Origin of the sequence: Massilia sp. AB1, assembly GCF_018119385.1 — a bacterium.
Lineage (GTDB): Bacteria > Pseudomonadota > Gammaproteobacteria > Burkholderiales > Burkholderiaceae_D > Telluria.
Genome location: NZ_JAGKSG010000028.1, coordinates 1 through 57,223, shown reverse-complemented (window position 1 = coordinate 57,223; position 57,223 = coordinate 1). Strand labels below are relative to the sequence as shown.

The window sequence follows — 57,223 nt, the reverse complement described above, 5'->3', positions numbered from 1 at the left end:
CGCGTCTTGGCCGACAATGCGCGGGTCTCCGGCGCCTCGCCCGCGATCCAGCTGGCCTGGCCCGCCTCCAGGCGGCTCGAGAGCAGCCACGGATGATCATGCCCCTGCACGATGTACAGGGTGTTCTGCTCGATGTCCTTGCGCGCCACGAACCACGGCTCGCTGGTGCCGTCCGCGTTCTTGCGCGACTTCAGCCCGCCGATGCCGATGCCCTTGCGCTGGCCCAGCGTGTAGAAGGACAGGCCCACGTGCTCGCCGACCACGGTGCCGTCGTCCAGCTTCATGGGGCCCGGCTTGTACGACAGGTAGCGGTTCAGGAAGTCGCGGAAAGGGCGCTCGCCGATGAAGCAGATGCCGGTCGAATCCTTCTTGGCGGCGTTCGGCAGCTTGAGCTTTTCGGCGATCTTGCGCACTTCGGTCTTAGGCGTTTCGCCCAGCGGGAACAGCGACTTCGAGAGCTGCGCCTGGTTCAGGCGGTGCAGGAAGTAGCTCTGGTCCTTGGTGCTGTCGAGGGCCTTGAGCAGCTCGAACTTGTCGCCGTTCTGGCGCACGCGCGCATAGTGGCCGGTCGCGATCAGGTCGGCGCCCAGCTTCATCGCGTGGTCGAGGAAGGCCTTGAACTTGATTTCGGCGTTGCACAGCACGTCCGGGTTCGGCGTGCGGCCGGCCTGGTACTCGCGCAGGAATTCCGCGAACACGCGGTCCTTGTACTCGGCGGCGAAGTTGACGGCCTCGATGTCCACGCCGACCACGTCGGCCACGCTGGCCGCGTCGATCCAGTCCTGGCGCGTGGAGCAGTACTCGGAATCGTCGTCGTCTTCCCAGTTCTTCATGAACAGGCCGATCACTTCATAGCCTTGTTCTTTCAGCATCCACGCCGCGACCGAGGAATCGACGCCGCCCGACATCCCGATCACGACTTTTTTCTTGCTCATGTTGCTTCCGTATTCTTAAATGCCGCCCTCGAACACCGACGGATGGGTGTACAGCAGGTGCAGGGGCGTGCGGTGGCCGGCCAGGTAGTCATCGACGCATTGCAGCACGATCGGGCTGCGGTGGCGCTCGGCGGTGGCGGCGATTTCGTCGCGGGTCATCCAGATGGTGCGCAGGATGCCCTCGTCCAGCGGCTGGTCGAGCTCGCGCCCGGCCTCTCCGCAGAAGGTGAAGCGCAAGTAGGTCACATCGGTCCCGCGCGACTTCGAGTGATAGCGCGACATGTACATGCCCACCAGCGCACGCGGAATGAACTCGTGCGCGGTTTCCTCCAGCGCCTCGCGCACCACCGCCTGCTCGAGCGACTCGTGCGGGTCGAGGTGGCCGGCCGGCTGGTTCAGCTTGATGCCTTCGCTGGTCTCTTCCTCGATCAGCAGGAAACGGCCATCGCGCTCGATGATCGCGGCCACGGTAACCGATGGTTTGAAGATATCGCTCATGCCTGTCCTTGAAAATGAGCCGACATTCTACCTTGACCAATGCCCGGTCTGCTCAGCCATGCCCACTCCAGTGCGCTTGCTTGTCGTTAATTTGGGTTGATTTACCACAAACTCTACGGCAATTTGTCTGAATCCCGAACAACATCCTGCGAGAATCGGTTGTTGATCAAAGAATATTTATTCTGGAGCAAGTCACGTCATTACGTGATAGATTGTCAGTTCAGAAACCTCGGAGATGTGTCTCAGCAGGTGTCCGAGGTTTCCTTCGGTTTATTCAAAGCTTGGAGGGATTCATGAGGATAGGCATACCGGCCGAGACACGGCCGGGCGAGACCCGCGTTGCAGCAACTCCCGAAACCGTCAAGAAGCTGGCCGCCAAGCACCAGGTGCTGGTACAGAGCGGGGCCGGCGTGCACGCTTCCGTGCCCGACGCGGCCTACGAGGCGGCCGGCGCCGGCATCGTCGATGCGGCCACGGTCTTCGGCGCCGACATGGTGCTCAAGGTACGCAGCCCCAGCACGGACGAGCGGGCGCTGATGAAACAGGGCGCAGTCCTGGTCGGCATGCTCAACCCCTTCGACGCCGACAACCTGGGCCTGCTCGCCGCCAGCGGCCTGACCGCCTTCGCCCTGGAAGCGGCGCCGCGCATCACGCGGGCGCAGTCGATGGACGTGCTGTCGTCCCAGGCCAACATCGCCGGTTACAAGGCCGTGATGCTGGCCGCGAACACCTACCAGCGCTTCATGCCCATGCTGATGACCGCCGCCGGCACCGTCAAGGCCGCGCGCGTTCTGATCATGGGCGTGGGCGTGGCCGGCCTGCAGGCCATCGCCACCGCCAAGCGCCTGGGGGCCGTGATCGAGGCGTCCGACGTGCGCCCGCCGGTCAAGGAACAGGTGGAGTCGCTGGGCGCCAAGTTCATCGACGTGCCGTATGTGACCGACGAGGAGCGCGAAATCGCCAAGGGCGAAGGCGGCTATGCCCGTCCGATGCCGGCCGACTGGATGCGGCGCCAGGCCGAGCTGGTGCACGAGCGCGCCAAGCTGGCCGACATCATCATCACCACGGCGTTGATCCCGGGCCGCAAGGCGCCGGTCCTGATTTCCGAAGACACCGTCAAGGCCATGAAGCCGGGCTCGGTGATCGTCGACATGGCGGTCGAGCAGGGCGGCAACTGCCCGCTCACGGAGCTGGGCAAGACCGTGATCAAGCACGGCGTGCACATCATCGGCGAGCCGAACCTGGCGGCTATGGTGGCGGCCGACGCCTCGGCCCTGTACGCCCGCAACGTGCTGGATTTCCTTAAGCTCGTGATCGACAAGGAAGACAAGTTCTTCATCGACCGCGAAGACGAGATCGTGCGCGCCACCTTGATGTGCGCGGACGGCGAAGTGCTGCGCAAATAACGACAAGAGGGAAGCATGGACATCAGCCATACCATCATCAACCTGATCATCTTCGTGCTGGCGATCTACGTCGGCTACCACGTGGTCTGGACCGTCACCCCGGCGCTGCACACGCCGCTGATGGCGGTCACCAACGCCATCTCGGCCATCATCATCGTCGGCGCCATGCTGGCGGCCGGGCTCACCGAGGGCATCACCGGCCAGGTCGCGGGCACGGTCGCCGTGGCGCTGGCCGCGGTCAACGTGTTCGGCGGCTTCATGGTCACCCAGCGCATGCTCGAGATGTTCAAGAAGAAGGACAAGGGCGCAGTCAAGAAGGAGGGCGAGCAATGAACTTCATCAGCATGAATGTCGTCACCCTGCTCTACCTGGTCGCCTCGGTCTGCTTCATCCAGGCGCTCAAGGGCCTGTCCTCCCCTAGCAGTGCGCGCATGGGCAATACCTTCGGCATCGTCGGCATGGCGATCGCCGTGGTCACCACGGTGGCCCTGATCTTCAAGCTGCAGGCCGAGCTGGAAGGCAGCCAGGGCATGGGCCTGCCGCTGGTGCTGCTGGGCGTGGTGGTCGGCGGCGCGATCGGCGCGATCGCCGCCAAGCGGGTCGAGATGACCAAGATGCCGGAACTGGTCGCGGCCATGCACTCGCTGATCGGCCTGGCCGCCGTGTGCATCGCGGTGGCCGCCGTGTCCGAGCCCTGGGCCTTCAACATCGCCACCCGCACCACGCCGCTGCCGTTCGGGAACCGGCTGGAGCTGTTCATCGGTACCTTCGTGGGCGCGGTGACCTTCTCGGGTTCGGTGATCGCCTTCGGCAAGCTGTCGGGCAAATACAAGTTCCGCCTGTTCCAGGGCGCGCCGGTGCGCTTCGCCGGGCAGCACATCCTGAACCTGGTGCTGGCCATCGCCATTATCGGGCTCGGGCTGGTGTTCTGCTTCGCGGAAGGCGTGGAGCCGGCGTGGGAGCCTTTCATCCTCATGGCCGCGCTGTCCTTCATCCTGGGAGTGCTGATCATCATCCCGATCGGCGGCGCCGACATGCCGGTGGTGGTGTCGATGCTGAACTCCTACTCGGGCTGGGCGGCGGCGGGTATCGGCTTCTCGCTGAATAACTCGATGCTGATCATCGCCGGCTCGCTGGTGGGCTCGAGCGGCGCCATCCTCTCGTACATCATGTGCAAGGCGATGAACCGTTCTTTCTTCAACGTGATCCTGGGCGGCTTCGGCGGCGAAGCCTCCGTTGAAGCGGGCGGCGCCAAGGAGCAGCGCCCGGTCAAGTCGGGATCGGCGGAGGACGCGGCCTTCATCATGCAGAACGCGGAAAGCGTGATCATCGTTCCCGGCTACGGCCTGGCGGTGGCGCGCGCCCAGCACTCGGTGAAGGAGCTGGTCGACAAGTTGACCGAGCATGGCGTCTCGGTGCGCTATGCGATTCACCCGGTGGCGGGACGCATGCCGGGCCACATGAACGTGCTGCTGGCCGAGGCCGAGGTGCCGTACGACCAGGTGGCCGAAATGGAAGACATCAACGGTGAGTTCGGCCAGACCGACGTGGTGCTGGTGCTGGGCGCGAACGACGTGGTGAACCCGGCGGCCAAGGATCCTAAATCCCCGATTGCCGGCATGCCGATCCTGGAGGCGTACAAGGCCAAGAGCATCATCGTCAACAAGCGCTCGATGGCATCGGGCTATGCGGGCCTGGACAACGACTTGTTCTACCAGCCGAACACGATGATGGTGTTCGGCGACGCCAAGAAGGTGATCGAGTCGATGGTCAAGGCGGTGGAGTAAGCGGATGGAGTTCCGCTTCAATGTGTTCGGCACGCTGGTGGCGGTGAGCGGGGAGGAAGGGAAGTGGCAGGCGTTCTATCTCGGCGCGGAAGGCAAGCGCCGGCCTGCCGATTTCGTCGTCCCTGCGGACATCGCTGGAACGGAGCTGCGGGAGTATCTTGCGGATTTGTTTCATGAAGATGCGACGCCGAAGCACAGCACTGTAGAAGAAGTCTTGCGGCGCTAGCCAGCAGTTTTCTTAGCGAAATTTTTTTTGCATGTCATGTGACATGCATACTTTTGCTGTTGACTTCAGGTTACCCTGTCCCATTGTCGAGTTACCTCAACCTTAACCTCACATGGGCAGGTGAATGATGCGCAACGCATGGCGTGGATCGGGAATTCGCAGCAAAACGATGGCAGTCGGCCTGGGCGGACTGTTCAGCCTCATCGCCAGCATGCTGTCAGCGCATGCCGCAACCACCTACAGCGAGCAGGAAAAGCTGATCCGCGCCCCGCGGGCTTTCGCCAGACTTGGTACAGACCTGTTCGGCGACAAGGTCAATCTCTACACCGGCAACCTGGAATTTATACAGACCGACGTGGTCATCCCCGGCAATAGTCCCTTGCGCGTCGGCGTCGGCCGGTGCCTGGAAGCCGGCAGGGATGCGGTGACTGGCGGCTTGTTCGGCCAATGGGATCTCGACATACCGCACCTGCATGGCGTGTATTCGCAGCTGCGCGAATGAGTCGGCGCAGGCAATACGACGACGCGCTGCAGTTCGTTCGGCGCTCCCGGTTCCGTGACGACGAGCGATGGCGCTTCCTGGTCCGGTACCGAGTTCTGGCATGGCGCTTTCCTGTATGTGCCCGGTATGGGCGACCAGGAAATGCTCAAGCGCAGTACCTATGCCACCAAGCCGACGCTCAATTCGGCCTACACCTTCCCGGTCGTCACCCGCAACAACTGGGCCATCCGCTGCCTGTCCACCCTGAACAGCGCCAACGGCGGTGTCGGCGAAGGCTTCGTGGCAGTCTCTCCCGACGGCACCGAGTATCGCTTCGACTGGCTGGTCACCCGGATGACGTCGCCGCTGACGAAAAGCAGCGTGGCGCCGGAAGGCAGCGCTGTCATGAACAAGGACACGGGCGACACGGAAGCGCAGTCGCAGATGGCCGCGCCCGGGGAGGAGTCGGTGGCCGCTTCGGGCTCCCACCAGCTCAACCGCGTCGAAGCGTGGATCCTTCCCACCCTGATCACGGACCGGCACGGCAATACCGTCACCTTCACCTATGACACGGTCAACAAATGGCAACTCAAGACCATCGAGGCCACCGATATCGCCGGCAGTCCCCGCCGCATCACGCTGAGCTATGTGACGCCCAGCTCCACCGCGTCGAACCTGGTGTCCAGCGTGACGGACGGCTCGCGCACCTGGACGTATCAATACAACGGCACGAATAACTATGCCCAGCTGCAAACCGTAGTCTTGCCGGACCAGACCAAGTGGCAGCTGGGCGGCATCCAGCCGTTGCTGTTCCCATTGGATTACCTGGGCGAAGGCAGCTGTGACGACCCGGGAATGGTGAACCCCTATGTGCTCGTCGGGTCGATGACCCATCCGTCTGGCGCAACCGGCGAATTCACGCTGACGCCGACACGGCACGGCCGCTCCGGGGTTGAATACAACTGCCGTTACGACCTCAACCTGGGAACCTACAGCCCTGTTTACTCGAAATACTTCGATTCGTACGCGCTGACCAAAAAGTCCATCTGGGGACCGGGCTTGACCACCATGACGTGGTCGACCTCGTATTCGCCCGCACAAGCGAGCTGGGGGCCTTGCAACGGTTGCGATACGGACAAGACCGTCACCGTGACCGACCCGGAAGGCAACCGGATCGTCCATACCTTCGGCACCTTGTTCCGTCAGACGGAGGGCCAGCCGCAACAGGTAGATGTACAGGACCATGTAGGCAACACGCTGCGCACGACGACGATGCAATATGCCGAGCCGATCGGACCATTCGGATCGAGCCCGCAGGGCCGGGGCGATGGCGATCTTGCGGCGCGCAACACGAGCGTCAGTGTGCGCACGACCACCCAGCAAGGCGCAAGTTTTACCTGGCGCGCCTATACCTTCAACGAGTTCGGTTTGCCGGCGCAAGTCGAGCGTTCGAGCCCGTACGGCAGCCGGGTCGAGACCACGCTGTACGAAAACAATACGAAGCGTTGGGTGCTCAACCAGGTCAAGTCGGTCACGGAAAGCTCGGGCAAGGTCATGGTGGCGAACCAGTACGATCCCGAGTGGAGCAACCTGACCAGCGTGAGCCGCTTCGGCCAGCTGCAGAGCTCGATGACCTATTACAGCAACGGTCTGCTCAACACGGAGACGGACGGCAAGCTGCAGTCGACGAGCTACTCGAACTATAAGCGCGGCATTGCACAGACAATCAGCTACCACAACGGCCAGTCCAAGAGCGCGGTGGTGGACAACATCGGCAATATCTCGTCGCTGACCAATGAGGTCGCCGCGACGACGAGCTTCGGCTATGACGTGATGGGGCGGCTGTCGTCCGTCAGCCATCCGGCTGGTGATACCGTCGGGTGGGCGCCGACCACGATTTCGACCTGGCAGTCGGCGAGCGGCCAGTTCGACCTGGGTGCCAATCATTGGCGGGAACAGATCTCCACCGGCACGGCGCGCACGGTGACCTATTACGATGCTTTGTGGCGCCTGGTCTATGTGGAGCGCTGGGACGACAACAACGTTGCCGGTACCCTGCGTACGACTAAATATCAGTACGACTCCGCAAGCAGGCGTACCTTTGAATCTTATCCAAAGCGTACCTATGGCGAGATCGGCCCGGGTGTCTACATCACCTACGATGCCTTGGGACGCGAGACGGTCAAGGCCGCCAGGAGCGAAGCCGGCGATCCGGACGGTTATGCCCGGACACGCACGAGCTACGACTACGGCTTCAAGCGGACCGTAACCGATCCACGCAACAATGCGAGCACGTATAGCTATCAAGCGTTTGACGAGCCGTCCTACGATGCGATCACCAGCATTGCGGCGCCCGAAGGCGTGACGGTGTCGATCGGCCGCGACGTGTTCGGCAAGCCTACGTCGATCACACGTGGCGACGCGGCCAAGAGCGTGACGCGATACTACGTCTACGACGGCGCCCAGCGGCTGTGCAAGGCGATCGAGCCGGAAACAGGCGCGACGGTGCAAGATTACGATGCCGCCGGCAACCTCAGCTGGCGTGCCACCGGCCTGGCCTTGCCGTCGCTGAGCGCTTGCGATACCGCCAGCGTCGGCGCTGCAAGCAAGATCTCCTACCAGTATGACGTGCGGAATCGTCCTATCGGGACCAGTTTTGGCGACGGCAGTCCGGCTATTTCGATCACGCTGACGGGCGATGGTCTGCCCGAAACCCTGACGTCGGGAGGCGCGGTCTGGACCAACATCTATAACAAGCGGCGCCTGCTTGAGACTGAACAGCTGACCTATGGCGGCGTGAACTATGCGATCCGGCGCGCGTACGACGCCAATGGTTCGCTGCGCCAGCTCACCTACCCGGACAACGTTGCTGTGGATTACGCGCCCAACGCGCTGGGCGAAGCAACAAAGGTTGGCAACTCCGCCATGAGCATTACGTACCATCCTAACGATGCGGTGGCGGGCTTCGTGTACGGCCCAGGGCCGGGTGGCATCACGCATACCATGACGCAGAACGTACGCGGCCTTCCTGAGCGCTGGATCGATGGCGCGGCGATCAACGATGACTACCGCTATGACGCGAACGGTAACGTGGCCTCGATCACTGACTTGCTTTCGGGTGGCGTGGCAACGCGCACGATGGGATACGATAACCTGGACCGCCTCAAGAGCGTTGTCGCACCTGCCTTGTGGGGAACAGCGAGCTACACCTACGATGCGGCCGACAACCTGACTGGGGTATCGGTCAGTGCGGGGCCGACTGCCCGGACGACGATTCACAACTTCAATTCGGCAACCAACCGGCTCGACAGCATTACGAACGGACCGCCGGGTTTCAACGTCAGCTATTACTACGACGCGCGCGGCAATGTCGTCCAGCGCAACACGCAGACGTTCGATTTCGACTTGGCCAATCGCCTGCGCGCCGCACCGGGACGTGCGACCTATGCTTACGACGCGCGCTATCGCCGGGTGAGTACTGTTGGTACGGATGGGGTCAATCGGGTGCAAGTGTATAGCGGCGACGGAAAACTGCTATACGTGGCGCCGACCAGCGGTACCGCGACAAAGTATGTTTACTTAGGCAACCGCATGATTGCGGAGGTCGGCGGGTCGGCGGTTACCTATGCTCATACGGACGCGCTGGGCAGCCCGGTGGCGCAGAGTGATACGGCTGGCGCGGTCGTAAGCAGAACAAGATACGAGCCATACGGATACATTATGTCGGGGACACCACGCACGATCGGATTTACTGGTCATGTGAACGACAATGAGACCGGCCTCATCTATATGCAGCATCGGTATTATGATGCGGTCGGAGGTCGGTTCTTGAGCATTGATCCTGTGGTAACGGATGCCAGTAGCGGGAAAAGCTTTAATCGCTACGCCTATGCTAATAACAATCCTTATAAATATATCGACCCTGACGGGAGGGAGCCGGGGCAACTCACGGCGTGGCCTGTCCCAAGTTCAGGTGTGATAAATAAGGCTGATAAGCCAGGCGAGGGCGACGGGCACTTTGGAACAAGGCGCGCCGGTGGGACGAGGTCCCATACCGGCATTGACATCCAAGCTGCCAATGGTGCCAAGGTTGTCGCGGCCGGAGACGGTAAGGTAGTGAATATCCAGCCTAACCCAAGCGCCACCTATGGAAGTCAAGTTGTTATCGACCACGGGAATGGTGTCTTCACACAATCCGCCCACCTCGGCTCGACATCAGTAAAAACCAGTGAAGCTGTTTCTGCAGGTCAAGAAATTGGCACTGCGGGTCGGACTGGCAATACGCCGAAATCCGGGGATACGCATCTACATTTTGAAGTGCGCATTGGCAGTCCGGCACCGGTAGCGGCCGGGGGAAAGGTAATCGATCCGATGAAGGCACTGCCACCGCCGCCAACCGAGAAACTAAAAAATTAGCTGCTAACATAGACAAATTTGTTGGAGAACGCAAAATGACGTACCTTTCGAGACAGATGATTGCTTTGATATTGGGGGCAAGCTTCTCAGTCGGCTGTTTTGGAAAGAATAACAAAGCGAATCTTGGGATCGTCCCGATCGGCGGGTTACCTGCCGCGCTGGATCAATTCATCTCGACCGATTGCGGAGGCGATCGGAGCTTTAGCGATTGCTCAGCAGTGGACGCTGAAGGAAAGGAATACGCGTTTTTTAATGGTGCACTGGTAAGGGTTTCGGCTCGCGTTGGAAAAGGCCGAAACTCAATTCGGTTGCCCTTGGGGATGAAATTTGGTGAAGATATTAAGCGGGCTCGCGCCAAAGTTGTGCGTCAGCTCGGAATAAAGCTGGTAGCGACGGTCAGTCAGGACGGCGTCGTCGTTTATGCGTCTGGCTTTGTCATCAAATCGAAAGATCAATGGTATTACTCAATAGAGCTAATATCGGATAGCCAGAATCGGCTTGTTGAGATCGTGGAGCGTGCCAATACGCCTTAAGTCAGTACCAGCAAGGGCGCAAGGGCGGGGTCAGGTCTAACATTCGGACACGACCTCAGCCCTAATATGTGCCCTCAGGGCGGGGGCACACAGGGGGCCGGGTCACGGACACTGAACCGCCCCGGGTTTTGTAGAGAATGAAATGGACGCCTCCCACCCATACCGGAGAAGAAGTCAAGAACCGCGGGAAGAAATTGAGGGGTTTAGCAGGGATGGTGGACCCTCGCGGGCCAACGGCGTCAAAAAGCGCCTAAAGTGAAAGTCTCAGAGCTTTCAGGCTAACCGGAGGATCCACATCATGAATGCTACTCGCAAAGCGGTGGTCGGTGTCGATACCGCCAAAAGTGCACGAAGGGGCGGGGTCAGATCTGACATTCGGACACGACCTCTGCCTTAATGTCGTACTTCGTTTCTCACTACCAGCAGCTGCTCGGCTCACCGAAGGGGCGGGGTCAGGAGGGGCGGGGTCAGATCTGACATTCGGACACGACCTCTGCGTTAATGTGCTACTTCGCTTTCTCGAAAGCGGCAACCGCCCGGCTTACTGTTTTGATCGAGACCCCAAAGGCGCACTGAATCGCCCCGGCTTTCGTGGAGGCCGGTTAGTGTGAGTCAGGCCGGGATGGCTTGACTGCTCAGTTGCTCGTAATAGTTTGCCTCAGCTTCGGCCGGCGGTATATAGCCGAGCGGTTCGAGCAGGCGGTGATGGTTGAACCAGGAAACCCATTCCAGCGTGGCCAGCTCAACGGCCTCACGCGTTTTCCAGGGAGCGCGGCGGTGGATCAACTTGGCGCGTGGTGGGGTCAGGTCTGACATTCGGACACGACCTCTGCCTTAATGTGTTACTTCGCTTTTTCGAATGCAGCAACCGCCCGGCTTACCGTTTTGGTCGAGACCGCAAAGGCGCACGCAATTTGAGACATTATGAGGGCAGTGGACAGTAAGCGCGTGCCATCGCTTCGTCCCTGTTAGCAAACTGAGTCTTATACTCGTCCAGCGTGAACGTGACGGGGGCAGGTCTGACATTCGGACACGACCTCTGCCTTAATGTGTTACTTCGCTTTTTCGAATGCAGAGATGGGCGGGGTCAGGTCTGACATTCGGACACGACCTCTGCGTTAATGTGCTACTTCGCTTTCTCGAAAGTGGCAACCGCCCGGCTTACTGTTTTGGTCGAGACTCCAAAGGCGCACGCTATTTGCGACATGGTGAAAGCAGTGGAGAGGTATGCGCGTGCCATCGCTTCGCCCCTGTCAGCAAACTGAATCTTATACTCTTCGAGTGGAAGTGCCACGGCACGACGTTCGGCTTTAGCAATTTCTACTTTTTCAACAGATTGTTGTGACTGCTGATGTTTTGCCACGAAATCGTCATCGCCCAACAGGATCTGATGACGAGTCTCGATAAGTGGGCTGGCTTTGTCAACGCCTGCGAGAACGAAAGCTTGATAGGCGGAGATGGCGGTTGTATGCGTACCGCTGAATTGACCGAGTAGCCAGTCGCGCTCGAGCCAGGCAGGCGGGCTATCGTCGCCGGAAAAATAGCGATGGCTACTCCATCGCCAGTCGAGCGGTGAGGTCACCATTTTAGCCCGCACGGGATTCAAGACTATATAGCGGGACAATTCCAAAAGATAGCTTTCTTTTTGCACTAAAATGGCTTTATAGCGGCCTTGGAAGAGATGCCCGACGAGTCGATGACGACGGTTGTATTTTTGGGTGTACAAACCATTGAGTTGGCGCATGGCTTGTGAGAGATTTTCCTCGACCGTCTCCACCAGCAAATGGTAGTGATTTGTCATTTGGCAGAAGCAATGGATGATGCAACGGTGGCGTTTGCAGACCAACGCAAGTACTTCTAACCAAGCAGAACGATCAACGTCATCCTGATAAATCGCGTTACGCCTGTCGCCACGTGATGTGACGTGGTAAAGAGCCCCAGGAAATTCCAGTCGAAGTGGCCGAGTCATACTGGGCACTGTACGAGAGGATGGCTCACTGGCTCTGAGATCGCCCAATCGGGTGCGAAGTAGCCGACCGATGGTTGAGGTCGTGTCTGATTGCCAGACCTGACCCCGTTATGACCCCTGTACGAGAGGATGGCTCACTGGCTCTGAGATCGCCCAATCGGGTGCGAAGTAGCCGGCCGATGGTTGAGGTCGTGTCCGATTGCCAGACCTGACCCCGTTTTACTTTTACGAGACCTGACCCCGTTTTACACGTGTCCGATTGCCAGACCTGACCCCGTTTTACACGTTATGACCCCTGTACGAGAGGATGGCTCACTGGCTCTGAGATCGCCCAATCGGGTGCGAAGTAGCCGGCCGATGGTTGAGGTCGTGTCCGATTGCCAGACCTGACCCCGTTTTATGACCCCGTTTTACACGAGACCTGACCCCGTTTTACAATGGTTGAGGTCGTGTCCGATTGCCAGACCTGACCCCGTTTTACACGCGGTCGAAGAACTCTCTCGGAGCCTGCCTATCTCAAATCCATCGTGATGAACTGCATGCAAGAAGATATGGCGCGTGCTGCCAAGAAGTTGGGTGTGCGAATTGTGATTGGCTATAACGCCAATCTTCCTGATGGGACTTCCATTGATACTCAGGCTCTTTCCCGACTTTGGTGGGCCTTTGGGCACAATCGTATTTGCCTTCAGTCAAACCGTTGACCGGTCTGCTGTGCGCCATTTGGTGGCGCAAGGGTTTTCCGTTTCTACCTTTGGCGATACTTCGTCAAGGGAAGCTACAAGAAATATGTTTTTGGATTGGGGCTGGACGAGCGATGCGGGGTCAAAACCACGATGGCTTGGTTCATGATCCGCATGGAAGGCGATGGATTGAAAGTAGAAATTGCCTACGATCTGCCATTGCTCTGGGGGCTCTTCAATGTTAAAAAGAAAAGTGCTATAACCGGTTTTTATACAGCCCGCTATGAAGAAACGCAAGCAGCTGACACGGCGTTTGAACTGACTTGCTTATTCATTAAGCATGAACTTGCGGAAATATTGCTGCACAATTTCAGATTTTGGAGGGCCTTCTGCTTCGGCTCGACAGGATCGAAACCATCGATTTCAAAGACGCGGGTGTCGATGCCAAGGGCTCTACATTCTACTAATGAGAAGAGGAAGGGAAAACAGCAATGCATGCGCGGGATGTAATCACCCTTATGGTAATTTATGTCGCCATTTATTATTTCAATGCGAGACGTGTGTTGTCTTCGATTGCCGAGTTTGACAAGGAATATGCCAAAAGCTTGGGATTTAAGGGTGGCATTGGTATGAGGAACTCCATTGCAATTGGAAAGATCCTATTTGATAGTAGTCTTCCGAAACCGGGCTACCCGACCGGATTAAGGTTTCGGCTGAAGTTTACAAGGCTTATGCTTTTCTTGTCACCCGGGGCCGCAATTATCATGGGTTTTTTTGCAGCCTGAAAGCGAGCAGCCGGGGTAATGAGAAACAGGGGCGAATTACTGGACAATCGACCAGGAGATAATTAGGGGTGGTGCCTAATTAAGTGGCAACTTCCGATATGTTGCCAACAATTCGACGCTGCCCCTCATTTGAGCGGGTTAGCGGCGGCCAAACATCATCATGTCCGCAAGCAGCATGCGAGCAGGTTTGACGAGGTCGAGAGCGGCCAGCCCCAGGCCCAGCAGCGGTTGCAGCGGCCCACCGCCAACGAAGGCACGCGCCATGACGTCGGTCATCCCGATCGTCAGCTTGCGGTCCTGCGCACGGGCACTCATGAAATTGCCGATGGCCTCGGAACTCACCTCGCGCCCCAATTCGCGCGCCAGCACGGCGGCGTCGCGCAAGCCGAGGTTCAGGCCCTGCCCAGCAACCGGGTGAAGCGTTTGCGCGGCATTGCCGATTGCGACAGTACGCCCGGTGGCGCGCGCTTCGGCATTCAGTCCTAAGGGGAAAGCGACACGCGGCGAGACCGAGGTGAAGCGCCCCAGGCGCGAGCCGAAGGCCTCGCCCAGCTGCTCCAGGAAGCGGTCGTCGCCCAGCTCCAGCACCGACCCGGCGCGTTCCGGACGCATGCACCACACCAGCGCATACTGGTGGCCGTCGCCCCCATCCTGCGGCAGCAGGGCCAGCGGGCCTTCGTCGGTGAAGCGCTCGAAGGCGCGATGCACCGCCGGCTGGCTGACCGTTACGCGTGCGATCACGGCGGTCTGCTCGTAGTCGCGGCGCTGCGCCTTGTCATCCTGCTGACCAAAGACCCCACCCTCGGCCTGCACCGCCACCTGCGTCTTCACCATGCGTCCGTCATCCAGCTGCAGATTGACGCCGTCGCCCTGTTCGTCGAAGGACGCCACGCGCGCCGGCCGCAGCACGGCCACGCCCGCGCGGTCGCAGGCGCGCGCCAGCGCGTCCACGACCTCGCCGTAGCGGGTGACATAACCCAGCGCCGGCAACCCATGCTCATGACGATCCATCAGGCTGCGCCCCAGTTGGCCACGGCGCGAGACGTGGATCTGGTGAATCGGCGTCGCCGCCAGTGGCCAGGCGCCGACTTCCTCCAGCAATTGCACACTGCCCCAGGACAGCGCGATCGAACGCGGGTCCGAGATCGCCTGGCCGAGCGACTTGCCGTCGATGAGCACGATGCGCTCGCCCGGCACGCCGCGGCGCACCAGGAAGGCGGCCAGCGCCAGGCCCACGGGCCCCGCGCCGCAGACCGCGACGTCGAATTCGAGGACCTCGCCGCTCATTGCGCCTCCCGCATCAGGGTTTCGATCTCGTCCACGCCCTTGGGCGCGGCGCTGCTCAGGACCTGGCAGCCGTTGTCGGTGACGATCACGTCGTCCTCGATGCGGATGCCGATATGCCAGAATTCCTCCGGCACGCCTTCGGCCGGACGCACGTAGATGCCCGGCTCCACGGTCACCGCCATGCCCGGCGCCAGCGGCCGCGAAGGCTTGCCGGCGGCGTGCACGTCGCGGTAGGCGCCGACGTCGTGCACGTCCATGCCCAGCCAGTGGCCGGTGCCGTGCATGTAGAACTGCTGGTGGGCGCGCTCGGCGATCACGGCTTCGGCCGAGCCGAACTTGCCCTTGTCGAGCAGGCCCAGGTCGAGCATGCCCTGCGCCAGCACCTGTACCGCGGCGTCGTGCATGGCGCTGTAGGGCTGGCCCGGCACGATGGCGGCGAAGGCGCTCGACTGCGCCTGCAGCACCAGTTCATACAAGCGCCGTTGCGCCGTGCTGAAGCGGCCGTTGACGGGCCAGGTGCGCGTAATGTCGGCCGCGTAGCCGTCGAATTCGCAGCCGGCGTCGATCAGCACCAGCTCGCCGTCCAGCATCTGCCGGTTGTTGGCGTTGTAGTGCAGCACGCAGGCGTTCGCGCCCGAGGCGACGATGGGGGTATAGGCCGGGAACTGGGCGCCGTTGCGGCGGAATTCGTGCAGCAGTTCGGCCTCGAGTTCGTACTCATACATGCCGGGACGGGCGGCGCGCATGGCGCGCGTGTGGGCCTGGGCGCTGATGACGGCGGCGCGCTGCATCAGGCCTTGCTCCTGCGCGTCCTTCAGCAGGCGCATCTCGTCGAGGATGCCGAGCAGGTGGTGGGTCGTGCCGGGCGCGGTGACGCCGCTGCGGCCCTGGGCGCGCACGGCTTTCAGCCAGCCGGCCACTTGGGCGTCCAGCGCGGCGCTGTGGCCCAGGGCGTAGTAGAGGGCAGGGACGTTCGCGAGCAGGGACGCCATCTTCGCATCGAGCTCGCCGATCGGGTAGGCCTCGTCCATGCCGAAGGCGATGCGCGCCGCTTCGGGACCGTAGCGGAAACCATCCCAGATCTCGCGTTCCAGGTTCTTCTCGCGGCAGAACAGGATCGAGCGGGCAGGCTGGTCGCCCTGGGCCGCAAGCAGCACCAGCACGCTCTCGGGCTCGGAGAAGCCGGTCAGGTAATAGAAATAGCTGTCGTGGCGGTAGGGATACTCGGTATCGCTGTTGCGCGCCACTTCCGGCGCGGTGGCCAGCACCGCCACCGCGCCTGGCTGCATCTGCGCAGCCAGGCGCGCACGGCGTTCAGAATAGCAGGCGGCGCCTTGCGTCATGGCGCGACGCGCACCACGGTGCCCAGCGGCGCGTTGAGTTCTTCCAGCTGGCGCACGGTGCCGACGTTGACCCACTGGCCTTCGTACAGCTCGCCGCCCACGCGGCCCTGGTCGATGTACTTGCGCATCAGGGGACCGAACTTGACGAATTCGCCGGCCTTGATCCCGTCGAACATCTCGGGACGGTAGACGCCGATGCCGGCGAAGTTCCACTTGGTCGGGCCGTCATTGCGCAAGGTGTACATGTCGAGCGCGAAGTCGCCCTCCGGGTTGTGCCAGGGATTCGGCGTCAGCCACAGCCAGGCGATGTCGCGCTTGTCTTCCGGGTAGGGGATGCCCAGCATGTCCTTGTCCTTGAGGACGTCGAACACCTGCGAGAAATCGAAGTAGGGCGCATAGATGTCGCCCGACACGGCCAGGAAAGGCTCGTCGCCCAGCAGGTGCAGGGCGTTGGCGATGCCGCCCGCGGTTTCCAGCGGGGTGGGCTCGTGCGAGTAGACGATGCGCGCGCCGTAGCGGCTGCCGTCGCCCAGCTCTTCCTCGATCATGTGGCCCAGGAAGGAGTGGTTGATGACGATGTCCTTGATCCCGGCACGCACCAGGTTCAGCACGTGCCAGGTGATCATCGGACGCCCGCGCACCTTGAGCAGGGGCTTGGGGCAGGAATCGGTGAGCGGGCGCATGCGCTCGCCGCGGCCGGCGGCGAAAATCATCGCTTTCATGGAGTATCCGTCAGAAGGTGTAGCCGACCTGCGGGCCCTTGTTCTCGAGCGAATCGAGCAGGCGCAGCAGCGGCTTGAGTTCGGTATAGCGGTTGGCCGTCTTGCGCACGTAGTCCATCACGGTGGGCAGGTCGCCCATGTAGACCGGTTTGCTGTCGCGGTAGTTCAGGCGGCAGAAGATGCCGAGGATCTTCAGGTGGCGCTGCAGCGCCATGAATTCGAAGTCGCGGTAGAAGGCGTCGATGTCCGGATTGACCGGCAGGCCCACCTGCTTGGCGCTTTGCCAGTAGCGCACCACCCAGTCCAGCACGATCTCTTCGTCCCACTGGATATAGGCGTCGCGCAGCAGCGAAGCCAGGTCGTAGGTGACCGGGCCGTAGACCGCGTCCTGGAAGTCCAGCACGCCCGGGTTGCCCTGGTCGAGGAACATCAGGTTACGCGAATGGAAATCGCGGTGCATGTAGACCTGCTGCTGCGCCAGCACGTTGGCGGTGATCGCCTCGAATACTTTGTCGAGTTGCGCCTGCTGCTTCTCGTCCAGGGTCACGTTCAGGTGGCGGCCGATGTACCACTCGGGGAACAAATTCATCTCGCGCAGCACGAAGGCGCGGTCGAACTCGGGCAGCACGCCCGGCTGGCTGGCCAGCTGGAACTTGATCAGGGCGTCGACGGCGTCCGAATACATGAAGGCCGCGTTGTCCGGGTTCAGGCGCGACAGGTAGGTGGTGGTGCCCAGGTCGGACAGCAGCAGGAAGCCGTCTTCGACCTTGCGCGCGACGATCGCCGGCGCATGGACGCCGGCCTCGGTCAGCAGGCCCTGCACGTGGATGAAGGCCGGGACGTTCTCGCGCTCGGGCGGGGCGTCCATGGCGACCAGGGTGGCGCCCAGTTTATCCTGCAGCGCGGGGGTGACGTCGTAGCGGAAGTAGCGGCGGAAGCTGGCGTCCGCGGATGCCGGACGGCCGGTCCCCACGTCCACCAGGCCGGTCGTCGCCAGCCATGCGTTCAGCTGCGCCAGGCGTGCATCCCGGTCGGCGGAAGTAGGGGAGGTTTGATACAAAGAAGACATGAAGCAGCCTGGTGAATCCGGTTGGTTGAGGTAATTCCCCTATAATAAGGGATTCATTCAAAAAATACCGCCCTTTATGGCGCACGCTGAACGTCCATGAGCTGGTTTACGGCCCAACCTTTCCCCCCGCGGCAGACGCTCGCGCTCTATGCTTTGGTCTCCGCTGCCGCGGCGCCCGCATGGGCACAGAGTGTTTCCCCCACGCCACAGAATGAAGACCAGGATTTACCGATTGTCATCAAGGCCGAGGACATCAGCGGCCGGCCCGACCGCCAGCTGAACCTGGACCGCAATGTCGAGATCCAGCGTGGCCAGACCGGCATCACCGCCGATACCGCCTGCTACATGCGGATCGAGGACGAAGTCACGGCCAGCGGCAACGTCAACATGTGGCGCTTCGGCGACCGCTACAAGGGCGATGCGCTGCAGCTGAACCTCGAGACCGGCAAGGGCTGGGTGCTGCATCCCCAGTACCGCCTGGAGGCGACCAACGGCCAGGGCCGCGCCGACCGCATCGACTTCCTGGGCGAGAACCAGGCCGTGGTGCGCAACGGTACCTACAGCACCTGCGAAGGCCCGGACCCGGACTGGTACCTCAAGTCCAGCACCCTGCGCCTGGACAGCGGGCGCGATGTCGGCGTGGCCGGCAAGACCGTCATCTATTTCAAGGACGTGCCGATCCTGGGCACGCCCGCGCTTTCGTTCTCGCTCTCGGGCGAACGCCGCTCCGGCTGGCTGCCGCCCTCGGTGGGCTTCGGCTCGCAGGGCAAGGCCGAGATCATGGTCCCGTACTACGTCAACATCGCGCCCAACCGCGACCTGACCCTGTACCCGCGCATGATGTTCGACCGCGGCCTGCAGCTGGGCGCGACCGGCCGCTACCTGGGCACGACCTACAACGGCGAGACCCATATCGAGGTGCTGCCGAGCGACCGCAAGACCGACACCACGCGCTGGCGCGCCGACTCGCTGCACAACCAGGCGATCCGTCCCAACTGGTCGTTCGGCTGGAACCTGCATGGCGCCTCGGACGACGAATACCCGTCCGACTTCTCGCGTTCGGTCTCGAACTCGGCCGAGCGCCAGCTGCTGCGCGAGCTGCGCACCGACTACGTGGGCCAGTACTGGAGCCTGGCCGCGCGCGCCCAGAACTACCAGGTGCTGCAGGACCCGGCCGCGGCCACCAACCCGAGCCTGACGGTGCCGCGTCCCTACGACCGCCTGCCGCAGATTAACTTCCACGCCGGCCGCTACGACGTGGCCGGCTTCGACTGGGCGGTGGACGCCGAGGCGACCCGTTTCTGGCATCCGGATTTCGTGCGCGGCAACCGCGCCGTGGCGGTGGGCCAGATCAGCTACCCGATCGTGCGTCCCGGCTGGTTCATCACGCCCAAGCTGATCGCCAACGCCGCCAAGTACGACGTCGACTACGACCACATCGCGGGCGGCGGCCTGCGCCCGGACGGCAGCCGCCTGCCGACCAAGCTGTCGCGCACGGTCGGCACCTTCTCGCTCGACAGCGGCATGGTGTTCGAGCGCGACGGCTCGCTGTTCGGGCGCGCCGTCACCCAGACCCTGGAGCCGCGCCTGTTCTATGTGTACACGCCGTACAAGAACCAGGACGACATCCCGGTGTTCGACACCGGCCGCGCCGGCTTCAACTACGCCCAGCTGTTCAGCGAGAACCGCTACGTGGGCCTGGACCGGGTGTCGGACGCCAACCAGCTCACCGCCGCCGTGGTCTCGCGCTTCATCCAGCCGGACGGCGCCGAGCGCCTGCGCCTGGCTTTCGGCCAGCGCCTGTATTTCGAGGAGCCGCGCGTGCGCCTGCCGGGCGAAGCGAGCCACCAGAGCCGCTCGGACGTGCTGCTGGCGGCCTCGGGCCGCATTTCCGAGACCTGGAGCTTCGATAGCGGCGTACAATACGACGCAACCGGCAGTAGCCTGTACAGCTCGAATGCGGGGGTACAGTGGCTGCCGGGACGGATGAAGGTGGTGAACGCGGAATACCGTTATCAGCGCGACAGCTTCCGCAACATCGACCTGTCGGCGCAGTGGCCGATCTCGCAGCGCTGGTACGGCGTGGGCCGGATCAGCTATGCGCTGCGGTCCTATGGCGTGGGCCAGGCGACCAACCCCTCGCGAGGCGGCAAGCTGATCGAGAGCCTGGTCGGTCTCGAATACAAGGCCGACTGCTGGGTGTTCCGGATGGGTGCGCAGCGTTTCGTGACCGCGGCCCAGACCACGTCGACGCCGATCTTCTTCCAGCTCGAGCTCAATGGCCTGTCGCGCCTTGGCTTGGGCAACCCGCTCGAGACGTTCAACAAGAGCATCCCGGGCTATACGCGGCTGAACACGAATGTCGGCCGCCCGTGATTGAAACATCCTGAATGAGTGCTTTCCAGATGATGCGTACTACCCGTTTGCACAAGAACACGCGAGCCTTCTCGCTCGCCGCGGCGCTGCTGTGCGCGCTCACCAGCGGCCAGGTGCTGGCCCAGGCCAAGGCGCCTGCCGCCACGGCCGCGCCGGCGGCCAAGGCGGGCGGCGGCTTCCTGCCGCCTGCGTCCGCCAACGCCAAGGTGGTCGACTCGATCCACGTCGTCGTCAATGACGAAGTGATCACCAGGAACGAAGTCGTGAACCGCGTGGCCCAGATCGCGCAGAACCTGAAGGCGCGCGGCGCCCAGCTGCCGGACCAGGCGACCCTGGAACGCCAGGTGGTCGAGTCGATGATCGTCGAGCGCGCCCAGCTCCAGCTGGCCAAGGAAATGGGCGTGCGCGTCGATGACCGCACCCTGGACGCCACTATCGCCCGCATCGCCGAAGGCCAGAAGATGTCGCTGCAGGATCTGCGCAACCAGATGGAAAAAGAGGGCCTGACCTACGGGCAGTTCCGCGAAGACATCCGCAACGAGATCATGCTGCAGCGCCTGCGCGAGCACGAGGTCGACAGCAAGATCCAGATCTCGGAAGCCGAGGTCGACACCTACCTGGCGGCAAGCAAGGCCGCCGCGGCCGAGAAGGTCGAGATGGAGCTGGCCCAGATCCTGGTGCGCGTGCCCGAGAACGCCTCGCCCGAGCAGATCGCCGCACGCCGCGCGCGCGCCGAGGAAGTGATGCGCCAGCTGCGCACCGGCGCCGACTTCGCCAAGACCGCCGCCACCTATTCGGACGCCCCGGATGCCCTGAAGGGCGGCGACATCGGCTGGCGCGACCCGGACCGCCTGCCGCCGGTGTTCGCCGGCGAGCTGCGCAAGATCCAGCCGGGCCAGGTCACCCAGATCATCAAGACCAACGTCGGCTTCCACATCCTCAAGATGAGCAACAAGCGTTCGCTGGCCGAATCGAACGACAAGGCGGTGGTGCAGCAGACCCGCGCGCGCCACATCCTGCTCAAGCCCACCCCGACCATGACCGAGGGCGAGGTCAAGCGCAAGCTGCTGGAACTGAAGGAAAAGATGGCCAACAACGCCGGCACCTTCGAGGACCTGGCGCGCCTGCACTCGCAGGACGGCTCGGCCAGCAAGGGCGGCGACCTGGGCTGGCTGGAACCGGGCGACACCGTGCCGGAATTCGAGAGCGCGATGAACAACCTCAAGCCGGGCGAAATCTCGGACGTGATCCAGTCGCCGTTCGGCTTCCACCTGATCCAGGTGGTCGAGCGCAAGAGCCAGGACGTGACCCAGCAGAAGGAACGCAACGTCGCGCGCAACGTCATCCGCGAGCGCAAGATGCAGGAAGCGATGGAAGACTGGCTGCGCCAGGTCCGCGACCGCGCCTACGTCGAGTTCCGCGAGGAGCAGTAAGCCCATGGCCGCGCCGCTCGCGCCCCGGCCGACGCTTGCCGTCACGGTCGGCGAACCGGCCGGCATCGGTCCTGAAATCTCGATCCGGGCGGCGTGGGCGCTGCGCCACCAGGCCAACTGCGTCCTGATCGGCGACGCGGCCTTCCTGGCGCTCACCGCCAGCCTGATCGACCCGGAGATCCGCCTGTCGGCGCTGTCGACCCAGGCCCTGCGCAACGGCGGCCTGCCGCACTTCGGCGCTGGACGCCTGGCCGTGATCGATGTGCCGCTGGCGGCCCACGTGACCCCGGGCGCGCTCGACGCCGAGAACGGCCGCGCGGTGCTGGCCACGCTCGACCTGGCCATCGAAGGCGCGCAATGCGGCTGGTTCGACGCCATCGTCACCGCGCCGCTCCAGAAGAGCACCATCAACGACGCCGGCATCGCGTTTTCCGGCCACACCGAATACCTGGCCGAGAAGACCGGCACGCCCAAGGTGGTCATGATGCTGGCCGGTTCGCCCGGCCAGGACCAGCCTTACCTGCGGGTGGCGCTGGCCACCACCCACCTGCCGCTCAAGGACGTGCCGGATGCGATCACGCGCGACAGCCTGGCCCGGGTGATCGACATCATCGACGCCGACCTGCGCGCCAAGTTCGGCATCGCCCGGCCCGTCATCCTGGTCACCGGCCTGAACCCGCACGCGGGCGAGAACGGCTACCTGGGCCGCGAGGAAATCGAGGTCATCGCGCCGGTGCTGGAGGGCGCGCGCAAGCGCGGCATCGATGCGCGCGGCCCCTATCCGGCCGACACCCTGTTCCAGCCGCGCTACCTGAAGGACGCCGACTGCGTGCTGGCGATGTACCACGACCAGGGCCTGCCGGTGCTCAAGTACGCCACCTTCGGGCGCGGCATCAACGTTACCCTCGGGCTGCCGCTGATCCGCACCTCGGTCGACCACGGCACCGCGCTCGACCTGGCCGCCCAGGGGCTGGGCCTGGCCGATTGCGGCAGCATGGAAGAGGCGATCCGCGCCGCCATGCTCATGGTGGCCGCCTCCAAGAAGACCTAACAGAAAGCAAGAATGAAACACGTCGCACGCAAGCGCTTCGGCCAGAACTTCCTGACCGATGCCCACGTCCTGAACAACATCATCGACGCCATCGGGCCGCGCCGCGGCGAGGCGATGGTCGAGATCGGCCCGGGCCTGGCGGCGATGACGGCGCTGCTGCTCAAGAGCCTCGACCACATGCATGTGGTCGAGCTGGACCGCGACCTGGTGGCGCGCCTGGAAAAAGCCTATCCGCGCGAGCGCCTCACGGTGCACTCGGGCGATGCGCTCAAGTTCGACTTCGGTTCGATTCCCGTGCCGGAAGGGCAGAGGCTGCGCGTGGTCGGCAACCTGCCGTACAACATCTCCAGCCCGCTGCTGTTCCACCTGGCCGAGTTCGCATCCGTGGTCGAGGACCAGCATTTCATGCTGCAGAAGGAAGTGGTGGAGCGCATGGTGGCCGAGCCGGGCACCAAGGCCTACAGCCGCCTGTCGGTGATGCTGCAGTGGCGCTACGACATGGAGCTGCTGTTCATCGTCCCGCCCGAGGCCTTCGACCCGCCGCCGCAGGTGGATTCGGCGATCGTGCGCATGATCCCCAAGCGCGAACGGCTGGCCTGCGACGGCGCCAAGCTGGAGCAGGTGGTGGCCAAGGCCTTCTCGCAGCGCCGCAAGGTGATCCGCAACTGCGTGGCCGGCATGTTCACCGAAGCCCAGCTGGTCGAAGCCGGCATCGATCCGGGCGCCCGTCCGGAAGCCGTGGGCCTCGAACAGTACGTGGCGCTGGCCAACTTGCTCTGAACTTTCCCTGGCGTGGACGGCTTGCCGTCCGCGCGTCGAACCGCCGCGTTATTGCGCCGCACAAGCGCACGTCATCGCGCGTTTTCCCCATTCCAGCCTGGCTTTTCCGCAGTCCGTCGCACGGCGCTGGAGCCTGGCCCCGCCTTTTCCTATAGTGCTTCCATCGACAGCCGATCTGGCTCACACCACTTACCGAAGGAGCACATCATGAACGTCCTCAAGAATATGGAAGCCGTCTTCCTCGCAGCCCTGATCGTCGTCGGCGGCAGCAGCTATGCGGTGGCCGCGACCGAAAAGGCCGCCGACAACTACGCCGCCCAGGTCTCGGTCGGCATGAGCAAGGTCGCCGTGGTGAAGGTCAGCGCCGCGCGCTGAGTTTGGCTCCGGGCTCCCTCTCCCAGGCGCGCGGGCAAAAAAAAGCCCGCCTTGGAGGGCGGGCTAAATCCAATTCTTTTCTGAGGAGAGTTGGAGGAGACAGGAGCAAGTATGCTGCGTTACAGCATATAAGTCCAATTTCTCTTTCAAATACTCGACATAAGAATTGCGTATATCTGATCAGGGATTCGCAACGCAGTTCACGTTGACGTTCTTCACGTCTTCGTCGCCCATGGTGCCGACGCCGTTGGCCACCGTACAGGTCAGGCCGGTTGGCTGGGTCAGGATGGTCACGCCGTAGGTGATGCCGTAGGCCACCGGCGCCCCGAATGCGTAGCTGGTCGCGCCCTTGAGCAGGGTGACGGTGCCGCCGGTGCTGCCGTTGGTCATCACCAGGCCGTCCGCGGTCAGGCCGGTCACGGAGCCGCCGACGGTATGCAGGTCAATGCCGCACTCGACGATGACATTGATCTTTTCCAGGCGGCCGGCCGTGTCCCGGTTGATCGGATCGCGGTAGGTCTGGGCGAAGCCGCAGTTCTGGTGCGCCGGCTCGGCGTCGATCTTGACGTTGTACTCGTCGCCGTACTCGAGCTTGTTCGGGAAGGAATAGCTCACGTCGGCGCCCGGCGTGGCCGGCGGATTGACGGTGATGGTCATGCCGTTGGTCGACAGGGTCAGGCCTGGATAGATCAGGCCCTTGGCGGTGCCCGCCACGGTGAACTCGGCTTTGCCGCCGCCGCCGCAGGCGGACAGACCCAGGGCCAGCGCCAGCGCGAGCGCCGGACGGATCAGGGAAGACTTCATGAATGACTCCAGGAGAATTTACGGGGTGCAGGTAACGGCCAGGTTGTTGATGCCGGCGGCGCCCATCTTGCCGGTGCCGTTGGCAATCGTGCAAGTCTGGCCGGCCGGCTGGGTCAGGATCGCGACGCCGTACACGCCGTCCTGCGGCACCTTGGCCATGGCGAAGCTGGTCGCGCCGGCGGCCACCGCCACGCGGTCCGAGCCGTTGACCAGCACCAGGCCGCTGCCGGTCAGGTTGCCGATGCTGCCGCCCAAGGCGTGCGTCTTGAAGGTGCAGACGACGTCCACGCGGTTGGTCGCGAAGACCGCGCGGCCCCTGGCGCCGACGACGTCGCATTTCTCGACGTTGTCCGGGGTGGTCTTGACTTCGACGTTGTACTGGGAATCGGTTTCCACCAGATTCGGGAAGTAGTACGTGCCGGCGCCGCTCGTGGTCGGGGTGACGGCGTAATCCGAGCCGCCGTTGAGGGTCAGGACCAGGCCGGTCTTGGTGACGCCGGTGAAGTTGCCGCCGATGGCGAGCTCGCCATCACTGCCACCGCCACAGGCGGACAGCGCAAGCGTGCATGCCAGCACGGCGCCGGCACGCAGGTAGGAACTCTTCATGTACTTACTCCAAAATATCGGACGGGAAAAAAGCCAAATCAGGGAAGGATGAGACAAAATCGCCCAACATTTTAGTCCATTTGGCAAGCAGCTGGTCCATTTGCCTTTGTATCACGGTGTAACCACGTCTGCACGCGATTGATTTTCGAGGACCGGCTCGCTATGCTTGGGGAGACTCCCTCTCCCCCATGCACCATGACGAGACCCTGGCCAAAAGCCGTTCTGTTCGATCTTGACGACACCCTGTGGCCGATCGCGCCCGTGATCATCGAAGCAGAAAAGATCCTGTACGCCTGGCTGGCCCGGCACGCGCCGCGCGTGGCCCAGCAATACACGATCGAGACCCTGCGCCAGGCGCGCCTGGAATTGCTCGCCAGCCGGCCCGAATTCCAGCTCGACCTGGGCGCCCTGCGCCGCGCCGGCCTGATCGCGGCCTTCGAGCAGGCGGGCGAGGATACCGCCAAGGTCGAGCTGGCCATGGTCGAGTTCTTTGCCGCGCGCAATGCCGTGATTCCCTACGACGATGTGGTGCCCGGCCTGCTGCGCCTGAAGAGCCGGGTCTTGATCGGTTCCGTGACCAACGGCAACGCCGACCTGGAGACCATCGGCCTGGCGCGCCACTTCCACGCCTCGGTCGCCGCCCACAGCTTCGGCAAGGCCAAGCCCGCTCCCGAGATCTTCCAGGCCGGCTGCGCGGCGCTCGGCGTGCGCTTTTCCGAGGCGGTGTACGTGGGCGACGACCTGCTGCTCGACGTCCAGGGCGCCCAGCGCGCCGGCCTGCGCGCCGTCTGGATGAACCGGGTCGGCAAGCGCAACGAGATCCCCCACCTGGTGCAGCCCGACGCCGAGGTGACGAGCCTGGACGGGCTGATAGCCTGGCTCAGGCGCGAGCACCATTGATGCTTGAGCTGGCGCAGCGCCGGGCTTGCGCTTGCCGTCTCGCGTCCCCACCTATCTATAATATAGGCAGCAACTCTTTTGCTTCCAAGAATCATGCAACTCGATAACCGTGCACAAACCCTGCTCAAAGCGCTCGTCGAACGCTATATCGCCGACGGCCAGCCGGTAGGTTCGCGCGCGCTGTCGAAGATTTCCGGCCTGGACCTGTCGCCGGCCACGATCCGCAATATCATGGCGGACCTCGAAGAGATGGGCTATGTGGCCAGCCCGCACACCTCGGCCGGGCGCATTCCGACGCCGCGCGGCTACCGCCTGTTCGTGGACACCCTCCTGACCGTGCAGCACATCGACGAGCAGGCGGTCGCCGCCGAGCGCATGCGCCTGCCGGTGCAGCAGCCGCAGAAGATCATCGCCAACGCGGCGCAAATGCTGTCCTCGCTGTCGCAGTTCGCCGGCGTGGTGCAGAGCCCGCGCCGCGAATCAGTGTTCCAGCAGATCGAATTCCTCCGTTTGTCTGAGAAAAGGATTCTGCTGGTGATCGTCGACCCGCGCGGCGACGTGCAGAACCGCCTGCTGCTGACCGACGTGGACTACACGCCGGGCCAGCTGACCCAGTCGGCCAATTACCTGAACCAGAACTACGCCGGCCTCACCTTCGACGAGGTGCGCGCCCGCCTGACGGGCGAACTGCGCCAGCTGCGCGACGACATGGGCCGCCTGATGCAGGCGGCGGTGGAGGCGGGCAGCGAGGCGATGGCCGAGGGCGACGACATGGTGATCGCCGGCGAGCGCAACCTGCTGTCGGTGTCGGATTTGTCGTCGAACATGACTTCGCTGCGCCAGATGTTCGAGATGTTCGAGCAGAAGACCGGGCTGATGCAGCTGCTGGACGTGTCCAGCAAGGCGGGCGGGGTGCAGATCTTCATCGGCGGGGAGTCGAAGCTGGTGCCGATGGACGAGATGAGCGTGGTGACGGCGCCGTATGAGGTCAATGGGCGGATCGTCGGGACCCTGGGGGTGATCGGGCCGACGCGCATGGCGTACGAGCGGGTGATTCCGATTGTGGATATTACGGCGAAGCTGCTGTCGAATGCGTTGAGCCAGCCGTAAAAAAGCACGCTCGTGGCGTGCTGATGAACTTGGATCCCGGCGAAGGCCGGGATCCAAGTTCGCCGATCAGCCGAAAAGCGTATTTACTGCTTCCTCGGACAATTCACCTTCACACAATTCCCATAAATCGCCAGCGCATGCTCGGCGATCTTGTACCCGCGCTCGGTCGCGATCTTGTGCTGGCGCGATTCGATCTCTTCGTCGTAGAACTCCTCGACATGTCCGCAATCCAGGCACACCAGGTGATCATGGTGCGACCCGGCATTCAGCTCATAAATGGCCTTGCCCGTCTCGAAGTGGTTGCGGTTGAGCAGGCCGGCCTGCTCGAACTGGGTCAGGACCCGGTAGACAGTCGCCAGGCCCACGTCCATGTTATCGGCCAGGAGAATCTTGTAGACGTCTTCCGCCGTCAGGTGCCGCACTTCGCTGTTCTGGAAAATCTCCAGGATTTTCAGTCGCGGCAGGGTAGCCTTCAGGCCGCTGGCCTTCAGGTCGGTCGGGTTGTTACTCATGTTTGTTGCTCGTAGTTTGGCGGAGTGCTTTATGATATAGCGTTTTGGAGCTCCCGCTCAAACGTTTTGAGGTTATCTATGCGCGTCAAACATGCCGTTTTTCATCGATTCTCCGCCCGGGCTGCCCTCGCGGCAGGCCTCGCGTGCACCCTGATGCTCTCGGGCTGCGCCAGCTGGCGCAACCAGACGCGTCCGGCAGCGCCGGTGAATACGGACCCGGCCGCCGCCGCTGCCGCCGCCGAAAAATCGGCCGCGGCCGCCAATGCGGGCGCGCAGACCACGACGGTCACCAAGCTGCAGAAATTCCTGTGGGTGTTCTCGCCCTACCGTCCGGACATCCAGCAAGGTAACTTCGTCTCGCAGGAGATGCTAAGCCAGCTGAAGGTGGGCCAGACCCGCGACCAGGTGCGCTTCATCCTCGGCAGCCCGCTGCTGACCGACATGTTCCACGGCGACCGCTGGGACTACCCGTTCTACCTGGCGCGCGGCAACGGCGAGCTGACCACCAGCCGCGTGACCGTCTACTTCAAGAACGACGTGGTCGAGCGCTTCGAAGGCGGCAACCTGCCGAGCGAGCGCGATTACATCGACCGCATCGCCGGCCCGGCCAGGATCCCGAAGAACAAGCCCGAGACCCGCCCGGTCGAACCGGTCAAGGTCGGCGGCGCACCTGTGATCCAGCCATGAGCGCACCGCTGAAGATCGCCGTTGCAGGCGCCAGCGGCCGCATGGGCCGCATGCTGATCGAAGCCATCCAGGCCGCGCCGGACGCGGAACTGGCGGGCGCGCTGGACGTCGCCGGTTCGACGGCGATCGGCATGGATGCCGGCGCCTTCGCCGGCCAGCTGACCGGCGTGATCATCCAGTCCGACCTGGCCGCCGCGCTGGCCAAGGCCGACCTGCTGATCGACTTCACGCGCCCGGAAGGCACCCTGCATCACCTGGCATACTGCGCCGCCAACGGCAAGCAGATGGTGATCGGCACCACCGGCTTCGACGAGGCCGGCAAGGCCGCGATCCGCGCCGCGGCCGAGAAGACCGCCGTGGTGTTCGCCCCGAACATGAGCGTGGGCGTGAACGTCACCCTCAAGCTGCTGGAAATGGCGGCCAGGAGCTTCTCGGAAGGCTACGACATCGAGATCGTCGAAGCGCACCACCGCCACAAGGTGGACGCGCCCTCGGGCACCGCGCTCAAGATGGGCGAGGTGATCGCAGATGCTTTGGGGCGCGACCTGAAGGAATGCGCCGTCTATGGCCGCGAAGGCGTGACCGGCGAGCGCGATCCGTCGACCATCGGCTTCGCCACCGTGCGCGGCGGCGACGTGGTGGGCGACCACACCGTCATGTTCCTGGGGACGGGTGAGCGCATCGAGATCAGCCACAAGTCGAGCAGCCGCGTGACCTACGCCCACGGCTCCCTGCGCGCCGCGCGCTTCCTGGCGGGCAAGCCGAACGGCTTGTACGACATGCAGGACGTGCTGGGCCTGAAGGCTTGATATGGCGGTCGCGGAACTGAACGGCGCGGCCATCGTCGACGAGGCCTCCTTCCACGCCGAGAGCCGGCGCGCGTTCGGCTTTCCGGCGTCGTATGCGGATTCCATCGATGCCTGGGTGGACTGCATGAGCTACCTGCGGGACGAGGAGAACATGACCAAGTTCCGGCTCAAGCCGAACGAGGTGCTGGAGATCGTCATTGCGGATGCCGACAAGATGAAGGCCGTCGTGCCGGACCTGCTGGAAGAGATTGCCTTCTGCGTGGGCGGCATCAACGAGCGCTATGAGGATTACGGCGAGAAGCCGGCGCTGGAACTGGTGCTGCGCTAACTGACCGCTGCACTAATACCGCCCCGCGGCCTCAAAACCCGCCCCCAGTCATAAGACCGTCATCCCGGCGAAGGCCGGGATGACGGTCTTTAGTTTTGTGGTGCTAAAAGCAACGTCGCCGCCGCTGCTTATCCCTGCAGCATCGCACTTCGCCGCAGTGCAAAACGAACCAGTATAATGTTCTGTTCCACCCTCATTACGTCTGCAGAAATCATGCAAGAAAAATATAGTCCAGCCGAAGTCGAACAGGCCGCCCAGGCCTACTGGAAGTCGATCGAGGCCTACAAAGCCGTCGAGAACGACCCGCGTTTCCCTAAAGGCAAGTATTACGCCTGCTCGATGCTGCCTTACCCGTCGGGCAAGCTGCACATGGGTCACGTGCGCAACTATACGATCAATGACGTGATGTACCGCTACCTGCGCATGAACGGCTACAACGTCCTGATGCCGATGGGCTGGGACGCGTTCGGCATGCCGGCGGAGAATGCCGCGATGGCCAACAACGTGCCCCCTAGCGAGTGGACCTATTCGAACATCGCCCACATGAAGAAGCAGATGGAGTCGATGGGCCTGGCCATCGACTGGTCGCGCGAAATGACCGCCTGCAAGCCGGAATACTACAAGTGGAACCAGTGGATGTTCCTCAAGATGCTCGAGAAGGGCATCATCTACCAGAAGACCGGCACCGTGAACTGGGACCCGATCGACCAGACCGTGCTGGCCAACGAGCAGGTGGTGGACGGCCGCGGCTGGCGTTCGGGCGCGCTGATCGAGAAGCGCGAGATCCCGATGTACTACGTGCGCATCACCGACTACGCCGACGAGCTGCTCGACTACGTCGACAACAAGCTGCCGGGCTGGCCGGAGCGCGTGCGCATCATGCAGGCCAACTGGATCGGCAAGTCGACCGGCGTGCGCTTCGCCTTCCCGCATGTGGTCATGGACGAAGCCGGTGAGCTGATCAACGACGGCAAGCTCTGGGTCTTCACCACCCGCGCCGACACCATCATGGGCGTGACCTTCTGCGCCGTGGCCGCGGAACACCCGCTGGCCCAGCACGCCGCCAAGGACAACCCGGACCTCGCCGCCTTCATCGCCGAGTGCAAGATGGGTTCCGTCATCGAAGCCGACATGGCGACGATGGAAAAGAAAGGCATGCCGACCGGCCTGTTCGTCACCCATCCGGTGACCGGCGAGCAGGTGCCGGTCTGGGTCGGCAACTACGTCCTCATGACCTACGGCGACGGCGCCGTGATGGGCGTGCCGGCGCACGACGAGCGCGACTTCGGCTTCGCCAAGAAATACGACCTGCCGATCAAGCAGGTGGTGGCCGTCGAAGGCCAGGAGTTCTCGCTGGACGCTTGGCAGGAGTGGTACGGCGACAAGGAGCACGGCAAGACCATCAACTCCGGCAAGTACGACGGCCTCGATTACACCGCCGCCGTCAATGCGGTCGCGGGCGACCTCGCGGGCCAGGGCCTGGGCGAGAAGAAGACCACCTTCCGCCTGCGCGACTGGGGCATCTCGCGCCAGCGCTACTGGGGCACCCCGATCCCGATGATCCACTGCGGCGACTGCGGCGCGGTGCCGGTCCCCGAGCAGGACCTGCCGGTCGTGCTGCCGGAACACCTGGTCCCGGACGGCACCGGCAACCCGCTGAACAAGGATGAAGCCTTCCTGAAGTGCGACTGCCCGAAGTGCGGCAAGCCGGCGCGCCGCGAGACCGACACGATGGACACCTTCATCGACTCGTCCTGGTACTACATGCGCTATACCTCGCCGGGTTCGAACGAGGCCATGGTCGACGCGCGCAACGATTACTGGATGCCGATGGACCAGTACATCGGCGGCATCGAGCACGCCGTCATGCACCTGCTGTACGCGCGCTTCTGGACCAAGGTCATGCGCGACTTCGGCCTGGTCAAGTTCGACGAGCCCTTCGTGAACCTGCTGACCCAGGGCATGGTGCTGAACGAGACCTACTACCGCGAAGACGCCGCCGGCAAGAAGACCTGGTTCAACCCGGCCGACGTCGAGCTGACCTTCGACGACAAGGGCCGCCCGCAAAGCGCGATCCTGAAGGCCGACGGCCAGCCGGTGGAACTGGGCGGCACCGAGAAGATGTCGAAGTCGAAGAACAACGGCATCGACCCGCAGGCCCAGATCGAGCAGTACGGCGCCGACACCGCGCGCTTGTTCACCATGTTCGCCTCGCCGCCGGAACAGACCCTGGAATGGTCGAACAGCGGCGTCGAAGGCGCCAGCCGCTTCCTGCGCCGCGTGTGGGCCTATGGCTACGCGCAGCGCGAGCGCATCGCCGCGGCCCTGGCGGGCAAGCAGGAAGGCACGCTCGACGACGCCCAGAAGACCCTGCGCCGCGAAGTGCACAAGGTGCTGCAGCAGGCCGACTACGACCTGAAGCGCATCCAGTACAACACCGTGGTGTCGGCTTGCATGAAGATGCTGAACACGCTGGAGTCGGCCAAGCTGGAAGAAGGCGCTGCGACCAACGCCGTGATCGCCGAAGGCTTCTCGATCTTCCTGCGCCTGCTGAACCCGGTCTCGCCGCACATCACCCACGCGCTGTGGCAGGACCTGGGCTATGGCCAGGCCTACGGCGACATCCTGAACGTGCAGTGGCCGGAAGTCGACCCTGCCGCGCTGGAGCAGTCCGAGATCGAACTGATGATCCAGGTGAACGGCAAGCTGCGCGGCTCGGTCAAGGTGGCCAAGGATGCCGACAAGGCGGCCATCGAAGCGGCCGCGCTGGCCTCCGAGGCGGTGCAGAAGTTCGTCGAGGGCACGCCGAAGAAGGTCATCGTCGTGCCTGGCAAACTCATCAACATCGTGGTGTAAGCGAATGCGCGCTATCCGAACCCTGGTGTGTATGCTGATGGCGGCTGCGGTCCTCGCGGGCTGCGGCTTCCAGCTGCGCGGTACGAACGGCCAGTACAACCTGCCGTTCCAGAGCATCTGGCTGTCCTTCCCGGAGACCTCGCCGCTGGGCACTGAGCTCAAGCGCAACCTGCGCGCGGCCGAAACCGTGCGCATCGAGCAGGACGCGTCCAGGGCCCAGGCCTTGTTCGACGTGCTGTCCGAGACGCGCGGCAAGTCCATCCTCTCGCTCAACAGCCTGGGCCGGGTGCGCGAATACACGCTGAGCTACACCCTAGTGTTCCGGGTGCGCGACGCCAACAACCGCGAACTGCTCGCGCCGACCGAGATCACCCTGCGCCGCAACATCGCTTTCGACGAAAGCCAGGTGCTGGCCAAGGAATCGGAAGAAGCGCTGCTGTACCGCGACATGCAGGCCGACCTGGTGCAGCAGATCCTGCGCCGCCTGGCTGCGATCAAGCCGGCGGCTGCCTGAGGTGAATGCGTAATGCAGTTGCGGCTTGAAGCGCTCGACGGGCAGCTGGCAAAGGGCCTGGCGCCGCTGTACGTGATCACCAGCGACGAGCACCTGCTCGCGCTGGAAGCGGCCGACCGCATCCGCAAGGCCGCGCGCGCCCAGGGCTATACCGAGCGCGACGTGCTCACGGTCGAGCGCAGCTTCAAGTGGGGGGAACTGCTGGCGGCCAACCAGGCTTTATCGCTGTTCGGCGACAAGAAGCTGATCGAGCTGCGCATCCCGAGCGGCAAGCCGGGCAAGGACGGCAGCGCCGCCCTGCAGAGCTATGCCAAGGACCTCAGCCCCGACAACCTGACCCTGATCACCCTGCCCAAGCTGGACTGGCAGACCGCCAAGTCCTCCTGGGTGACGGCGCTGCAGCAGGCGGCCGTCTACATCGAGATCCCGAATGTGGAAAGGGCGCAGCTGCCGGGCTGGATCGGCATGCGTCTCTCCGCGCAAGGGCAGAGCGCCGAGCGCCAGAGCCTGGATTTCATTGCCGACCGCGTGGAGGGCAACCTGCTGGCGGCGCACCAGGAAATCCAGAAGCTCGGCCTGCTGTACGAACCGGGCAAGCTGAGTTTCGAGCAGGTGCACGACGCCGTGCTCAACGTGGCGCGCTACGACGTGTTCAAGCTGTCCGAGGCGATGCTGACGGGCGACCCGGCGCGCCTGGCGCGCATGCTGGAAGGCCTGAAGGGCGAGGGCGAGGCGCTGCCGCTGGTTTTGTGGGCGGTCAGTGAAGAAATCCGCACGCTGCTAAAATTGAAGACCGGGATGAGTCAGGGGCGGCCGCTGGGCGCGCTGCTGAAGGAATACCGGATCTGGGGTCCGCGCGAGCGGATGATGGAACCGGCGCTGCGCCGCGTGTCGCTCGGCACGCTCGAGGCAGCGCTGCAGGACGCGGCGCAGGTGGACCGGATGGTCAAGGGCCTGCGCGCGAAGCAGTTCGCGGGCGATGCCTGGGACGCCATGCTGCAGCTGGCCTTGAAGGTGGCGCGCTAGGCTTTCCCGGTCGTCCGATCCATTCCCCGCACGCCGAATCTCAACGCAATTGGACGACACGATGGACATCACCGCACACATGCACACCCTCGGCCGCCAGGCCCGGGCCGCCTCGCGCGCCATGGCGCGCGCCGACGGCGCCACCCGCAACCGCGCGCTGCTCCTGATCGCCGAGGCGATCGAACGCGAAGCGGCTTCCCTGCGCGCGGCCAACCAGCAAGATATGGACGCGGCCAGCGCGAACGGCCTGGCGCCGGCGCTGCTGGACCGCCTGGCCTTGTCCGACGCGGCCATCGCCACCATGGTGACCGGCCTGCGCCAGATCGCCGAGCTGCCCGACCCGATCGGCGAAATCTCGAACATGAAGGTGCGCCCGACCGGCATCCAGGTGGGCCAGATGCGCGTGCCGCTGGGCGTGATCGGCATCATCTACGAAGCGCGTCCGAACGTGACGGTCGACGCGGCCGGCCTGTGCATCAAGAGCGGCAACGCGGCGATCCTGCGAGGCGGCTCGGAAGCCATCCACTGCAACCGCGCGCTCGCCAGGCTGGTGGCCGAAGGCCTGCAGAAGGCCGGGCTGCCCCTTAGCGCGGTGCAGGTGGTCGACACCACCGACCGCGCCGCCGTCGGCGCCCTGATCACCATGCCGCAGTATGTGGACGTGATCGTCCCGCGCGGCGGCAAGGGCCTGATCGCGCGCCTGATGGAAGAGTCCACGGTCCCGATGATCAAGCACCTGGACGGCATCTGCCACGTCTACATCGACGCCAAGGCCGACCTGGAGAAGGCGCTGCCGGTGGCCTTCAACGCCAAGTGCCACCGCTACGGCACCTGCAACACCATGGAAACCCTGCTGGTGTCGCGCGAAATCGCCCCGGCCGTGCTGCCGCGCCTGGCGGAGCTGTACAAGACCAAAGAGGTCGAGCTGCGCGCCGATCCGGAATCCTTCGCGATCCTGGCGGGCTATCCGCACCTGGTGGCCGCGCTTGAAGAAGACTGGAGCACCGAATACCTGGCGCCGATCCTGGCGGTGAAGATCGTCGCCGGCATCGACGAGGCGATCGACCACATCAACACCTATTCGTCGAAGCACACGGACGCGATCATCACCGAGGACTTCAGCGGTGCGATGCGCTTCCTGAAGGAAGTCGATTCGGCCTCGGTGATGGTGAATGCCTCGACCCGCTTCGCGGACGGCTTCGAGTACGGACTGGGTGCGGAGATCGGCATCTCGAACGACAAGCTGCACGCGCGCGGTCCGGTGGGACTGGAAGGGCTTACCTCGCTCAAGTACGTCGTGTTCGGTCACGGCGAAGTGCGTCAATAAGAACAAGGATTCGCATGTACCTCTGGATCAAGGCCCTGCACATCGTCTTTATCGCGTCCTGGTTCGCCGGGCTGTTCTACCTGCCGCGCATCTTCGTGAACCTGGCGCAGGAAAGCAATCCGGCCGTGGTCGAACGCCTGCTGGGCATGGGACGGAGGCTGTACCGCTTCACCACGATCCTGATGGTGCCGGCGCTGGTGCTGGGCCTGTGGCTGTGGCTCGGCTACGGTATCAAAGGCGGCTGGCTGCACGCGAAACTGGCGCTGGTGATCGTGACGATCGGCTACCATCATGCCTGCGGTTCGCTGCTGAAAAAGTTCGAACGCGGGGTCAATACGCGCAGCCATAAGTGGTTCCGGTATTTCAATGAAGTGCCGGTGCTGCTGCTGCTGGCGATTGTGATTCTGGTGGTGGTGAAGCCGTTCTAAGTTTCAGTACCGCTAACCGTAAAACCGTCATCCCGGCGAAGGCCGGGATGACGGTTTTACGGTTAGCGGTAAATAAGAAGTTGTAGCGTCATCGGCAGGAGCTGCTGACGCGTTATCTCAATAGTTTCTCAACGGACAAAGGGTACCCCTCATGGCCTCATACTTTTGCCCATGCCCGCGCGGCATGGAAGCGGCGCTAGCCGAAGAACTCGGCGAAATCGCCCAGCTCAGCACCACCCTGAAGGTGCACAACCAGGTCCCCGGCGGCGTGCACTGCTCCGGCTCCCTGCTTGATGCCTATCTGGTCAACCTGCACTCCCGCATCGCTTCCCGGGTGCTGATGCGCATGGGCCAGCGCAGCTACAACAACGAAAACGACATCTACGACCTGGTTCTCGAGCAGCCCTGGGAAGACTGGTTCGGCACCGAGCACACCATCCGCGTCGACGTCACCGCCGTGAAGTCCCCGCTGAAGAGCCTGGAGTTCACCACCCTGAAGATCAAGGACGCCGTCTGCGACCGCTTCCGCGACCAGTTCAACAAGCGCCCCTCGGTCAACACCCGCGAGCCGGACATGCGCATCGTCGGCTTCCTCGACCAGCGCAACTTCATCATCTACCTCGACACCTCGGGCGAAGCGCTGTTCAAGCGCGGCTGGCGCGAAGAGACGGGCGACGCGCCGCTGCGCGAGAACCTGGCCGCGGGCATGCTGCGCGTGGCCGGCTGGAAGCCGGGCGTGCCGCTGTTCGACCCGATGTGCGGCTCCGGCACCATCCTCGTCGAAGCGGCCCAGATGCTGCAGGGGATTCCGCCCGGCGCGCGCCGCCGCTTCGCCTTCGAACAATTCCGCGATTTCAACCGCCAGGCCTGGCAGGACATGAAGGCCGCGATCAAGGCCAATCCGCTCCCGAGCGAGCCGACCATCTTCGGCTCCGACATCTCGGGCGACATGGTCGCCATGGCGCGCCATAACCTGAAGGTGGCCGGCATCCTGTTCGAGGTGCCGCTCAAGCAGATCGAAGCCCAGCATGTATCGCCGCCCACCAGCCAGCCGGGCATCCTGCTGACCAACCCGCCCTACGGCGAGCGTATCGGCGTGCGCGGCGACTCCACCATGCCGCAGGACGAGATGGCGGTCGCCTTCTACTCGGCCCTGGGCACCACGCTCAAGCAGCGCTTCGCCGGCTGGACCGCCTTCCTGTTCACCGCCGACCTGGGCCTGCCCAAGATGCTGCGCCTGAAAGAATCGCGCAAGACACCATTCTTCAACGGCGCGCTCGAGTGCCGATTGTTCCGCTTCGACATGGTCGCCGGCTTCAATCGACGCGAGGAAGCCAAACCAAAGCAGGACTGACAACACATGCTGCCGCCCACCGAGCCATCCGATCTTCCCAAGGACCCCGTCACACCGGTTCCCCTGCCTAAACCCCACAAGATCGCGATGCTGTCGGCGGGCGGCCTCGCAACCCTGCTGGCGGCCCTGTCGATGCTGGGGCCGTTTTCGATCGACGCCTACCTGCCGGCCTTCCCGCAGATCCGCGCAGAACTCAATGCCACCTCCATCGAGGTCCAGCAAACCCTGACCGCCTACATGCTGGCCTTTGCCGGCATGGTGCTGTGGCATGGCGCGCTGGCCGACGCCTTCGGGCGCCGCAACGTGATCCTGGTGGCGCTGGTGGTGTTCGCCATCGGCACCTTCGGCTGCGCCTCCGCGTCTTCCGTGCATTACCTGTGGGTGTTCCGCATCATGCAGGGCGTGTCGGCAGGGGCGGGCGTGGTGGTCGGGCGGGCCATCATCCGCGACCTGTATTCCGACGCCGCCGCGGCGCGCCTGCTGTCGATGGTGACCATGATCTTCTCGATCGCACCGGCCATCGCGCCCGTGCTGGGCGGCTGGATCGTGCTGTTCTTCGACTGGCGTGCGATCTTCCTGGCGCTGTGCGCCTATACCATCGTGCTGGGCTGGTTCTGCTGGAAGCATCTCCCGGAGACGATGCCGATGGAGAAGCGCCAGCCCTTCAATCCGCGCTTCCTGGCCGAGAGCTATGGCGCGATCTTCTCGTCCTTCCTGTTCCACATGAAGGCGGGCGTGACGGCGCTGAACTTCGCCGGCCTGTTCCTGTACATCTCGGCCGCGCCGGTGCTGCTGCCCGAGCACCTGGGCCTGGGGCCGTCGCAGTTCGCCTGGCTGTTCGTGCCGACCGTGAGCGGCATCTTCCTGGGTGCGCTGGCCGCCAACCGCCTGGCGGGCAAGATGGACTTCGCGCGCCAGATCCGCATGGGCTTCTTCTTCATGCTGGGCGCGGTCGTGTTCAACGTGACTTACCACGCCTTCCTGCCGCCTTCGCTGCCGTGGACCGTGGCGCCGATGTTCTTCTTCACCTTCGGCAGCTCGATCATCGCGCCCGGCGCCACCTTGCTGGCCCTCGACTTGTTCCCGCATATCCGCGGCACCGTGGCCTCTTGCCAGTCCTTCGTGTCGACCCTGCTGGGCGCCATCGTGGCGGGCGTGGTGTCGCCCCTGCTGTCGCACTCGGTGCTGGCCCTGGCCCTGGGACAGGCCGGCTTCGCGCTGCTCTCGCTCGCCTTCTGGGTGACGGCGCGGCGTTACCGTCGACGGCGGCTGCGCGGCGAAATCTGACCAGCGAGCCGAACAAAAAATGCAGAAGGCCGGGTTCTCCCGGCCTTTTTCATTTCCGCAACACTTTTAGATTGCAAGTGAAACAATATTTTATATATGCATACGAATCGTAATAATATTTCAAGACTGTGAACAATTTGTGTTGCTCTGTTACTATCATGGCGACCAATCGGCAACAGTTTTTCCCGAAACTATTGTTCCTGATCAGAAATGTATATATGCTAAGATAAGTTTCTTGCATCCAGAATAACGGGCCACAACCCCGCCTGTTCGATGGATGAAAAAGCTAGATCTTGTGGCAACCCGCTTTGAGCGATGTTCGGGCAGCCACTTTCCAACCTTCGACAAGTGGCGGCCGTGTTTGACAACATGCACCAATCAGACCAGGATATCCGCAATCGTTTGCTGATTGCCCGTCTGCCGGCGATGCCGCAGATCCTCGTCAAGCTGATCGAGCACCTCCAGGCGGATGACCTGGGGATGCCGGAGCTCGCCGCCCTTATTTCGAAGGATGCCGGCATGACCGGCAAGCTGCTGGCCGTCGCCAACAGCTCGGCCTACCACCGCAACGGCCGCACCGTGAACCTCGAGCAGTCGCTGGTCTCGCTCGGCACGGACATGATCAAGACCCTGGTCATCAGCGACTCCGTTTTCCAGACCTTCAACAGCTTCCCGCACTCGGGCAGCATCGACCTGCGCGCGTTCTGGAAGAATTCCCTGACCGCCGCCGTGCTGGCGCGCGACGCCGCGCGGGCGATCGACTACCCGCACCACGAGGAAGCCTACCTGGCCGGCCTGCTGCACAACGTCGGCCGCCTGGCCCTGCTGGCCACCGCGCCCAAGGAATACGGTTTCAACTTCACCGCGCGTGACGACGAAGACCTGTGCGCGGTCGAGCAGCGCACCCTGCAGATTACCCACGCCGAAGCCGGCGCCTGGCTGATCGAACGCTGGCAGCTCGATTCCTTCCTGGCCGACGCGGTGCTCTACCACCACGAGCCGAGCGACCGCCTGGAATCGGCCCACCCCCTGATCCGCGCCGTGCGCCTGGCCCATGTGCTGGCCAGCCACGCCGACGACCACGCCGCCCTGGTCGAAGCCGCGGCGCTGTGCAACCTGGAGCCAAGCCAGGCCTTGCAGATGCTGGAAGGGGCTGCGCGCCAGGTCGACAAGGCCGCCGTCCACCTGGGCATCGACCTGGCCGGCGCCGACGACATTCCGGCGCCGCCGGCCTTCGCGCCGCCCCCGGTCGATCCGGTGCAGCAGCGCCTGTCCGAGGAAGTGCGCAACATGGTGCTGGTGTCGGAAGTCGGCCAGACCCTGGCGCGCCAGCAGGGCGAATCCGGCCTGCTGGAAGCGATGACGCGCACCGCCCGCATCCTCTTCGATTTCGAGAACGCCGTGGTGCTGCTGGAGAACCCTACCGGCCACGCCCTGGTGGGCGCGCCGACCGCGGGCAGCCAGCGCATCGCCGAATTCGCCGTGCCGCTCGCCAAGGGCGGCCCGGTGGCCAAGAGCGCCCTCGAGCGCCGTCCCGCTTTCGTGCAGCGCGAGCGCCAGCCGATCGGCATGGCCGAGGAACAGCTGCTGCGCATGCTCGGCACCGACAGCTTGGTGTGCGTGCCGCTGGTGGCGGGCGCGCGCTGCCTGGGCATCCTGATCGGCGGCGTCAGCGCCTGGCAGCTGCCGCTGTGCCAGCGCCGCGAACGCTTCATGCAAGCCTTCGGCGCGCAAGCCGCGACCGCGCTCGAAAACCTGATGTCCGAACGCGGCCATGCGCGCCGCCAGCTGGCCAGCGTGGCCGAGGAATACCGCGAAGCCTCGCGCCGCGTGGTGCACGAGGTGAACAATCCGCTGTCGATCATCAAGAACTACCTGAGTGTCCTGGACAGCAAGCTGGCGCGCCAGGAACCGGTGGGCGGCGAACTGTCGATCCTGAACGAAGAGATCGACCGCGTCGGTCAATTGGTCGGCAGCCTGGCCGAGCTCAAGCCGCTCGACGCCGGCCCGCGTCCGACCGACGTGAGCAAGGTGGTCGACGACGTGCTGCGCCTGTTCCGCTCCAGCGGCTTCGTGCCGGCCACGGTCGAGATCAACGCCCACATGCACGACGACGCCAAGCGCATCGAAGGCGATGCCGATGTTCTTAAGCAGATCCTGGTCAACCTGGTCAAGAACGCCGTCGAAGCCCTGAGCGGCGCCGGCGGGCGCATCGAGATCCTGAACCGCGGCCACGTGAACCGCGAGCGCCAGCTCTACCTGGAGCTGGTGGTCAGCGACAACGGCCCCGGCCTGTCGCGCGAGGTGCTGGCCAATCTGTTCTCGCCGGTGAAGAGCACCAAGGACGGCGCCCACCATGGCCTGGGCCTGTCGATCGTGCACAGCCTGGTCAAGAAGCTGGGCGGACACATCGCCTGCCGCAGCGGCCGCACCGGCACCGCTTTTGAAATCCTCCTGCCGGCGTGGTCCGGCGCCGGCACGGCGGTCGCCCTGCCGGCGCGCGCGCTCGGTTCCGCCTAGTTCGTCCCCATTATCCCAACATGAACTCGAGACCCGCCACCATGCATTCCGGCGAACCCGCTCCAATTTCGGATACCCTGGAGACCGACAGCTTGCCCCGCCTGCTGCTGGTCGACGACGAACCGCGCCTGCTGTCCTCCCTGTACGAGCTGCTGCAGGGACGCGGCTACCGCCTGGTGACGGCGTCCTCGGGCAGCGAAGCGCTGGCTCAGCTGTCGCGCCAGCGCTTCGACCTGGTCCTGCTCGACCTGCGCCTGCCCGATATCGGCGGCCATGACATCATGGACTTCATCAACGAGAAGGGCATCGACGCCCACGTGATCGTGATGAGCGGCGAAGTCGGCATCGACGCGGCGATCGGCGCCCTCAAGCGCGGCGCCTACGACTACCTGCGCAAGCCCTACAGCCGCGAAGAGCTCCTGACCACGGTCGCCAACGCGCTGCAGCAGCGCCGCCTGGCGGCCGACAACGAGCGCATCGCGACCCAGCTCGAGAATTCCGAGAAGATGTACCGCTACCTGGTCGATTCGTCGCCGGACATCATCTACACGCTCAACCACGAAGGCCGCTTCACCTTCGTCAACGACCGCGCCTACCAGCTGCTCGGCTACACCCGCGAAGAGCTGCTCGGCCAGCACTATTCGATCCTGGTGCACGAGGAAGACCTGGAGCGCGCGCGCTACGTGTTCAACGAGCGCCGCGTCGACGAGCGCGCCTCGCGCAACGTCGAGCTGCGCCTGAAGTGCCGCGGCGGCAATGGCCACGACCGCACCTTCAACAACACGCTGATGACGATCTCGCTCAACGCGATCGGCATGCACGTGCCCGACCAGGAAGTGAAGAAGCTCGAGTTCTTCGGCACCTACGGCGTGGCGCGCGACATCACCGACCGCAAGCGCGCGGAAGAGGTCATCTCCTACCAGGCCTACCACGACATCCTGACCGACCTGCCGAACCGCATCCTGTTCAAGGACCGCCTCGGCCTGGCCGTGATCCAGGCCAAGCGCAAGCAGACCGAGCTCGCGGTGATGTTCATCGACCTGGACCGCTTCAAGCTGGTCAACGACACCCTCGGCCACGTCAAGGGCGACGAGCTGCTGCAGCAGGCCGCGCGCCGCCTCAAGGGCTGCCTGCGCAAGGGCGACACCCTGGCGCGCCAGGGCGGCGACGAATTCACCATCGTGCTGCCGGAACTGCGCGACCGGGACGACGCCCGCGTCATCGCCGACAAGTTCCTGGAAACCCTGCAGGAGCCCTTCGACCTGGACGGCCACGAAGTGCACATCTCGGCCTCGATCGGCATCGCGATCTACCCGAGCGACGGCGAATCGATCGACGAGCTGCTGCGCCACGCCGACATCGCGATGTACCAGGTCAAGGCGCTGGGCAAGAACGGCCACAGCTTCTACCACACCTCGATGCTGGACGTGTCGCACCAGAAGATCGCGCTGGAGCAGGCGCTGCGCCGCGCGCTGGAGCAGGACGAGCTGGAGATGTACTACCAGCCGCAGATCGACGCCATCACCTCCCGCATCGTCGGCGCCGAGGCGCTGATGCGCTGGAACCACCCGACCCGCGGCCTGCTGTCGGCCGGCGAGTTCCTGCCTTTCGCCGAAGAGAACGGCCTGATGCTGCCGATCTCGGACTGGATGATCGGCGCCCTGTGCCGCGACATGCTGCAGTGGAAGGCGGTCGGCGGCGGCAACGTGCGCCTGTCGCTCAACCTGTCCCCGCAATACCTGGACCGCGGCGACTTCTTCGAGAAGATGCGCGGCGCCCTGGTGCGCTACGGGATCGCCCCGGGCCAGATCGAAGTCGAGATCACCGAGAACATCTGCATCCGTAACCCGCAATACGCGATCGAGCAGCTCAACAAGCTGTGCCAGCTGGGCGTGTCGGTCGCGATCGACGACTTCGGTACCGGCTATTCGTCGCTGTCCTACCTGCACCGCTTCCCGATCCACACCGTCAAGATCGACCAGTCCTTCGTGAAGGAGATCCACGAGGAGAACGGGCACTACCCGGTCATCCTGGCGATCATCTCGATCGCGCGCGGCCTGGGCCTGAACCTGATCGCCGAAGGCGTGGAAACCGAGGAACAGGCGCGCTACCTGCGCTCCAACGGCTGCCTCACCATGCAGGGCTACCTCTACTACCGTCCGATTCCGCTGCAGGACTTCATCGGCGCGCTGCGTGCGCAGTCCGCTCCGAATTTGCGCGCTGTCCAGGCGTAAGCAGCCATGCTCGATAGTCCCAGTCATCCCAGCGACGCGCAGGAGCGCCATACGGCCGAATTCCTGCGCGTGAAGGGCTTGGCCGAGCGCGGCGTGACCCAGGCCCAGCACACGCTGGGCTTCATGTACGTCAACGGCCAGGGCGTGCCGCGCAACTACGAGCTGGCGGTGGCCTGGTACCGCATGGCGGCGTCCGCGGGCCTGGAGCAGGCCCAGTACAACCTCGGCGTGATGTACCAGAAGGGCCAGGGCGTGGAGCACGACTTCGGCCAGGCCGCCTACTGGTACCGCCGTGCGGCCGAGCAGGGCTATGCGCCGGCGCAGTACAACCTGGGCTGGCTGTATGCGAAAGGGCAGGGCGTGCCGAACGACGTGCAGCAGGCGCTGCACTGGTTCAGCCAGGCCGCCGAGCAGGGCGAGCCGGGCGCGCAGCACAACCTGGGCATGATGTACGAGACCGGCAAGGGCGTGCCGCAAGACCTGGACGCCGCCCTCGACTGGTACCGGCGCGCCGCCGAACAAGGCTATGCGCGCTCGCAGTTCAGCCTGGCGCTGCGCGCGGATACCGGCCAGGGCATGCCGCGCGACACCTTCGCGGCGCTGGACTGGCTGCGCAAGGCTGCCGACCAGGGCTACGCGCCGGCCCAGTTCAACCTCGGCCTGCGCTACGACAAGGGCCAGGACCTGCCGCAGGACAGCGAGCAAGCGATCCTGTGGTACGGCCGCGCGGGCGAGCAGGGCCACGCCAGTTCGCAGTTCAACCTGGCCCTGATCTACGACAGCGGCCACGGCGTGCCGCGCAACGAGCAGCTGGCCCTGGGCTGGTATCTGCGCGCGGCCGAGCAGGGCCATGCGGGCGCCCAGGACAACCTCGGCATGCGCTACGAGCACGGCCAGGGCGTGGAGCGCGATCCGGCCCAGGCGCTGCACTGGTACCGCCAGGCGGCGGAGCAGGGCCTGCCTTCGGCCCAGTATCACCTTGGACAGCTGTACGACAGCGGCAACGGCATTGCGCAGGACGTGGAGCAGGCGGCCGCGTGGTACCGCAAGGCGGCCGAGCAAGGCCATTTGCGCGCCCAGTTCGACCTCGGCCTGCGCTACGAGGGCGGGGTCGGCGTGCCGCAGGACAGCGCGCAGGCGCTGGCCTGGTACCGGCGCGCCGCCGCGCAGGATTACGCGCCGGCGCAGTACATGGTCGGCGCCCTGCTCGACCGGATGGAGGACAGCGATCCGCGCGAGGCGGCCGACTGGTTCCACAAGGCGGCCGACCAGGGGCATTCGCTGGCCCAGTTCGAGCTGGGGCTGCACTACGACTGCGGCAAGGGCGTGGAGCGCGACTACGAGGCGGCGCATTTCTGGTACCTGTGCGCGGCGCGCCAGGGGCATGCGCGCGCGCAGTACAACCTGGGCGTGATGTACGCGGCGGGGCAGGGGGCGCAACGCGACCTGGTGGAGGCGTATGCCTGGCTGCACCGGGCGGGGAGCGCGGGCGTGGCGCTGGCGGCGAGTTACCTCAAGAAGATTGCGGGGCGCATGGAGCCGCAGTTGCTGGCGCAGGCGCAGCGCTTGGTTTGATACCTTGGTGGTTTGCATGCGCCCACGCAACCCCTTTGATGTCCCGCATTTGAACCACTAAAACCCCCCCCACCCCAGCCGAACACCACCCCCACCGCGTTATACTGTATGCCCATACAGTCAAGCCAGCGCGATGGAACTCACCGACAAGCTCGAAATCCTGGCCGACGCCGCCAAATACGACGCTTCCTGCGCCAGCAGCGGCGCGCCCAAGCGCGGCTCGGAAGGCAAGGACGGCCTGGGCGCCACCACCGGCATGGGCATTTGCCACAGCTACACGCCCGACGGCCGCTGCGTCTCCCTGCTCAAGATCCTGCTGACGAACTTCTGCATCTACGACTGCCAGTACTGCATCAACCGCCGCAGCTCCAACGTGCCGCGCGCTCGTTTCGCAGTCGAGGAAGTGGTCAAGCTGACCCAGGATTTTTACCTGCGTAACTATATCGACGGCCTGTTCCTGAGCTCGGGCATCATCCGCTCGGCCGACTACACGATGGAACAGCTGGTCGCCGTCGCGCGCCAGCTGCGCGAGGTGCACCAGTTCCGCGGCTACATTCACCTCAAGACCATTCCCGACGCCGACCCCGCCCTGATCGAGGAAGCGGGCCGCTGGGCCGACCGCCTGTCGGTGAACATCGAGCTGCCCACCCACGACAGCGTGACCCGCCTGGCGCCGGAAAAGAACGTGCACACGATCAAGCTGGCGATGGGCTCGATCCGCCGCAAGCTCGACGAAAAGGCCGAGGAACCGAAGGCGCCGAACTTCGCTCCGGCCGGCCAGAGCACGCAAATGATCGTGGGCGCCGACGCCAGCGACGACCACACCATCCTCAACACGGCGCAAACGCTCTACGGCAGCTACAAGCTCAAGCGGGTCTATTACTCGGCCTTCAGCCCCATCCCGCAAAGCCCGAAAAGCGTGCCGGCCGCGCCGCCGCCGCTGCTGCGCGAGCACCGCCTCTACCAGGCCGACTTCCTGCTGCGCGGCTACGGCTTCACCGCCGGCGAACTGATGCCGGCCAGCGGCAACCTGGCCCTCGACATCGATCCCAAGCTGGCCTGGGCGCTGTCCAACCGCGAGCATTTCCCGATGGACCTGAACCGCGCCGACGCCAGCATGATCGCGCGCGTGCCCGGCATCGGCTTGCGCAACGCCAAGCGCCTGGTCGACCTGCGCCGCCTGCGCCGCATCCGCTGGGAAGACCTGTCGCGCCTGCGCTGCAGCCTCAAGAAGCTGGCGCCTTTTGTCGTCACGGCCGACTACAAGCCGGCGCAAGGGGCGGCGGAGTCCAGCATCCTGCGGCGTCACCTGGCCGACCACCAGCCGGCGCAGCAGATGAATCTCTGGCCGGAGTTGCAGGCGGCATGAACGATCCGAGCGCCACCCACGCGGTACTGCAGGGGCGCTCCCTGCAGGTGGCGAGCTTCGCCGAATGGCGCGAGGCGGCGCGCGAACTGCTGCGGGCGGGCGTGCCGCCGGAAGCGGTCACCTGGGGCTCGCCGGGCGACGATCTGTTCTCGGGTGCGCCAGCGCCCGGAACGCCCCCGCATAATGCGGCTATCCAGTTACAGGAACCGAAACCGGCACCGCACTTGCCGCGCTCGCTGCTGGAGATGCTGCAGACCGCCGCCTGCTATCGCGAGCCTGAGCGCTGGGCTTTCCTTTACCGGGTGCTGTGGCGCTGGCAGCAGGGCGAGCACGACGTGCAGTCGCCCGCCGACCCGGACGGCGCGCGCCTGCACGCCATGGTCAAGGCGGTGCGCCGCGAGGAGCACGACATGCACGCCTACATCCGATTCCGCGAGCGTCCCATCGAGACCGGCGCCCCGCGTTTCGTGGCCTGGTTCGAACCGCGCCACGACGTGCTGCCCCAGGTCGCCGAACATTTCGTCAGCCGCATGGGCAAGGTGAGCTGGATGATCGCGACCCCGGACGCCAGCGTGCTGTGGGACGGCCACACGCTGCACAACTGCGGCCCCCTGATGTCCAGCGCCGCCGACCTCGACGACAGCGGCGAAGCGCTCTGGCTCACCTACTACCGCAGCATCTTCAATCCGGCGCGCCTGAATACCTCGGTCATGCAGAGCCACATCCCCTCGCGCTTCTGGAAGAACCTGCCCGAAGGCGCCCTGGTGCCCTCCCTGGTGAGCCAGGCCGGCCTGGGCGCGCGCCGCATCGGCCAGGTGCAGGCGGTGGGACGGCGCAGCGGCGCCACCATCCCGATCGCGCCCGAGGACGCCCAGCCCGAGCGCCAGCAGCCGTCCAAGCTGGACGAATGCCGCCGCTGCGAGCTGTGGCAGCACGCGACGCAAGCGGTTGGCGGGGCAGGTCCGAAGCGCGCCAAGATCATGATCGTGGGTGAACAGCCGGGCGACCAGGAAGACCTGGCCGGCGCGCCCTTCGTGGGACCGGCCGGCAAGCTGCTCGACCGGGTGTTCGAGCAGGCCGGGCTGGACCGCCAGACGGTCTACCTCACCAATGCAGTCAAGCATTTCAAGTGGGAGCCGCGCGGCAAGCGCCGCCTGCACAAGACCCCGGTGCAGCGCGAGATCGAGGCCTGCCACTACTGGCTGGAGAAGGAACTGGCGGCCTGCAAACCCAAGGTCATCGTGGCCATGGGCGCCACCGCCCTCAAATCGGTCATGCAGTCGGGGAAGGTCACGCTCGGGGACAAGCTGGGCCGGCCGGTGCGCCATGGCGACAGCTGGGTCGTCACCATCTACCACCCCTCCTACGTGCTGCGCGTGCCCGACGAAGCATCCAAGCAGGAAGCCTTTTCCGTCATGGTCAAGGGCTTGCGCTTGGCCCAGGAATTATTGGAGCGTCCTGACGTCCCGGAATCCCCTTAGCACGCTTCTGCCACAACCCGCTGGAACCACAGCACGACCGTTCTGCTTTGAAAGCACGACCGTTCTGCTGTAACTGCCCTTATTTGCAGGCTATTAACGCTTTTGCTCAGCTGTTGCGCCAATGACGCAAGCTCATCAAAAAGTAGTTAGCGTTATGTCTAAATTCTCTCGAAAACTCTCGTCAGGGTCATAGAATTTCCGTACGGCACTAATTATTCAAGGTGCTATGGCCTGTACATACGGCCGCACCATGCCGCCACATGCCGTACAACGACCTGACGAGACCACGATGAATACCCCCTTCCTCCGCCTGCTGCCGGCCTTGACCTTGACCCTGATCGCCATCCCGGCGGTCCACGCCGACGACGCCGTTCCCACGGTTCCAGCCGCCGCGGCAGCAAGCACCGACAGCGCACTGCCGGTCACCGCCACCGTGACCGTCGCCTCGCAATACGTCTCGCGCGGCGTCCGCCAGACCTGGGGCCGTCCCGCCCTGCAAGTCGGCGTCGATTACGTGCGCCCGGACGGCTGGTCGGCCGGCACCTGGGCCTCGACCATCAGCGACCGCTTCGTCGAGGGCGGCAAGGCCGAATGGGACCTGTACGGCGGCTACAGCGGCACCGCCGGCCCGCTCGGCTACAGCGTGATGGCCTACTACTACCTGTATCCGGGCGCCGCCATCAGCGCCACCAATACCAAATTCAACTACGGCGAACTGTCGCTCGGCGTCACCTGGAAGTCCTTCTACGCCAAGTACAACCGCACCATGACCCGCGATTTCTTCGGCATCGTCGACGCGCGCGGCACCGGCTACCTGGACGTGGGCATGAACCACGACCTGGGCGGCGGCTATGTGCTGAACCTGCATGCGGGCGACGGCCGCGTGGCCGGCGCGGGTAACGACTACTGGAACTGGCGCGACGCCAAGGCCGGCGTGACCCGCAGCTTCGACGGCGGCTGGACCGTTGCCGCCGCCTGGACCCGCGCCTGGGGCAAGACCGACGCCTACGACCGCTACACCACCGGCGTGCCGCGCGCCGACGGCCAGCTGGCCATCGCGAATCCGGCCAAGAGCACTTTCACCCTGAGCGTGGCCAAAACCTTCTGACCTGAGGAGCGTCCATCATGAACGAATCGAAGAAGACGCGCGGCGGCCGCATGTCGCTTTCCCTGACCGCCAGGATCTGCGCCACCGCCACCGCGCTGGTGGTGCTCAGCCTGGGCATCACTTCGGCCTTCATCGGCGTCAAGAGCAGCCGCAGCGCCGAACAGTCGGCGATGGACCTGGCGCGCACCTCCAGCCGCGAAGCCGCAGCGGCGCTGCAGAGCCGGATCGGCGCCAACCTGGCCATTCCCGCCACCATGGGCGCGACGATGCGCGCAACCCTGGCCACCGGCGAGCCGCTGGCGCGCACCCAGGTCGCCGAGATGACCAAGGCCGCGCTGCTGAGCTCCGAGGATCTGTTCGGCACCGCCGTGACCATGGAGGCCAATGCGCTGGACGGCAAGGACCAGGAGTTCGCCGGCCAGAAGCCCATGTATGACGACAGCGGCCGCTACATGCCTTACTTCACGCGCAACGGCGCGGGCGGCGTGAATGTCGAGCCGATCATCTTCCCCACCACGCCCGGCGCCAACGACTGGTACGACGTGCCGAAGGCGACCAAGCGCGTCTTCTTCACCGAGCCATATTCGTATCCGGTCAACGGCAAGGACGTGCTGATGGCGTCGATGGTCGTGCCGATCCTCGTCGACGGCCAGTTCAAGGGCACCGCGAGCGCCGACTTCAACGTCACCCAGCTCGGCGCCATCCTGGCCGAGATGAAGGTGGTGGAGGGGGGCTCGCTGGCGCTGGTCACGAACGGCGGCATGTACGCCAGCCACAAGGACCTGGCCCGCGCCGGCAAAAAGGCCGAGGACTTGCCGGCCGCCGCGCTCGACGCGGTCCGCGCCGGCAAGCCCTACGAATACGTGGACGACAAGGGCATGGTGCGCCTGCTGCAGCCGCTGCGCATCCATCCGGACATCGCGCCATGGGCGATCTCGCTGAGCTTCCCGCAAAGCGTGGCCACCGCCTCGGCGCGCGAGCTGACCGGCTTCGCGCTGCTGGTGTCGGTGGTGTGCGCGGTCGCCGCGGCCATCGTCATGTGCATGGTGCTGCGCCGCCTGACCCAGCCGCTGCGCGTACTGGGCAAGACCATGACCGGCCTGGCAAGCGGCAACGCCGACCTGGGCGCCCGCCTGGAGGTGCGCGGCAAGGATGAACTGGCGACCATCGCGGCCGGCTTCAACGGCTTCGTGGCCAAGATCGAATCGGTGCTGACGCGCGTGCGCACCAGCTCCGACAGCGTGGCCATGGCCGCGCACGAGATCAGCCAGGGCAACAACGACCTGTCGTCGCGCACCGAAGAACAGGCCAGCGCGCTGGAAGAAACCGCGGCCTCGATGGAAGAGTTGACCAGCACCGTGCGCCAGAACGCCGACAACGCCCAGCAGGCCAACCAGCTGGCGCTGTCCGCCTCCGAGACCGCCGCCCGTGGCGGCGAGGTGGTGGCGCGCGTGGTCGAGACCATGGCCTCGATCAGCGAATCGTCCAAGAAGGTGGTGGACATCATCAGCGTCATCGACGGCATCGCCTTCCAGACCAACATCCTGGCGCTGAATGCGGCGGTTGAAGCGGCGCGTGCGGGCGAGCAGGGCCGCGGCTTCGCGGTCGTGGCGTCCGAAGTGCGCAACCTGGCCCAGCGCTCGGCCAGCGCGGCCAAGGAAATCAAGGCCCTGATCGGCAATTCGGTCGACAAGGTCGACACCGGCTCCATGCTGGTGGCCGAAGCCGGCAAGACGATGGACGACGTGGTGGGCAGCGTGCGCCGCGTGAGCGACATCGTGGCCGAGATCAGCGCCGCCAGCACCGAGCAGAGCGCCGGCATCGCCCAGGTCAACCAGGCGATCGGCCAGATGGATGGCGTGACCCAGCAGAACGCGGCCCTGGTCGAGGAAGCCGCAGCGGCGGCCGAAAGCCTGCAGCAGCAGTCGGACCTGCTGGTGTCGCTGGTGGGCGAATTCAAGCTGCAGGGCCAGCCCGCCGCCGCACGCCTGGCCAAGGAACCTTCTCATTTGATGCTCGGTTGAGCTAAAACGGACTTACCATGAATCAGACCATGCAGGCGCGCCCGGCGCGCCGTTTTTCGCTTTCCCTGAGCGCCAGGATCTGCGCCACCGCCACTGCGCTGGTGGTGCTCAGCCTGGGCATCACCTCGAGCTTCATCGGCGTCAAGAGTAGCCAGAGCGCGGAAGACGAAGCGATTGCCCACGCTCGCACGCTCACACGTGAAGCCACCGCCATGCTGCAGGGCCGCCTGGCGCAGAACCTGTCCAATCTCGGCGCCATCGCCGGCGCGCTGGAAGCCACGGGAGGCGCCCAGCATGCGCTGACGCGTGCGCAGATCAACGAGATCATCCAGAGGCACATCGGCCGTGCCGAAGACCTGGTCGGCAGCTCGGCCACCTTCGAACCGAACGCGCTGGACGGCAAGGACGCCGAGTTCGCGGGCCAGAAGCCGCACTACGACGACAGTGGCCGCTACATGCCGTATTTCTCGCGCGGCGCCGACGGCAAGGTCAATATCGAACCGATCGTGTTCGGCAGCGACGCGGCCATGAACGCCTGGTACGATGTCCCGAAGTCGACCGGCAAGACGTACTTCTCGGAACCCTACGTGTACCCGGTCAATGGCAAGGACGAGCTGATCGCGTCGCTGGTGGCGCCGATCATGGTGGGCGGCAAATTCCAGGGCGCCGTGACCGGCGACTTCATGCTCACCAAGCTCGGTGCCATGCTGGCCGAAATGAAGGTGATCGACGGCGGCAGCTTGGCCCTGGTCTCGAACGGCGGCTTGTACGCCAGCCACAAGGACCATGCACGCAACGGCAAGAAGGCCGAGGACCTGCCTGCTGCGGCGCTGGATGCGGTCCGCCAGGGCACGCCTTACCAGTACCTCGACGACCAGGACGTGATGCACCTGCTGCATCCGCTGCGCATCCATCCCGACATCGCACCATGGGCGATCTCGCTGTCCTTCCCACGCAGCGTCGCCACCGCTTCGGCGCGCGAGCTGGTCGGCTATAACCTGCTGGTGTCGGTGGCTTGCGCCATCGCCGCGACCTTCGTCATGATCCTGGTGCTGCGCACCCTGACCCGTCCGCTGCGCGTGCTGGGCCAGACCATGACCGGTTTGGCCAGCGGCAACGCCAACCTGAGCGCCCGCCTCGACGTGCGCGGCAACGACGAGCTGGCCCTGATCGCCAGCGGCTTCAACGGCTTCGTGGCCAAGATCGAGAACGTGCTGCGGCGCGTGCGCGTGAGCTCGGAGAGCGTGTCCACCGCCGCCGGCGAAATCCGCCAGGGCAACAGCGATCTCTCCGGCCGCACCGAGCAGCAGGCCAGCGCGCTGGAAGAAACCGCGGCCTCGATGGAGGAACTGACCAGCACCGTGCGCCAGAACGCCGACAACGCCCATCAGGCCAACCAGCTGGCGCTGTCCGCCTCCGACACCGCCACCCGCGGCGGCGAGGTGGTGGCGCGCGTGGTCGAGACCATGTGCTCGATCAGCGACTCCTCGAAGAAGGTGGTGGACATCATCAGCGTCATCGACGGCATCGCCTTCCAGACCAATATCCTGGCGCTGAATGCGGCCGTGGAAGCGGCGCGTGCCGGCGAGCAGGGCCGCGGCTTCGCGGTCGTGGCGACCGAGGTGCGCAACCTGGCCCAGCGCAGCGCGGCCGCGGCCAAGGAGATCAAGGCCCTGATCGGCGACTCGGTCGACAAGGTCGGCGTCGGCAGCGCGCTGGTGGCCGAAGCCGGCCAGACCATGGACGACGTGGTGGCAAGCGTGCGCCGCGTCAGCGACATCGTGGCCGAGATCAGCGCCGCCAGCACCGAGCAGAGCGCCGGCATCGGCCAGGTCAACCAGGCCATCGGCCAGATGGATGGCGTGACCCAGCAGAACGCGGCCCTGGTCGAGGAAGCCGCCGCGGCGGCCGAAAGCCTGCAGCAGCAGTCGGCCACCCTGGTGGCCCTGGTGGCCGAGTTCCGCATGGATGGCCAGGCGGCCCTGGAGAAGGACAGCGCGCCGCTTATGCTGAACTAATGGAGTTGCAACATCCTGTTACTGCTTGATGGTGACCGCCGCAAACGCGGTAAGCTTGGTCAAACATTAACAACAACAGGATGTCCTTCATGAGCAAATTCGCTATTCCGGCGCTGTGCCTGTGTCTTTGGTCGGCGCCATCCTTCAGCCAGCCGCAGGAACCCGCCCCCGCGCTCGAGGCCGCGCCGGAGCAGATCCATGTCGTGGCCCAGCGCCCCGGACCAGGCATGTGGAAGGTGTCCAAGGGCGACCACGTGCTGTGGGTGTTCGGCACCTATGCGCCGCTGCCCAAGAACATGGAATGGCGCGCGCACGAGGTCGAGGCCGCGATCGCCGGCTCGCAGGAATACCTGGCGCCGATGGGCGCCAAGGCCGAAGCGGGCTTCTTCAAGGGCATTACCTTGCTGCCCCACCTGATCGGGGTGCGCAAGAACCCCGACGGCGCCAGCTTGCGCGACCTGCTGCCGCCGGAACAATATGCACGCTGGACCGGACTCAAGGCCAAGTACATGCCGGACAACGAGGATGCGGAGCGCGAGCGTCCGATCTTCGCGGCCGAAGCCTTGATACGCGTCGCGCGCCAGCAGGCGGGCCTGGTCGGCGACGACGCCGTGCGCAAGCGCGTGCAGGAGCTGGTCAAGAACGGCAAGCTCACCTACACGTCCTCCACCGTCGACCTGCCGATGGACAATGCGCGCACCATGCTGAAGAACTTCAAGAAGACCTCGCTCAACGACGTCGCCTGCCTGTCGACGACGATGGCCGCGCTCGAGACGGACATCGCGGAAGCGAGCGCGCGCGCCAACGCCTGGGCCAGGGGTAACATCGACGAGATCCGCAAGCTGGACTTCGCCGAGCGCGAGGAAGCTTGCTTCAACAATGTGTTCAGCAGCGCCGCGTTCGACGCCGACCCGGCCTTCAAGAACATGCGCATCCTGATGCGCCAGAAGTGGCTGGCCAACGCCGAGAAGGCGCTGGCGCAGAACGCCTCGACCTTCGCCCTGCTGCAGATCAAGGACATCATCGATCCGAACGGCGTCATCGCGGCGCTGGCGGCCAAGGGGTATACGGTCGAACAACCGCAATGAGCTGCGCTCCGGCCCGCTTGATCCAGGCGGGCCGGCCAAGCTTGAAGGTTTGGCAAATCCCGCCAAACGCGCGTAGAATGCAGGCAACGCGGGTGTAGCTCAATGGTAGAGCAGGAGCTTCCCAAGCTTAAGACGAGGGTTCGATTCCCTTCACCCGCTCCATCCCCATTGGCTGAACTCTCCTAATCCTTCCCCCCGGTATCGACCGGCCTGGGCGCCGCCGCCTCGACCGGTTTGCTGAGCGTGAACGGATTCTCCAGGTAGCGCATGCGCCACTCCGGCTGCTCGCGGTCCAGCAGCATCGCCAGTCCCGCGCCCATGCCATAGACCGCCACGCGCTGGCGCTTGGCCAGCTGCACATCCTTCAGTTCGCGCAGCATGCCGGCGCGCAGGCTGGCCGCCTGCTTGCCGTAGGGCGTGAAGTCGGGCAGGGCGGCGAACTGCGCGCCGGGTTCGTAGTCCGAGGCGGCCAGCTCGGCCACGCGCAGCTCCGTATAGCGGGCCACGCCTTCCTGCCAGAGCTGGAAGTCGAGGTAGCGGAATTCGTCCGCGCTGACCAGCGTGGCCAGGCGGGTCTGCGCGGCGGCGACCGTCTCAAGGCCGCCCTCGCTGGACTCCAGCGCCCGCGCCAGGGAGAGCGAGAGCTTGCGGAACTGGACGGCCACCGCCGGCTTGGCGTAGGGGAAGGGGTAGTTGAGCATCCACATCCCCGTCTTGTCGCCGCGCGACAGGCCCAGGTTGGCGACGCTGTCGAAGTAGCCCGGCGCGCCGGACTGCCACTGGTGGAAATGCTCGTGCAGCAGGGTGATTACCCAGGCGGTCGAGCGCGGCCTTTCGGTTTTCTCGGCCTGCCCGATCACGACGGTGGGCATGCCGCTGACGGCCGGGAAGGTCGCCATCAGGCTGGGCGGGAAGACGCGCTTGCGCACCAGCACCTCCTGGCCGAGCAGTTCGTCGCGGCCGAGGCGGCGGAAGCTGTTGTCGGGGGCCGGGTGGCCGACCAGGAATTCCCAGTCCTGCGTGACCAGCAGCACGGGGAAGGGCGTGCGGCTCCAGCCGGGCCAGAGGCGCTCGCCGATCCAGGCTTTGAGGCGGAAGGCTTCGGCGAGCCGGATGCGGTCGGCCTGGGACATCGCGGGTTCCGCCCGCGCCTGCTGCGCCTGGGCGGCCGGGTGCATGGCGAAGCAGCAGAACACGACCAGCATCAGGCGCAGCACGTGGCTCATACAGACCTTTCGACGGAATGGGGGTGGGTGGATCCGGGCGCCGGCCATCCGGCCGCCCGTACCGCCGCGAGATAGGTGCGGCTGACCGGCACCTCAAGGCCATTGCACAATACCAGCACCGTGCGCGCGCCGTCGCGCCGCAGTGCGCGCACCGCGTTGTGGGCCACCCACCAGCTGCGGTGCACCTGCAGGCCGGCGCCCGGCCCCAGCTCGCCCAGCGCATCCGACAGGCGCATCAGGATCAGGTCCGAACCGAGCGGCGTGAGCACGCGCAGGTAATGGTCTTCCGCGCCCAGGGCGAGCAGCTCGCCGCCGAGGTGGGCAGGAATCCTCTTGGCGAACGCGTTTGCCGGCGCCGGCGCCGGCGTATCCAGGATAGGCGCAGCCTGCACTTCCGGCCTGCGCTTCCTCAAGAGCAGCGTCTCGGCCGGCGGCCGGAAGCGGGTCAGGATCAGCAGCATCGCAAGCTGGATCACGGCCACGCTGCCATAGACACGCGGGAACACGGACAGCGGGACCGGATGCGACAGCCGGACCAGCGATTCGACCCAGGCCACCACGAAGGAGGTCGGCAGGGCCGAGGCGAGGGTGATCCAGGCGAGCGACCACGGTGTCGCCAGGCGCGGCGCGAAGGCCGCGATGGCGTGCGCGGCGACCAGGATGTTGAGGTAGCCGACCAGCACCAGGCCGACCCAGTAGGCATAGCGCATACCCACCGTCAGGTCGGCATAGGTGCCGAAGGGCCCCAGCGCGGCGAAGAACAGCCCCAGGGCGAGCGCGGTCGCCAGCTGCGCGGCCAGCGGAGGGAGATGCAGTTCACGATTCGTGAATGACATGCCGGGGCGTTGACGAATTGCTGCGGTTGATTGGCGAAACACGGCTTGGAACAGGCCAGGGCGGTTCCGTAGAGTGGCCATTCTAACCACAACGGGACGGTGCTGATAGTGCCGGGTTGTGGCCCCTCATACAACGTGAAGGAAATCTGATGAAACGCCGTTTTGCCCTGCTGCCGCTGCTCGCCGCCCTGCTGTGCGCCGCCCTGCCTGTCCACGCCGAACCCGGCGCCGCGCCTTCCCCGCAACTTGCCCAGACCCTGCAGGCGCTGGCGGACAAGGCCGACGCCACCTGGAACCGGCGCGACGCCGCCGCCATGGCCGCGATGTATGCACGCGATGCGACATCGACCATCGGCAGCAGCATCCGCCTGAAGGGACGCGACGAAGTCCTGGCCTACTTTACGAACTCCTTCGGCAAGCTGCCGGCCGGGATGACCCACCGCACCGTGGTCAAGCGCATCGAGCCGGTCGGCGACATGTTCGCCACCGACAGCGCCGTCTTCATCGAAGTGCCCGACGGGGCGGGCGGCAAGCGCGTGGCGCGCGAATTCTTCACCTTCGGCCTGGTGCGTCCCAAGGGAGCGGACTGGGAATTCGTCGCCGTGCGCGCCACGCCGCTCGCGCCGCCGGCGGCGAACTAGGGCAGCCGCCCGCGCACCAGCCACACGCGGCTGCCCTTGCCGGGGACGAGGTTGCTGTTGACGAAGGCGAGGCCGCCATCGGGCGCGACGGCGAGCTTCTTGCCGAGCAGCCCCTGGTAGCTGCCGTTGCCGCCTTGCGCGGGCGCGCTGCCGGGAACCGGCTGCGGCGCCCCGAAGCTGGCGCCGCCGTCCCGCGAGACCGCGAACGCCAGGCCGCTGGGACGCCCGCCGCCTTGCGGGAACACTTCCCACGCCACCACCAGCTTCCCCTTCGCATCCATCGCCAGGGCCGGATAGCCGGCCCCAGGTGCCGAGACGGCGCGCGGCGGCCCGAAGGCCTTGCCGTCCGGGGCGAGGCGCGCGGCCATCACCTGCGCAGGGCCGCGCCTGCGGTCCGGCTGCC

The 57,223-nt window shown here is 64.7% G+C and carries 48 protein-coding genes, 1 tRNA gene and 1 pseudogene (1 of these 50 cut by a window edge); 36 read left to right on the top strand and 14 right to left on the bottom strand.

All coding sequences use genetic code 11. The features are described 5' to 3' along the window. Together mnmA and J8847_RS16290 are read right to left on the bottom strand one after the other, a co-directional pair. Window positions 1-935: the 5' portion of a tRNA 2-thiouridine(34) synthase MnmA gene (mnmA, locus tag J8847_RS16295; protein ID WP_211525763.1), read on the bottom strand. 169 nt of this gene lie to the left of the window's left edge; only the first 935 of its 1,104 coding nucleotides appear in the window; it begins with the start codon at window positions 933-935; its stop codon lies beyond the left edge, outside the window. A gap of 15 nt (window positions 936-950) precedes the next feature. Continuing rightward, complete coding sequence (locus J8847_RS16290) at window positions 951-1,433, bottom strand: NUDIX hydrolase (protein ID WP_211525762.1); 483 nt, start codon at window positions 1,431-1,433, stop codon at window positions 951-953. Window positions 1,434-1,726: 293 nt separating this feature from the next. Between J8847_RS16290 and J8847_RS16285 the strand changes: the two genes are divergently transcribed. The 7 genes from J8847_RS16285 (at window position 1,727) to J8847_RS16255 (ending at window position 10,282) form a co-directional block, all read left to right on the top strand. Next, window positions 1,727-2,839: a Re/Si-specific NAD(P)(+) transhydrogenase subunit alpha gene (locus tag J8847_RS16285; RefSeq protein WP_211525761.1), complete on the top strand. Its 1,113-nt coding sequence runs from the start codon at window positions 1,727-1,729 to the stop codon at window positions 2,837-2,839. 15 nt (window positions 2,840-2,854) lie between these two features. Then, window positions 2,855-3,172, top strand: a complete 318-nt coding sequence (locus J8847_RS16280) for a proton-translocating transhydrogenase family protein (protein ID WP_211525760.1) — start codon at window positions 2,855-2,857, stop codon at window positions 3,170-3,172. Next, on the top strand, window positions 3,169-4,626 hold the full coding sequence (locus J8847_RS16275) for an NAD(P)(+) transhydrogenase (Re/Si-specific) subunit beta (RefSeq protein WP_211525759.1): 1,458 nt from the start codon (window positions 3,169-3,171) through the stop codon (window positions 4,624-4,626). Before J8847_RS16280 ends, J8847_RS16275 begins: the two co-directional genes overlap by 4 nt. A gap of 4 nt (window positions 4,627-4,630) precedes the next feature. Beyond that, the gene (locus J8847_RS16270; protein ID WP_211525758.1) at window positions 4,631-4,852 is read left to right on the top strand and encodes a hypothetical protein; all 222 of its coding nucleotides are present in this window, start codon (window positions 4,631-4,633) and stop codon (window positions 4,850-4,852) included. Window positions 4,853-4,976: 124 nt separating this feature from the next. Continuing rightward, the gene (locus tag J8847_RS16265; protein WP_211525757.1) at window positions 4,977-5,354 is read left to right on the top strand and encodes a hypothetical protein; all 378 of its coding nucleotides are present in this window, start codon (window positions 4,977-4,979) and stop codon (window positions 5,352-5,354) included. A 54-nt stretch (window positions 5,355-5,408) separates the two neighbouring features. Continuing rightward, window positions 5,409-9,749, top strand: a complete 4,341-nt coding sequence (locus tag J8847_RS24445; protein WP_211525756.1) for a peptidoglycan DD-metalloendopeptidase family protein — start codon at window positions 5,409-5,411, stop codon at window positions 9,747-9,749. 35 nt (window positions 9,750-9,784) lie between these two features. After that, window positions 9,785-10,282: a hypothetical protein gene (locus J8847_RS16255; protein WP_211525755.1), complete on the top strand. Its 498-nt coding sequence runs from the start codon at window positions 9,785-9,787 to the stop codon at window positions 10,280-10,282. Window positions 10,283-10,894: 612 nt separating this feature from the next. Here J8847_RS16255 and J8847_RS16250 read toward each other — a convergent pair. After that, window positions 10,895-11,077, bottom strand: a pseudogene (locus tag J8847_RS16250) (IS3 family transposase); the annotation flags it as partial. Between the two features lie 331 nt (window positions 11,078-11,408). After that, the gene (locus J8847_RS16245) at window positions 11,409-12,251 is read right to left on the bottom strand and encodes a transposase (RefSeq protein ID WP_211525754.1); all 843 of its coding nucleotides are present in this window, start codon (window positions 12,249-12,251) and stop codon (window positions 11,409-11,411) included. An 845-nt stretch (window positions 12,252-13,096) separates the two neighbouring features. On the opposite strand from J8847_RS16245, the gene J8847_RS16240 reads away from it, so the two are divergent. Beyond that, window positions 13,097-13,441 (top strand): hypothetical protein, encoded by a 345-nt coding sequence (locus J8847_RS16240; protein WP_211525753.1) that lies wholly within the window; start codon window positions 13,097-13,099, stop codon window positions 13,439-13,441. A 413-nt stretch (window positions 13,442-13,854) separates the two neighbouring features. Here the strand turns inward: J8847_RS16240 and J8847_RS16235 are convergent, their stop codons facing one another. From J8847_RS16235 to J8847_RS16220, 4 genes are read right to left on the bottom strand one after another with little or no spacing between them, the layout of a single operon-like run. Further along, a complete protein-coding gene (locus tag J8847_RS16235; RefSeq protein WP_211525752.1) occupies window positions 13,855-15,003 on the bottom strand; it encodes a UbiH/UbiF/VisC/COQ6 family ubiquinone biosynthesis hydroxylase in 1,149 nt (382 codons plus the stop codon). After that, entirely contained in the window at window positions 15,000-16,346 is a 1,347-nt protein-coding gene (gene pepP, locus J8847_RS16230) for a Xaa-Pro aminopeptidase (protein ID WP_211525751.1), read from the bottom strand. Before pepP ends, J8847_RS16235 begins: the two co-directional genes overlap by 4 nt. Further along, a complete protein-coding gene (murU, locus tag J8847_RS16225) occupies window positions 16,343-17,068 on the bottom strand; it encodes an N-acetylmuramate alpha-1-phosphate uridylyltransferase MurU (protein ID WP_211525750.1) in 726 nt (241 codons plus the stop codon). The genes pepP and murU overlap by 4 nt, the downstream gene beginning before the upstream one ends. A gap of 10 nt (window positions 17,069-17,078) precedes the next feature. After that, window positions 17,079-18,137, bottom strand: a complete 1,059-nt coding sequence (locus tag J8847_RS16220; protein ID WP_211525749.1) for an aminoglycoside phosphotransferase family protein — start codon at window positions 18,135-18,137, stop codon at window positions 17,079-17,081. Window positions 18,138-18,233: 96 nt separating this feature from the next. Here J8847_RS16220 and J8847_RS16215 point away from each other — a divergent pair, with 96 nt between their 5' ends. From J8847_RS16215 to J8847_RS16195, 5 genes are all read left to right on the top strand, one after another. Beyond that, complete coding sequence (locus J8847_RS16215; RefSeq protein WP_211525748.1) at window positions 18,234-20,513, top strand: LPS-assembly protein LptD; 2,280 nt, start codon at window positions 18,234-18,236, stop codon at window positions 20,511-20,513. 14 nt (window positions 20,514-20,527) lie between these two features. Next, window positions 20,528-21,946, top strand: a complete 1,419-nt coding sequence (locus J8847_RS16210; protein WP_229512903.1) for a peptidylprolyl isomerase — start codon at window positions 20,528-20,530, stop codon at window positions 21,944-21,946. 4 nt (window positions 21,947-21,950) lie between these two features. Then, window positions 21,951-22,997 carry a 4-hydroxythreonine-4-phosphate dehydrogenase PdxA gene (pdxA, locus tag J8847_RS16205; RefSeq protein ID WP_211525747.1) on the top strand — a complete coding sequence of 349 codons (1,047 nt, stop codon included), beginning with the start codon at window positions 21,951-21,953 and terminating at the stop codon, window positions 22,995-22,997. 12 nt (window positions 22,998-23,009) lie between these two features. Next, window positions 23,010-23,777 (top strand): 16S rRNA (adenine(1518)-N(6)/adenine(1519)-N(6))-dimethyltransferase RsmA, encoded by a 768-nt coding sequence (rsmA, locus tag J8847_RS16200; RefSeq protein ID WP_211525746.1) that lies wholly within the window; start codon window positions 23,010-23,012, stop codon window positions 23,775-23,777. Window positions 23,778-23,984: 207 nt separating this feature from the next. Further along, on the top strand, window positions 23,985-24,152 hold the full coding sequence (locus J8847_RS16195; protein ID WP_211525745.1) for a hypothetical protein: 168 nt from the start codon (window positions 23,985-23,987) through the stop codon (window positions 24,150-24,152). Between the two features lie 180 nt (window positions 24,153-24,332). Here the strand turns inward: J8847_RS16195 and J8847_RS16190 are convergent, their stop codons facing one another. Further along, complete coding sequence (locus J8847_RS16190; RefSeq protein ID WP_211525744.1) at window positions 24,333-24,956, bottom strand: hypothetical protein; 624 nt, start codon at window positions 24,954-24,956, stop codon at window positions 24,333-24,335. A gap of 18 nt (window positions 24,957-24,974) precedes the next feature. Continuing rightward, window positions 24,975-25,562, bottom strand: a complete 588-nt coding sequence (locus J8847_RS16185; RefSeq protein WP_211525743.1) for a hypothetical protein — start codon at window positions 25,560-25,562, stop codon at window positions 24,975-24,977. Between the two features lie 195 nt (window positions 25,563-25,757). On the opposite strand from J8847_RS16185, the gene J8847_RS16180 reads away from it, so the two are divergent. Both J8847_RS16180 and hrcA read left to right on the top strand, forming a co-directional pair. Continuing rightward, a complete protein-coding gene (locus J8847_RS16180; RefSeq protein WP_211525742.1) occupies window positions 25,758-26,462 on the top strand; it encodes an HAD family hydrolase in 705 nt (234 codons plus the stop codon). 93 nt (window positions 26,463-26,555) lie between these two features. Further along, window positions 26,556-27,572 carry a heat-inducible transcriptional repressor HrcA gene (gene hrcA, locus J8847_RS16175; RefSeq protein WP_211525741.1) on the top strand — a complete coding sequence of 339 codons (1,017 nt, stop codon included), beginning with the start codon at window positions 26,556-26,558 and terminating at the stop codon, window positions 27,570-27,572. Between the two features lie 83 nt (window positions 27,573-27,655). Here the strand turns inward: hrcA and fur are convergent, their stop codons facing one another. Further along, window positions 27,656-28,084, bottom strand: coding sequence for a ferric iron uptake transcriptional regulator (gene fur / locus J8847_RS16170; protein WP_211525740.1), 429 nt, complete (start codon window positions 28,082-28,084; stop codon window positions 27,656-27,658). Window positions 28,085-28,162: 78 nt separating this feature from the next. Here fur and J8847_RS16165 point away from each other — a divergent pair, with 78 nt between their 5' ends. From J8847_RS16165 to J8847_RS16070, 20 genes are all read left to right on the top strand, one after another. Then, window positions 28,163-28,771 carry an outer membrane protein assembly factor BamE gene (locus tag J8847_RS16165; RefSeq protein WP_211525739.1) on the top strand — a complete coding sequence of 203 codons (609 nt, stop codon included), beginning with the start codon at window positions 28,163-28,165 and terminating at the stop codon, window positions 28,769-28,771. Continuing rightward, the gene (gene dapB, locus J8847_RS16160; protein ID WP_211525738.1) at window positions 28,768-29,580 is read left to right on the top strand and encodes a 4-hydroxy-tetrahydrodipicolinate reductase; all 813 of its coding nucleotides are present in this window, start codon (window positions 28,768-28,770) and stop codon (window positions 29,578-29,580) included. Before J8847_RS16165 ends, dapB begins: the two co-directional genes overlap by 4 nt. 1 nt (window position 29,581) lies before the next feature. Then, window positions 29,582-29,908 carry a barstar family protein gene (locus J8847_RS16155; protein WP_211525737.1) on the top strand — a complete coding sequence of 109 codons (327 nt, stop codon included), beginning with the start codon at window positions 29,582-29,584 and terminating at the stop codon, window positions 29,906-29,908. Between the two features lie 213 nt (window positions 29,909-30,121). Further along, window positions 30,122-32,764: a leucine--tRNA ligase gene (leuS, locus tag J8847_RS16150; RefSeq protein ID WP_211525736.1), complete on the top strand. Its 2,643-nt coding sequence runs from the start codon at window positions 30,122-30,124 to the stop codon at window positions 32,762-32,764. Window positions 32,765-32,768: 4 nt separating this feature from the next. Beyond that, window positions 32,769-33,278, top strand: a complete 510-nt coding sequence (lptE, locus tag J8847_RS16145; RefSeq protein ID WP_211525735.1) for an LPS assembly lipoprotein LptE — start codon at window positions 32,769-32,771, stop codon at window positions 33,276-33,278. A gap of 12 nt (window positions 33,279-33,290) precedes the next feature. Further along, window positions 33,291-34,304 carry a DNA polymerase III subunit delta gene (holA, locus tag J8847_RS16140; protein ID WP_211525734.1) on the top strand — a complete coding sequence of 338 codons (1,014 nt, stop codon included), beginning with the start codon at window positions 33,291-33,293 and terminating at the stop codon, window positions 34,302-34,304. A 61-nt stretch (window positions 34,305-34,365) separates the two neighbouring features. Beyond that, complete coding sequence (locus tag J8847_RS16135; protein WP_211525733.1) at window positions 34,366-35,631, top strand: glutamate-5-semialdehyde dehydrogenase; 1,266 nt, start codon at window positions 34,366-34,368, stop codon at window positions 35,629-35,631. Between the two features lie 14 nt (window positions 35,632-35,645). Next, window positions 35,646-36,059 (top strand): CopD family protein, encoded by a 414-nt coding sequence (locus tag J8847_RS16130; RefSeq protein WP_211525732.1) that lies wholly within the window; start codon window positions 35,646-35,648, stop codon window positions 36,057-36,059. Window positions 36,060-36,210: 151 nt separating this feature from the next. After that, window positions 36,211-37,413: a class I SAM-dependent RNA methyltransferase gene (locus J8847_RS16125; protein ID WP_373888734.1), complete on the top strand. Its 1,203-nt coding sequence runs from the start codon at window positions 36,211-36,213 to the stop codon at window positions 37,411-37,413. A gap of 6 nt (window positions 37,414-37,419) precedes the next feature. Beyond that, entirely contained in the window at window positions 37,420-38,700 is a 1,281-nt protein-coding gene (locus tag J8847_RS16120) for a multidrug effflux MFS transporter (protein ID WP_211525731.1), read from the top strand. A 369-nt stretch (window positions 38,701-39,069) separates the two neighbouring features. Next, window positions 39,070-41,220: an HDOD domain-containing protein gene (locus tag J8847_RS16115; protein WP_211525730.1), complete on the top strand. Its 2,151-nt coding sequence runs from the start codon at window positions 39,070-39,072 to the stop codon at window positions 41,218-41,220. A 41-nt stretch (window positions 41,221-41,261) separates the two neighbouring features. Beyond that, window positions 41,262-43,454, top strand: a complete 2,193-nt coding sequence (locus tag J8847_RS16110; RefSeq protein ID WP_373888738.1) for a putative bifunctional diguanylate cyclase/phosphodiesterase — start codon at window positions 41,262-41,264, stop codon at window positions 43,452-43,454. Window positions 43,455-43,460: 6 nt separating this feature from the next. Next, window positions 43,461-45,029: a tetratricopeptide repeat protein gene (locus J8847_RS16105; protein ID WP_211525728.1), complete on the top strand. Its 1,569-nt coding sequence runs from the start codon at window positions 43,461-43,463 to the stop codon at window positions 45,027-45,029. A gap of 133 nt (window positions 45,030-45,162) precedes the next feature. Then, the gene (locus tag J8847_RS16100) at window positions 45,163-46,398 is read left to right on the top strand and encodes a putative DNA modification/repair radical SAM protein (RefSeq protein WP_211525727.1); all 1,236 of its coding nucleotides are present in this window, start codon (window positions 45,163-45,165) and stop codon (window positions 46,396-46,398) included. Continuing rightward, window positions 46,395-47,879, top strand: coding sequence for a UdgX family uracil-DNA binding protein (locus J8847_RS16095; protein WP_211525726.1), 1,485 nt, complete (start codon window positions 46,395-46,397; stop codon window positions 47,877-47,879). Before J8847_RS16100 ends, J8847_RS16095 begins: the two co-directional genes overlap by 4 nt. 289 nt (window positions 47,880-48,168) lie before the next feature. Further along, on the top strand, window positions 48,169-48,987 hold the full coding sequence (locus J8847_RS16090) for a TorF family putative porin (RefSeq protein WP_211525725.1): 819 nt from the start codon (window positions 48,169-48,171) through the stop codon (window positions 48,985-48,987). A gap of 17 nt (window positions 48,988-49,004) precedes the next feature. After that, window positions 49,005-51,011 carry a methyl-accepting chemotaxis protein gene (locus J8847_RS16085; RefSeq protein ID WP_229512901.1) on the top strand — a complete coding sequence of 669 codons (2,007 nt, stop codon included), beginning with the start codon at window positions 49,005-49,007 and terminating at the stop codon, window positions 51,009-51,011. Between the two features lie 17 nt (window positions 51,012-51,028). Then, window positions 51,029-53,029, top strand: a complete 2,001-nt coding sequence (locus tag J8847_RS16080; protein WP_229512899.1) for a methyl-accepting chemotaxis protein — start codon at window positions 51,029-51,031, stop codon at window positions 53,027-53,029. 89 nt (window positions 53,030-53,118) lie between these two features. Next, complete coding sequence (locus tag J8847_RS16075) at window positions 53,119-54,117, top strand: TraB/GumN family protein (RefSeq protein WP_211525724.1); 999 nt, start codon at window positions 53,119-53,121, stop codon at window positions 54,115-54,117. An 88-nt stretch (window positions 54,118-54,205) separates the two neighbouring features. After that, window positions 54,206-54,279: transfer RNA gene (locus J8847_RS16070), tRNA-Gly, on the top strand. A 20-nt stretch (window positions 54,280-54,299) separates the two neighbouring features. On the opposite strand, the gene J8847_RS16065 is transcribed toward J8847_RS16070, so the two are convergent. Together J8847_RS16065 and J8847_RS16060 are read right to left on the bottom strand one after the other, a co-directional pair. Next, window positions 54,300-55,343, bottom strand: a complete 1,044-nt coding sequence (locus J8847_RS16065; RefSeq protein WP_211525723.1) for a hypothetical protein — start codon at window positions 55,341-55,343, stop codon at window positions 54,300-54,302. Next, window positions 55,340-56,179: a LytTR family DNA-binding domain-containing protein gene (locus tag J8847_RS16060; RefSeq protein ID WP_211525722.1), complete on the bottom strand. Its 840-nt coding sequence runs from the start codon at window positions 56,177-56,179 to the stop codon at window positions 55,340-55,342. The genes J8847_RS16065 and J8847_RS16060 overlap by 4 nt, the downstream gene beginning before the upstream one ends. A gap of 149 nt (window positions 56,180-56,328) precedes the next feature. On the opposite strand from J8847_RS16060, the gene J8847_RS16055 reads away from it, so the two are divergent. Continuing rightward, window positions 56,329-56,820, top strand: coding sequence for an SgcJ/EcaC family oxidoreductase (locus tag J8847_RS16055; RefSeq protein WP_211525721.1), 492 nt, complete (start codon window positions 56,329-56,331; stop codon window positions 56,818-56,820). On the opposite strand, the gene J8847_RS16050 is transcribed toward J8847_RS16055, so the two are convergent. Further along, window positions 56,817-57,223, bottom strand: a 407-nt coding sequence (locus J8847_RS16050; protein ID WP_211525720.1) for a hypothetical protein, incomplete at its 5' end; no start/stop codon positions are given. The genes J8847_RS16055 and J8847_RS16050 overlap by 4 nt on opposite strands.

Excerpts from the sequence above, each read along its gene's own strand:
- J8847_RS16060 (WP_211525722.1), bottom strand. The coding sequence starts at position 56,179 with ATGTCATTCACGAATCGTGAACTGCATCTCCCTCCGCTGGCCGCGCAG.
- lptE (WP_211525735.1), top strand. The coding sequence starts at position 32,769 with ATGCGCGCTATCCGAACCCTGGTGTGTATGCTGATGGCGGCTGCGGTC.
- hrcA (WP_211525741.1), top strand. The coding sequence starts at position 26,556 with ATGCAACTCGATAACCGTGCACAAACCCTGCTCAAAGCGCTCGTCGAA.
- J8847_RS16285 (WP_211525761.1), top strand. The coding sequence starts at position 1,727 with ATGAGGATAGGCATACCGGCCGAGACACGGCCGGGCGAGACCCGCGTT.
- J8847_RS16215 (WP_211525748.1), top strand. The coding sequence starts at position 18,234 with ATGAGCTGGTTTACGGCCCAACCTTTCCCCCCGCGGCAGACGCTCGCG.
- dapB (WP_211525738.1), top strand. The coding sequence starts at position 28,768 with ATGAGCGCACCGCTGAAGATCGCCGTTGCAGGCGCCAGCGGCCGCATG.
- J8847_RS16165 (WP_211525739.1), top strand. The coding sequence starts at position 28,163 with ATGCGCGTCAAACATGCCGTTTTTCATCGATTCTCCGCCCGGGCTGCC.
- J8847_RS16110 (WP_373888738.1), top strand. The coding sequence starts at position 41,262 with ATGCATTCCGGCGAACCCGCTCCAATTTCGGATACCCTGGAGACCGAC.
- J8847_RS16125 (WP_373888734.1), top strand. The coding sequence starts at position 36,211 with ATGGCCTCATACTTTTGCCCATGCCCGCGCGGCATGGAAGCGGCGCTA.
- J8847_RS16080 (WP_229512899.1), top strand. The coding sequence starts at position 51,029 with ATGAATCAGACCATGCAGGCGCGCCCGGCGCGCCGTTTTTCGCTTTCC.
- J8847_RS16270 (WP_211525758.1), top strand. The coding sequence starts at position 4,631 with ATGGAGTTCCGCTTCAATGTGTTCGGCACGCTGGTGGCGGTGAGCGGG.
- J8847_RS16120 (WP_211525731.1), top strand. The coding sequence starts at position 37,420 with ATGCTGCCGCCCACCGAGCCATCCGATCTTCCCAAGGACCCCGTCACA.
- J8847_RS16265 (WP_211525757.1), top strand. The coding sequence starts at position 4,977 with ATGATGCGCAACGCATGGCGTGGATCGGGAATTCGCAGCAAAACGATG.
- J8847_RS16220 (WP_211525749.1), bottom strand. The coding sequence starts at position 18,137 with ATGTCTTCTTTGTATCAAACCTCCCCTACTTCCGCCGACCGGGATGCA.
- J8847_RS16275 (WP_211525759.1), top strand. The coding sequence starts at position 3,169 with ATGAACTTCATCAGCATGAATGTCGTCACCCTGCTCTACCTGGTCGCC.
- J8847_RS16195 (WP_211525745.1), top strand. The coding sequence starts at position 23,985 with ATGAACGTCCTCAAGAATATGGAAGCCGTCTTCCTCGCAGCCCTGATC.
- fur (WP_211525740.1), bottom strand. The coding sequence starts at position 28,084 with ATGAGTAACAACCCGACCGACCTGAAGGCCAGCGGCCTGAAGGCTACC.
- J8847_RS16095 (WP_211525726.1), top strand. The coding sequence starts at position 46,395 with ATGAACGATCCGAGCGCCACCCACGCGGTACTGCAGGGGCGCTCCCTG.
- J8847_RS16210 (WP_229512903.1), top strand. The coding sequence starts at position 20,528 with ATGAGTGCTTTCCAGATGATGCGTACTACCCGTTTGCACAAGAACACG.
- J8847_RS16100 (WP_211525727.1), top strand. The coding sequence starts at position 45,163 with ATGGAACTCACCGACAAGCTCGAAATCCTGGCCGACGCCGCCAAATAC.
- J8847_RS16130 (WP_211525732.1), top strand. The coding sequence starts at position 35,646 with ATGTACCTCTGGATCAAGGCCCTGCACATCGTCTTTATCGCGTCCTGG.
- pdxA (WP_211525747.1), top strand. The coding sequence starts at position 21,951 with ATGGCCGCGCCGCTCGCGCCCCGGCCGACGCTTGCCGTCACGGTCGGC.
- holA (WP_211525734.1), top strand. The coding sequence starts at position 33,291 with ATGCAGTTGCGGCTTGAAGCGCTCGACGGGCAGCTGGCAAAGGGCCTG.
- J8847_RS16055 (WP_211525721.1), top strand. The coding sequence starts at position 56,329 with ATGAAACGCCGTTTTGCCCTGCTGCCGCTGCTCGCCGCCCTGCTGTGC.
- leuS (WP_211525736.1), top strand. The coding sequence starts at position 30,122 with ATGCAAGAAAAATATAGTCCAGCCGAAGTCGAACAGGCCGCCCAGGCC.
- rsmA (WP_211525746.1), top strand. The coding sequence starts at position 23,010 with ATGAAACACGTCGCACGCAAGCGCTTCGGCCAGAACTTCCTGACCGAT.
- J8847_RS16075 (WP_211525724.1), top strand. The coding sequence starts at position 53,119 with ATGAGCAAATTCGCTATTCCGGCGCTGTGCCTGTGTCTTTGGTCGGCG.
- J8847_RS16185 (WP_211525743.1), bottom strand. The coding sequence starts at position 25,562 with ATGAAGAGTTCCTACCTGCGTGCCGGCGCCGTGCTGGCATGCACGCTT.
- J8847_RS16065 (WP_211525723.1), bottom strand. The coding sequence starts at position 55,343 with ATGAGCCACGTGCTGCGCCTGATGCTGGTCGTGTTCTGCTGCTTCGCC.
- J8847_RS16240 (WP_211525753.1), top strand. The coding sequence starts at position 13,097 with ATGATCCGCATGGAAGGCGATGGATTGAAAGTAGAAATTGCCTACGAT.
- J8847_RS16105 (WP_211525728.1), top strand. The coding sequence starts at position 43,461 with ATGCTCGATAGTCCCAGTCATCCCAGCGACGCGCAGGAGCGCCATACG.
- pepP (WP_211525751.1), bottom strand. The coding sequence starts at position 16,346 with ATGACGCAAGGCGCCGCCTGCTATTCTGAACGCCGTGCGCGCCTGGCT.
- J8847_RS16090 (WP_211525725.1), top strand. The coding sequence starts at position 48,169 with ATGAATACCCCCTTCCTCCGCCTGCTGCCGGCCTTGACCTTGACCCTG.
- J8847_RS16235 (WP_211525752.1), bottom strand. The coding sequence starts at position 15,003 with ATGAGCGGCGAGGTCCTCGAATTCGACGTCGCGGTCTGCGGCGCGGGG.
- murU (WP_211525750.1), bottom strand. The coding sequence starts at position 17,068 with ATGAAAGCGATGATTTTCGCCGCCGGCCGCGGCGAGCGCATGCGCCCG.
- J8847_RS16155 (WP_211525737.1), top strand. The coding sequence starts at position 29,582 with ATGGCGGTCGCGGAACTGAACGGCGCGGCCATCGTCGACGAGGCCTCC.
- J8847_RS16115 (WP_211525730.1), top strand. The coding sequence starts at position 39,070 with ATGCACCAATCAGACCAGGATATCCGCAATCGTTTGCTGATTGCCCGT.
- J8847_RS16190 (WP_211525744.1), bottom strand. The coding sequence starts at position 24,956 with ATGAAGTCTTCCCTGATCCGTCCGGCGCTCGCGCTGGCGCTGGCCCTG.
- J8847_RS16085 (WP_229512901.1), top strand. The coding sequence starts at position 49,005 with ATGAACGAATCGAAGAAGACGCGCGGCGGCCGCATGTCGCTTTCCCTG.
- J8847_RS16245 (WP_211525754.1), bottom strand. The coding sequence starts at position 12,251 with ATGACTCGGCCACTTCGACTGGAATTTCCTGGGGCTCTTTACCACGTC.
- J8847_RS16290 (WP_211525762.1), bottom strand. The coding sequence starts at position 1,433 with ATGAGCGATATCTTCAAACCATCGGTTACCGTGGCCGCGATCATCGAG.
- J8847_RS16280 (WP_211525760.1), top strand. The coding sequence starts at position 2,855 with ATGGACATCAGCCATACCATCATCAACCTGATCATCTTCGTGCTGGCG.
- J8847_RS16180 (WP_211525742.1), top strand. The coding sequence starts at position 25,758 with ATGACGAGACCCTGGCCAAAAGCCGTTCTGTTCGATCTTGACGACACC.
- J8847_RS16255 (WP_211525755.1), top strand. The coding sequence starts at position 9,785 with ATGACGTACCTTTCGAGACAGATGATTGCTTTGATATTGGGGGCAAGC.
- J8847_RS16135 (WP_211525733.1), top strand. The coding sequence starts at position 34,366 with ATGGACATCACCGCACACATGCACACCCTCGGCCGCCAGGCCCGGGCC.